We start from the raw sequence: 56,816 nt of genomic DNA, 5'->3' as shown, positions 1-56,816 counted from the left end.
GCCTGGCGATGGACAAGAAGGTGCGCGACGAGATCACCCGCAAAGGTGTGGCGCGCAGCCAGATCATCATTCTCGAAGCGCTGCTCAAGCTGCGGCAGGTCTGCTGCGACTTGCGCCTGGTCAACGATGCCACCCTGCCCGCCCGCGGCAGCACCTCGGGCAAGCTCGACAGCCTGATGGAAATGCTCGAAGAACTGTTCGAGGAAGGACGGCGGATTCTCCTGTTTTCCCAGTTCACTTCAATGCTGTCGCTGATTGAGGAGGAGCTGAAAAAACGCAATGTTGCCTATGCGCTGCTGACAGGACAGACCCGAGATCGGCGCACACCCGTGAAGGAATTCCAGAGCGGCAAGCGTCAGATCTTTCTCATCAGCCTGAAGGCCGGTGGTGTTGGCCTGAACCTGACAGAAGCGGACACCGTCATTCACTACGATCCGTGGTGGAACCCGGCGACGGAAAACCAGGCCACCGACCGCGCCTATCGCATTGGCCAGGAAAAACCTGTGTTCGTCTACAAGATGATTGCGCGAGGAACGGTCGAGGAGAAGATTCAGCATCTGCAACGGGAAAAATCCGACCTGGCGGCTGGCGTGCTGGATGGCCGCAAAGCCGGAGACTGGCAACTGCAGAGCGATGATATCGAGGCGCTGTTCGCACCATTGCCGGACAAGTTCGACAAGCACTGAAATTTTTGTCGTTTACCAGATCGATTCGCGGGCAAGCCCGCTCCCACAGAGATAGCGCTTAACCTGTGAGAGCGGGCTTGCCCGCGAATGGCTCGACTCGGTTTTGAGCCGGACTCAGCCCTTCAACACCCGCGCCAGCGTCGATTTCACCTTGCCCATGCCGTCATGCAGCGCCTGCTCGATCTCGGCCATGGTGATTACTGCCGTAGTCTTGCCCGCCGCCGGATTCACCACCAGCGACAGGCAGGCGTAATCCAGATCCAGCTCACGGGCCAGCGCAGCTTCCGGCATACCGGTCATGCCGACGATGTCGCAACCGTCGCGCTCCAGACGCACGATCTCGGCCACGGTTTCCAGTCTCGGGCCCTGGGTGCAGGCGTAAACGCCTTGATCGCTGTACTCGCAACCTTCGGCGGCCAATGCGGCAATCAGTTGCTGACGCAGTGGCTCGCTGTAGGGGAAGCTGAAGTCGATGTGCGTGACGTGCTCCAGATCGTCGGCGAAATAGGTGTGTTCGCGCCCGCTGGTGTAGTCCACGATCTGATGCGGCACGCAGAAATGCCCGGTGCCCATCGCCGGATGAATCCCGCCCACGGCGTTGACCGCAATGACCGCTTCGGCCCCGGCCTGCTTCAACGCCCACAGATTGGCGCGGTAATTAACCTTGTGCGGCGGGAAACGATGGGGATGGCCGTGCCGAGCGAGGAACAGCACTTCCTTGCCAGCATATTCGCCGATCTGGACGTCAGCCGACGGCGCACCGTAAGGGGTATCCACCGCCAGCGACTGACGAATGCTCAGACCTTCCAGCTGGGTCAGGCCCGTGCCACCGATGATTGCGTAAACCGTCATAGCGAAAAATCCTTAATCGATCAATTGAGCGTCTTTGAGCGCGCCGACAGCAGTCAGCCAGCGTGGATCCTGACGGTATTCAGTAGTGGCGAACGCCTGACCACGCATGCGTGCAATACGTGGCGACGGCTTGACCTTCAACCGTTGCGCGGCGCTCAGCGCCAGCTCGGCAGCAGCACGGTCGTTGCACACCAGGCCCATGTCGCAACCGGCACTGAGCGCGGCTTCGATACGACTGGCGGCATCACCCACCACATGAGCGCCAGCCATCGACAGGTCGTCGCTGAAGATCACGCCGTCGAACTGCAACTCACCGCGCAGGATGTCCTGCAACCAGCGCCGGGAAAAACCGGCGGGCTGAGCATCGACTTGCGGATAAATCACGTGGGCCGGCATGACGGCGGCCAGTTGCTTGCTGAGTCGGGCGAACGGCACCAGGTCGTTGGCGCGGATCTCTTCAAGGCTGCGCTCGTCGTTCGGAATTGCGACGTGAGAATCGGCTTCCGCCCAGCCGTGACCGGGAAAATGCTTGCCGGTGGCGGCCATGCCGGCACTGTTCATGCCTTTGATGAAAGCACCGGCGAGCCGTGCGGCGCGCTCAGGATTACCCTCAAATGAGCGCGTGCCGACGACAGCGCTGCGCTGATAATCCAGATCCAGCACCGGCGCGAAGCTCAGGTCGAGCCCGACCGCCAATACCTCGGTGGCCATGATCCAGCCGCATTGTTCGGCCAGATATTCGGCATTCGGATTGTCAGCGATGGCGCGCATCGCCGGCAGACGCACGAAGCCCTGACGCAGGCGTTGGACGCGACCACCTTCCTGATCCACCGCCAGTAAAAGATCCGGACGGATGGCGCGAATCGCCGCACTCAGCTCGCGCACCTGGCGTGGATGCTCGATGTTGCGGGCAAAAATGATCAGGCCGCCCACTTCGGGCTGGCGCAACAATTGGCGATCTTCGGCCGTCAGCCAGGTACCGGCGACGTCCACCATCAACGAGCCTTGCAGGCCAGCAGTCATAGAAATTCCTTGAAAACGAAAAACCCGCTGCCCACGAAACCACCACCAGGGCCAGCGCCCGGCAGGACGGTGATTTCAATGAGAAACGGGTTCAGAACGAGAGTCGGCATGGGCGGCTAGCTTAGCGGATGTCCGCCGCCACGCCCACCCATGGACAGTCAAACCTTGGCAGGCGCCGGTACTGACTTGCTGCGCGGCCGCAACTGCGCTGTTGCCATGGCCGGATCGGTGACACCGGTTTCGGCACGCATGCCGGCCGCCAGGAACGGCACCATCAGGCGCATGACTTGCTCGATGGAAGTATTGACACCGAAATCGGTCTCGGCGATCGCACGCAACGCCTTGATACCCGACATGCTGAACGCCGCCGCACCCAGCATGAAATGCACGCGCCAGAACAGCTCGATAGGAGGAATGCGCGGTGCGGCCTCGTTCACCAGCAACATGTAGCGACGGAACACCTTGCCGTACATATCTTCCAGATAACGGCGCAGGTGTCCCTGGCTCTGGCTGAATGCCAGACCGAGCAAACGCATGAAAATCGACAGATCGTTGCCACTGCGAGGCTGTACCACCAGAGCCTGCTCGACAAGGATCTCCAGCAGCTCTTCCAGTGAAGGCTTGTTCTCAGGCTTGGCCTGACGCCGCTCCAGCTCTTTATCGAGACTGATACAGAACGGGCCGAGAAAGCGCGAGAAAACCGCCTGGATCAGCGCCTTTTTCGAGCCAAAATGATAATTCACCGCTGCCAGGTTGACCCCTGCCTTGCTGGTGATCAGACGCAATGAGGTTTCAGCGAAACCTTTTTCCGCGAACAACTGTTCTGCAGCATCAAGAATGCGTTCAACGGTTTCCGACTGGGCCATGGCTACTCCGCCTGACAAACACTTGTTTGAAACATACGTTTCAGCCTATGCCTTGTCAAGCCTGCCGGTTCGTTTTGGGAATGGTCGGTCAGATATTTAACCACAACAAGGACGCCGCATTAATCGACGCCGTCACTGACCGTCCGGCGCCCTGGCAAAAAACGAGCATTGCCAATACCGCTTCACTGTATATAATCCCAGTCACTGTATAAAAAGACAGAGCGATCAATATGCTTAAGCTGACGCCACGCCAAGCCGAGATTCTGGCTTTCATCAAACGTTGCCTCGAAGACAATGGCTATCCGCCGACCCGCGCGGAAATCGCTCAGGAACTGGGCTTCAAATCACCCAACGCGGCCGAGGAGCATCTCAAGGCGCTCGCCCGCAAAGGCGCGATCGAAATGACACCCGGCGCCTCTCGCGGCATTCGCATCCCCGGTCTCGAAGCCAAGGTCGACGAATCCACCCTGCCAATCATCGGTCGCGTGGCTGCCGGCGCGCCGATTCTTGCCCAGCAACACATCGAAGAGTCCTGCAATATCAATCCGGCCTTCTTCCACCCTCGCGCTGATTACCTGCTGCGCGTTCACGGGATGAGCATGAAGGACATCGGCATTTTCGACGGCGACCTGCTGGCCGTTCACACGACCCGGGAAGCACGCAACGGTCAGATCGTCGTTGCCCGGATCGGCGACGAAGTGACGGTCAAGCGCTTCAAGCGCGATGGCAGCAAAGTCTGGCTGATCGCCGAAAATCCCGAGTTCGCTCCCATCGAAGTCAACCTGAAAGATCAGGAACTGGTGATCGAAGGCTTGAGTGTCGGCGTAATCCGCCGCTAAAGGAGGCTTTATGCAGTTCCCACACGCACCTCAGCAAACACAACTGCCGCTGTTCGAGGCATTTCTGGCACAACCACTGGCCCCGATACTCAAGGATACAGCGGAGCGCACATGGAATGTCGAACCCGAAGCGTACAGCGAACTTTCGCTGCGCGGTGCGACCGGGAACTGCCTGAACCTGCTTGCACCGATTCTTCGTGAATTGAGCGACGATCAGGACGCGCGTTGGTTGACCCTGATTGCACCACCCGCGAGCCTGACACAGGCCTGGCTACGAGAGGCAGGATTGAATCGCGAGCGCATCCTTTTATTGCAACCGCGCGGCACACAGAGCGCCATGCAGTTGGCTTGCGAGGCTCTGCGCCTTGGTCGAAGCCACACTGTAGTGACGTGGCTGAATCCGCTTAATGCAGCCTCACGCCAACAACTGGTCAGCGCCGCCCGCATCGGGGACGCTCAAAGCCTGAATATTCGATTGGGCTGACTGCATGCGCGCCATCTGAAGCGCGGGGCTTCTCAAGGGATAGAGAAGCCGAACTGACGTGACAATCGACGGGCGGTGTTCAATGAAGAACTCGCGGCCCCTCTTCCTTATCAAATTCGCCTTCAACCATTCGACCGGCCATCTGCACGCCGACGCTTAGCATTGCTTTGGCAATCTCAACATGCTGCCCCTGCAGAAACGCCTTGGCATCCTCGGAAAAATCCAGCGTCACCAGGGAACCCTCGTCCTCGGCCCTGCGCAGTTCGATTCGGCCGTCTGGTAGCTCGACAATTTCTAGAAAGGACGTTGGCATATAGGTGTGTTCTCCGCGAAAGGCAGGGATTATATAGACATCATTCAAGATTCGCTCAGGATCTTGACCAGCAGCATGCATCTCGTCGCCGCCAGCCAAGTCTCCATCAGCATTCGTTCAAGCCTTCACGGAAGCGGACAGCCAACCCCTTCAGGTGTTGTCGCCAGCTCTCCAGCTCTTGCCGGCTCAATTCTTCTGGCGCCTGCTCTTCATCCAGATTTACCGCCTGAATCAATGGCTGGGTCACATCCCCCTTCGGCTTGTGTGGCACCCGTGGTGGCTGAAACAGCGCCGAATGTGCCGCCAGCAATTTCGCCAGCCAGGTTTCCGGATTACCCGCCAACTCGATCATCTCGGCCAGTTCTGGAATTGCAATAGACTCAAGCACTTCGCTGGTCAACAGGGTTTCCGCTCGTGGTGCGTTAGCCTGTGGCAACCGATAGAACCCTGCGATCTCGTGACACAGCCCCAGCAGCGCACCGTAGAGATGAAACAGCGCCGATTCGCGCCCAGCCTGTATCAGCGCCAGCGAATTCATTGTCCGCCCCTCTTCAGCCCTGGCCAGCGCCTCCAGCGACAATCCCGCGAAATAGATCTTCTGATTGGTACGGGTATAGAGCTCGTGGGCCATATCGGCACTCTCCGCGGCGAAATAAATGCTTCATACAGGTCGGACAGTGTCATGGATCAACCAATCCGACCGCAAGCATTAAACAAAAAGGCCGCATGAAAACCCGAGGGCTGCCATGCGGCCTTTTGCGCTGACGAAGCCGCTCAGGACTTCATCAGCTCAACACCGGCTCAAGCCTTCGCTTTTGCCGGACGCTTGTCTTCAACCGTCCATTTGCCACCGTCGAAGAAAGCCTTCCAGCCTGTCGGCTTGCCGTCGACTTCGGTCTGGACGTACTGCTCCTTGGTCTTGCGGCTGTAGCGGATGACCGCCGGCAAACCGTCCGGATCCTTCTGCGGCGCGTCGCACAGGAAGTGATACTTCGGATCGATCTCTTCCTTGTGTGGCAGAAGCTCGATGACCAGCGGTGCACGTGTCTCGCGGTTCTTGGGGAACTGACTGGCCGCCAGGAACAGGCCGGAAGCACCGTCCCGCAGGATGTAGGTGTCGTTGACCTTTTCGCATTTCAGCTCGGGCATCTTCACCGGATCCATCTTCGGCGGCGCTGCATCGCCACTTTTCAACAGCTTGCGAGTGTTCTTGCAGGTCGGGTTGGTGCAACCGAAGAATTTGCCGAAACGGCCGGTCTTGAGCTGCATCTCACTGCCGCACTTGTCACACTCCAGGCTCGGACCTTCATAGCCCTTGATGCGGTAGCTGCCTTCTTCGATTTCATAGCCGGCGCAATCCGGGTTGTTACCGCAAATGTGCAGCTTGCGCTTTTCGTCGAGCAGGTAAGCGTCCATCGCCGTGCTGCAGATCGGGCAGCGGTGCTTGCCGCGCAAGACCAGAGATTCCGACTCTCCTTCGTCGTCCGCAGCGATTTCATCGCCCGGAACCAGGTTGACGGTGGCCTTGCAACGCTCTTTCGGCGGCAGGCTGTAGCCCGAGCAGCCGAGGAACACACCAGTGGATGCAGTACGAATCTGCATCGGACGGCCGCAAGTGGTACACGGAATATCGGTCATCACCGGCTGGTTGGCGCGCATGCCGGCATCCGGGTTCTCAGCCACTTCAAGCTTTTTCTTGAAGTCGCCGTAGAACTCGTCCAGCACGTTTTTCCAGTCACGTTCGCCCTGGGCCACGTCGTCCAGGTTCTCCTCCATGCCGGCGGTAAAGCCATAGTCCATGAGGTTCGAGAAGCTTTCAGACAGACGCTCGGTGACGATATCGCCCATCTTTTCCGAATAGAAACGACGGTTGTGCAATGTCACATAGCCGCGGTCCTGAATGGTCGAAATGATCGCCGCATAGGTCGAAGGACGACCGATACCGCGCTTTTCCATTTCCTTGACGAGGCTGGCTTCCGAATAACGGGCTGGCGGTTTGGTGAAATGCTGGGTCGGATCAAGCTTGATCAGCTTCATCACATCGCCCTGGGCCATGTCCGGCAGGACATCGTCGTCGCCAGGCTTGGTGATTTGCGGCAGAACGCGGGTGTAGCCGTCGAACTTCAGAATTCGGCCCTTGGCACGCAGTTCGAAGTCGCCAGCGGCCACGCTGACAGTGGTCGACAGGTATTGCGCAGGCAGCATCTGGCACGCCAGGAACTGGCGCCAGATCAGCTCATAAAGGCGCTCAGCGTCACGCTCCATGCCCGACAGCTTGCTAGGCGTGGTATTGGCGTCGGAAGGACGAATTGCTTCGTGAGCCTCCTGTGCGCCTTCCTTGCTGCTGTAGACGTTCGGCGTTTCCGGCAGGTACTTTTTGCCGAATTCGTCTTCGATATAGGTCCGCGCCATCGCTACGGCATCTGCCGAGAGGTTGGTCGAGTCGGTACGCATATAAGTGATGTAGCCGGCTTCGTACAGACGCTGTGCCATCATCATGGTTTTCTTCACGCCGAAGCCCAGGCGGTTGCTCGCGGCTTGTTGCAGCGTGGACGTGATAAACGGTGCCGACGGCTTGCTGCTGGTCGGTTTGTCTTCGCGCTTGACGATGCTGTAGCTGGAAGACTTCAGCTTCTCCAGCGCCGCCATGGCCTGGGCCTCGTTGAGCGGCTTGAAAACCTCGCCTTTCTCACGCGCGACTTCGAAGCGCACGGTCGAGCCTTTTGCGGTGCCGAGGTCAGCGTGCACTTCCCAGTATTCTTCCGGGATGAAGGCGCGAATTTCACGTTCGCGCTCGACCACCAGCTTCACGGCCACCGATTGCACCCGACCGGCAGACAGACCGCGAGCAATCTTCGCCCACAGCAGCGGCGAAACCATGTAGCCCACGACGCGGTCGAGGAAGCGGCGGGCCTGCTGGGCATTCACTCGATCGATATCGAGTTCACCAGGCTCCGAGAAGGCTTCCTGAATCGCCTTCTTGGTAATTTCGTTGAACACCACGCGCTTGTAGCGGCTGTCATCCCCACCAATGGCTTCGCGCAGGTGCCAGGCAATGGCTTCCCCTTCGCGATCCAAGTCGGTTGCGAGGTAGATGGTGTCAGCATCCTTGGCGAGCCGGCGCAGCTCTTCGATGACCTTTTCCTTGCCCGGAAGGATCTCGTACTTGGCTTTCCAGCCGTGATCCGGATCGACTCCCATGCGCGAAACCAGCTGCTTGCGCGCCTTCTCTTTCGGCGACAGTGCTGGCGCTTCACCTGCAGCGGCCTTGCCGCGCTTGGCGGCCGGCTCTTTGCCGGCGCTAGCCGAACCGCTGGTGGGCAGGTCTCGGATATGGCCGATACTCGACTTCACCACGTATTGGTTGCCCAGATACTTGTTGATGGTCTTGGCCTTAGCCGGGGATTCCACAATGACCAGCGATTTGCCCATGGATCGGAAAATTCCTGAATTCTAGAAGTGAAAGGCGGTTGGCGCCTGACGCGGCACCGCTATATATAGTGGCTACAAGGTGAGGTCAAGCGCAGGGTTCTGCGCGCCCTCGCCTCACGGCTTCGAAAAAAGGCTCGGTTCGGCTTGCACCAAAGCAAAGCGTGGGACCTGCTCGCCGTCAACTTCGACGGACTCCAGAAACATGCTCAAGGGACGCACCCAGAAGCCATAATCACCATACAGGGCTTGGTAAAAGACCACTTCCTCTTCGGTCTCGGAATGCCGCGCAACACTGAATACGCGGTACTGCGGACCTTTGTAATGTTGGTAGAGCCCAGGTTGTATCGGCATGCTTCGGCCCTCACTCAAATTTTTTCAAAATAAATACAAAAATAAATCCGCAAAAACAAAAACCGGGGCACTTGGCCCCGGCTTCCATCGACGAGACGCTTAAACGCGTTCGAAGACAGTGGTGATGCCCTGGCCGAGGCCAACGCACATGGTAGCCACCCCGAAAGTGCCGCCATTCTGCTTCATCACGTTCAGCAAGGTGCCGGAAATACGGGCACCGGAGCAACCGAACGGGTGACCCAGGGCGATCGCGCCGCCGTGCAGGTTAACCTTCTCATTCATCTTGTCGAGCACTTTCAGGTCCTTCAACACTGGCAGAGCCTGTGCGGCGAACGCTTCGTTGAGCTCGAAGAAGTCGATGTCGTTGATGGTCAGACCGGCACGCTTGAGCGCTTTCTGGGTCGACGGCACTGGACCGTAACCCATGATTGCCGGATCCACACCTGCCACCGCCATCGAACGAATGACGGCCATTGGCTGGATGCCCAGATCCTGCGCACGCTGTGCCGACATCACGATCATGCACGAAGCACCATCGGTGATCTGCGACGAAGTACCTGCAGTCACGGTCCCACCCTTTGGATTGAATGCCGGCTTCAGAGCCGCCAGGCTTTCCAGGGTGGTTTCCGGACGAATGGTCTCGTCATAGTCGAAGGTTTTCAGGAAACCGTTCTCGTCGTAGCCCTGCATCGGGATGATTTCATCCTTGAACTTGCCTTCCACGGTTGCCTTGTGGGCCAACTGATGGGAACGCACGCCAAAGGCGTCCTGCTGTTCGCGAGTGATGCCGTGCATTTTGCCCAACATTTCAGCGGTCAGGCCCATCATGCCCGAGGCTTTCGCCGCGTACAGGGACATGTGCGGATTCGGATCGACACCGTGCATCATGCTCACGTGGCCCATATGCTCGACGCCACCCACCACGAAAACGTCACCGTTGCCGGTCATGATCGCTTGCGCAGCGGTATGCAGTGCGCTCATCGACGAACCGCACAGACGGCTGACGGTCTGGCCGGCCGACGTGTGCGGGATCTGGGTCATCAGCGACGCCATGCGCGCGATGTTCCAGCCTTGCTCCAGGGTCTGGTTCACACAGCCCCAGATCACGTCCTCGACTTCGGCAGGATCGACCTTGGTGTTGCGCTCCAGCAGTTTGCTGATCAGGTGCGCCGACATGTCTTCGGCGCGGGTGTTGCGGTGCATGCCGCCCTTGGAGCGGCCCATCGGAGTACGACCGAAATCGACAATCACGACGTCTCTAGGATTCAAGCTCATAAGTTCACTCTCACTCTGGTTGGGGGCGCTTAACCGAAGAAGCTCTGGCCGTTCTTGGCCATTTCGCGCAGCTTCGCGGTCGGGTGGTACAGCGCGCCCAAATCAGCGTACTGGTCGGCCAGGGCAACGAACTCGGCGACACCGATCGAGTCGATGTAGCGCAGCGCACCGCCACGGAACGGAGGGAAGCCAATGCCGTAGACCAGACCCATGTCGGCTTCGGCAGCGGTTTCGACGATACCGTCTTCCAGGCAACGCACGGTTTCCAGGCACAGCGGGATCATCATCCAGTTGATGATGTCTTCGTCAGTGACTTCGCGTTGCTCGTAGACGATCGGCTTGAGCACTTCCAGTACCGACGGATCGGCGACTTTCTTCTGCTTGCCTTTCTTGTCGGCCTCGTAGGCATAGAAGCCCTTGCCGTTCTTCTGACCCAGACGCTTGGCTTCGTAAAGCACGTCAACGGCGGAACGACGGTCATCTTTCATGCGATCCGGGAAGCCTTCAGCCATCACGTCACGACCGTGGTGGCCGGTGTCGATGCCGACCACGTCCATCAGGTATGCCGGGCCCATCGGCCAGCCGAATTTCTCCATGATCTTGTCGATACGGACGAAGTCCACACCGGCACTGACCAGCTTGGCGAAACCGCCGAAATACGGGAACAGTACGCGGTTGACCAGGAAGCCCGGGCAGTCGTTGACGACGATCGGGTTCTTGCCCATTTTCTTGGCGTAGGCAACGGTGGTGGCGATGGCCAGCTCGCTGGACTTCTCGCCACGGATCACTTCCACCAGCGGCATCATGTGCACCGGGTTGAAGAAGTGCATGCCGACGAAATTTTCCGGACGCTTGAGGGCCTTGGCCAGCAGGCTGATGGAAATGGTCGAGGTGTTGGACGCGAGGATGGTGTCCTCTTTGACCTGATCTTCGACTTCCGCCAGAACGGCTTGCTTGACCTTCGGGTTCTCGACCACGGCTTCAACGACCAGGTCAACGTGACCGAAATCGCCGTAGGACAGGGTCGGACGAATGCCGTTGAGCACTTCAGCCATCTTCGCGGCAGTCATGCGGCCTTTATCAACGCGGCCGACCAGCAGCTTGGCGGCTTCCGCCAGACCTTGCTCGATGCCGTGCTCGTTGATGTCCTTCATCAGGATCGGCGTGCCTTTGGAGGCCGACTGATAAGCGATACCGCCACCCATGATACCGGCACCCAGTACGGCAGCCTGTTTCACGTCCTTGGCGATTTCGTCGTAGGCCTTGGCCTTTTTCTTCAATTCCTGATCGTTCAGGAACAGACCGATCAAGCTCTGCGCGGCGGAGGTCTTGGCCAGTTTCACGAAACCTGCGGCTTCGACTTCCAGAGCCTTGTCACGACCGAAGTTCGCGGCTTTCTGGATGGTCTTGATCGCTTCGACCGGGGCCGGGTAGTTCGGACCCGCCTGGCCGGCCACGAAACCTTTGGCGGTTTCGAAAGCCATCATTTGTTCGATGGCGTTCAGCTTGAGTTTTTCCAGCTTCGGCTGACGCTTGGCCTTGTAGTCAAACTCGCCGGAGATGGCACGCTTGATCAGCTCGACGGAAGCCTCCAGCAGCTTCTCGGGAGCAACCACGGCATCCACGGCTCCGACCTTCAGCGCGTCTTCAGGACGGTTTTCCTTGCCGGCGGCAATCCACTCGATGGCGTTGTCGGCACCGATCAGACGCGGCAGACGCACCGTACCGCCGAAGCCCGGGTAGATGCCCAGTTTGACTTCCGGCAGACCGATCTTGGCCTTGGTCGACATGACGCGGTAGTCCGCTGCCAGGCACATTTCCAGACCGCCACCCAGGGCGATACCGTTGATCGCGGCCACGGTCGGAACGCCGAGGTCTTCGAAATCGCTGAAGATCTTGTTGGCTTCGAGATTGCCTGCAACCAGCTCGGCATCCGGCAGCTTGAAGTTGTCGACAAATTCAGTGATGTCGGCGCCGACGATGAACACGTCCTTGCCACTGCTGACGATCACGCCCTTGATCGAAGCATCTGCCTTGATGGTGTCTACGGCCTGACGCAGTTCGTTCAGGGTAAGACGGTTGAACTTGTTGACGGACTCACCCTTGAGGTCGAATTTCAATTCGACGATGCCACTTTCAAGAGCTTTAACCGTGATGGCTTTACCTTCGTAAATCATCAACTGATCTCCACGATATGGAAGCTGAACAGTACACGTCGGACGCAGGCAAATGGCTCGGCAGGACGTTTTTTCGTCAATGCTGACACCCATCCGCCCGGCACACCCGCCAACGCGATAGTCGGGATTCTGTAGGAGCAGTCTGCAATACAAACGCTCAATTCATACGCCCGTTTGATTTGGGTACGCCACCTTCACGGAATTTCCGACAATTGTCAATCGCCCTAAATGCGGGTTGAAAAGCGACTTTGCGGTCATTTCTGTAGGACGCAGCCCGGCCACACACGCTTGCATGTCAGGGCATTCATAAGATTAATAGTTAGAAAAGTCGCCCTAATTCGCTGCAAGCCTTGTTTAACAGGCTACGCTGGCGGGACCACGAAGGAAAACGGCTGCATGACTGCTGACCGGCTCGCCCGGTTCAACGTCAAAAAGAATTCCGGCCTGCCTGGCCAATCCCGCCCGACGAATCATGTCGGGCTTTTTATTGCTCGTCTGCCAGACGTTTCACACCCTTGCAGCGCGAAACGTCTACGGTTCATGCCAGTGCTTTCAGCGTGGCGTCGATTTCAAGCAGAACCGAAGCGTCACCCTTCTCGCCCCAATAAAGTGCAATCATCTGCTGGTCGGCCTCGACCTTGAAAACATTGCCCGGCAATTTTTCGAAATGACTTTGAAGACGCGGGTCCTCACAGACTTCCTGCCACTGATTGACCCAGATCCCGGGGCTTTTCTGCCAGTAAGTCCAACACGACGGCTGCTTGCCGCGCCGTGGCCGATGATATTGCGCACAGGGGTTTGGAGGTTCCTGGCTCAGCCAGTGCGGCCATTCCTGAGGGGCAAGCTGCATGGCCAACCCGATGCGCCGGGCTTCGGCGCGCAAGGCTATTCGGTCACTCTGCGCACGGGACGGGCGCAACCATGCCAGCGGACTCAACACCACCAGCAGGATTGACACCACCAGCCAGACCGTCATATCTCTACTCCCGAATCTTGATGAGCCCATTGTGTCACTTTGGAACCAATGCGCTCGAAACCAGCCATACTTAACAATATTGATCCCTCACGAGGAGCACCTCATGCCCTACCACCATATTCTGGTCGCCGTAGATCTGACCGAAGAGTGCGACCCTGTGATACACCGCGCCCGAGAGCTGTCGGTGAGCAATGGCGCCAAGTTGTCGCTGGTGCATATCGTCGAACCGATGGCCATGGCTTTCGGTGGTGACGTACCTATGGATCTGTCACAACTGCAACAACAGCAATTCGATCAGGCCAAGGAACGCCTCGAGCGCCTGAAGCACAAATACTCCGAACTGGAAGGCTCCAACTGCCACCTGACCTATGGCCAGCCACGTCAGGAAATCCATCATTTCGCCAAGGAACAGGGATGCGACCTGATTGTGGTCGGCAGCCATGGCCGACATGGTCTGGCCCTGCTGCTGGGTTCGACTGCCAACGATGTCCTGCACGGCGCACCTTGCGACGTGCTGGCAGTGCACCTGGTCAAACGCTGATTACAGGCACTGTGAAAAGTTGAAAAGCCCGGCGTCCATGACTGGAGCCGGGCTTTTTCATGTCTGGAAACCATCAGGCATCCAGTTCGGCCCAACGTTCCACCAGTGCATCCAGCTCCACCTGCATCTGCTCCAGCGAAGCAATGACCCTGGCCGTCTCGACCGGCGGACGCTGATAGAAACCGGCTTCGGCCATTTCAGCTTCCACCGCGGCAATCTGCTGCTCCTTGGCATCGATCTCGCCCGGCAACGCCTCCAGTTCGCGCTGAAGCTTGTAGCTCAGCTTCTTCTTCGCAGCCGGAGCCGCAGCAACCGGTGCGGCAACCGGAGCCGGTTCGGCAGTGACCACTGCCGAGTTCAGGTCGGCCTTGCCGGATTTGCTTTCGGTGACGCCCAGAAGGCGCGGTGAACCGCCCTGACGGATCCAGTCCTGATAGCCGCCAACGTATTCGCGAACCTTGCCCTCACCTTCGAAGACCAGCGTGCTGGTGACCACGTTGTCGAGGAATGCCCGGTCGTGGCTGACCATCAGTACGGTGCCGTTGAAGGTCAGCAACACTTCTTCGAGCAGTTCGAGGGTTTCCACATCGAGGTCGTTGGTCGGTTCGTCGAGTACCAGCAGGTTGGCAGGCTTGCTGAACAGTTTGGCCAGCAGCAGGCGTGCGCGCTCGCCACCGGACAACGCCTTCACCGGCGTGCGGGCACGCTGCGGGCTGAACAGGAAGTCGCCGAGATAGCTCAGCACGTGGCGGCTCTGGCCATTGATTTCGATGAAATCGCGACCTTCGGCGACGTTGTCGACCACGGTCTTTTCCAGATCCAGCTGATGGCGCAACTGGTCGAAGTAGGCCACGTCGATCTTGGTGCCCTCTTCCACTTTGCCGCTGGTCGGTTGCAGACCGCTGAGCATCAGTTTCAGCAGGGTGGTCTTGCCGGTACCGTTGGCGCCGAGCAGGCCGATACGATCGCCGCGCTGCAACACCATGGAGAAATCGCGGATCAGGAACGGGCCACCCGGGTGCGCAAAGCTCACGTTCTCCAGCACCATCACTTGCTTGCCGGACTTCTCCGCTGTTTCCAGCTGGATGTTGGCCTTGCCGGTGCGCTCACGACGTTCGCTGCGCTCGACACGCAGGGCCTTCAACGCACGCACGCGGCCTTCGTTGCGGGTGCGACGGGCCTTGATGCCCTGACGAATCCACACTTCTTCCTGAGCCAGGCGCTTGTCGAACAGTGCGTTGGCGGTTTCTTCGGCCGCCAGCTCGGCTTCTTTGTGAACCAGGAAACTGGCGTAGTCGCCGTTCCAGTCGATCAGACCGCCGCGATCCAGTTCGAGGATGCGGGTGGCGAGGTTTTGCAGGAAAGAACGGTCGTGCGTGATGAACAGCACCGCGCCCTGGAAGTCCTTCAGCGCTTCTTCGAGCCAGGCAATCGCACCGATGTCCAGGTGGTTGGTCGGTTCGTCGAGCAGCAGCAGATCCGGCTCGGACACAAGCGCCTGCGCCAGCAGCACGCGACGACGCCAGCCGCCGGACAACTCGGCGAGGGTCTTGTCGGCCGGCAATTGCAGGCGGCTCAGGGTGCTGTCGACCAGGGTCTGCAAGCGCCAGCCGTCACGGGCTTCGAGATCGTGCTGGACGTGCATCAGTTTTTCCAGATCGGCGTCGGTGACGATGTTCTGGCTCAGGTGATGATATTCGGCAAGCAAGGCGCCCACACCGTCGAGGCCTTCGGCTACCACATCGAATACCGTCCGCTCGTCGGCCAGCGGCAATTCCTGCGGCAATTCACCGATCTTCAGACCGGGGGCGCGCCACACGGCGCCGTCATCAGGCTTCTGGTCGCCCTTGACCAGTTTCATCATGCTGGACTTGCCGGTGCCGTTGCGACCGATGATGCACACCCGCTCTCCACGGGCGATCTGCCAGGACACCTTGTCCAACAACGGCATCGCGCCGAATGCAAGGGACACATCGCTGAATTTGAGCAGGGTCATGAGCTTCTCCAAAAACCGGGCGCGCATTCTACCTGAATCGAGGGCCAAACAGGCCGGCAATTTCGCCGCTGACGTACTCTGCACAAGATTTGTTGCGAACTTGTGCTGCAAGGCCGGCAAAGCTTTCACCGTCTGCTGGCAAAAGGCTAAGCTACAGACAATTCAGTGCCGCCCACGCTGGCACTTGTCATGATTTCTCTGCCCGGATGTCTCATGCGCAGTCGCCTTCTCAGTGTTTTGTCCTGTTTGCTACTCACCGCCGCTGCTGCTCAATCCGCCCAGGCGGTGGACCTGTCAACCCAGCGCCAGTATTACGATGAGGCCAAGCGCGCCCTGGCCAAGGGCGATACCGGTCCGTATTTCCGTTACAGCCAGGCCCTCGCCGATTATCCGCTGGAGCCGTACCTGGCCTACGACGAGCTGACCGCCCGCCTGAAGACTGCCAGCAACGCGGAAATCGAGAAATTCCTCGCCGAACACGGTGACCTGCCCCAGGCCAACTGGATGAAGCTGCGCTGGTTGCGCTGGCTTGCCGACCGTGGCGACTGGGCGACGTTCACCAAGTATTACGACCCGAAACTCAATTTCACCGAACTGGACTGCCTGAACGCACAGTACCAGATCAGCAGCGGTCACAAGGCCGAGGGCTACGCCAACGCCGACAAACTGTGGCTGACCGGCAAATCGCAACCCGCCGCGTGTGATGCGTTGTTCGGCATCTGGGCCGCCGACGGCCAGTTGACCGAACAGAAACGCTGGGAGCGCACCAAGCTCGCCGCCCAGACGCGCAACTACCCGCTGGCCAACAGCCTGGTCAACGGCCTGACCACGCTCGCCCCGCGCGGACGTCTGCTGGTGGATGTCGCGCAGAAACCCGAACTGCTCAACCAGCCATCGCGCTTCACCCCGGCCGATGAGCCAATGTCCGATATCGTGAGCCTCGGCCTGCGCCGTCTGGCCCGTCAGGATCCGGACAAGGCCATGGACCTGCTCGATGGCTACGCCAGCAGCATGCATTTCTCCCGGGATGAAAAAGTCGCGATCGCCCGGGAAATCGGTCTGACTCTGGCCCGTCGCTTTGACAGCCGTGCGCTGGATGTGATGACCAAATATGACCCGGAACTGCGCGACAACACGGTGTCCGAATGGCGTCTGCGCCTGTTGCTGCGCCTGGCGCGCTGGGACGATGCCTATCAGTTGACCCGCCGCCTGCCACAGGATCTGGCCACTACCAACCGCTGGCGCTACTGGCAGGCCCGCAGCCTGGAACTGGCTCAACCGCAAAACCCGGAAGCGCAGACGCTGTACAGGAACCTCGCACGGGAGCGGGACTTCTACGGATTCCTCGCCGCCGACCGCTCCCAGCAACCCTATTCGCTGATGAACAAACCGCTGGTGCTCAGCCAGGCCATCATCAACAAGGTGCGCAACACCCCCGGCGTCCGCCGCGCGCTGGAATTTCACGCCCGCGGGCAGATCGTCGACGGGCGTCGCGAGTGGTATCACGTCAGCCGTCATTTCAACCGCGACGAAATGGTCGCCCAGGCCAAACTGGCTTACGACCTGAAATGGTATTTCCCGGCGATCCGCACCATCAGTCAGGCGCAATACTGGGATGACCTGGACATCCGCTTCCCGATGGCCCACCGCGACACCCTGGTGCGTGAAGCCAAGGTCCGTGGCCTGCACTCGAGCTGGGTATTCGCCATCACCCGTCAGGAAAGCGCCTTCATGGACGACGCCCGTTCCGGCGTCGGTGCCAGCGGCCTGATGCAACTGATGCCCGGTACCGCCAAGGAAACCGCACGCAAATTCAGCATTCCGCTGGCCTCGCCGCAGCAGGTGCTCGATCCGGACAAAAACATCCAGCTCGGCGCGGCCTACCTGAGTCAGGTGCACAGCCAGTTCAACGGCAACCGCGTGCTCGCCTCCGCCGCCTATAACGCCGGCCCCGGCCGTGTGCGCCAATGGCTGCGCGGTGCCGATCACCTGAGCTTCGACGTATGGGTGGAAAGCATTCCGTTCGACGAAACCCGCCAGTACGTGCAGAACGTTTTGTCCTACTCGGTGATCTACGGCCAGAAACTCAACTCGCCGCAACCGCTGGTGGACTGGCATGAGCGATATTTTGACGATCAGTGATCGTGCAAAGATCGACGTGAACAACAATGCCCGCATCGAAAGATGCGGGCTTTTTTTATGGCACTCGACCGGGTCGGCTACAGGGTCGCTTACTTAGTCGATTACTGGGTCGGTCGAAGCCTGATGCCCATCACTGAACTGCAACGCTGCCAACCGCGCATACAGTGGATTGCTGGCAATCAGCTCCTGATGCGTGCCGATCGCCACCAGTTTGCCTTGGTCCATCACCGCAATCCGGTCGGCGTTTTTCACCGTGGCCAGGCGGTGAGCGATCACCAGGGTGGTGCGGTTTTGCATCAGGCTGGGCAGGGCTTGCTGGATCAAGTGCTCGCTCTGGGCATCCAGGGCGCTGGTGGCTTCGTCGAGCAGCAGGACCGGCGCGTCGACCAACAGCGCCCGGGCGATGGCCAGACGCTGGCGTTGCCCGCCTGACAGGCCTAGCCCGCCGTCGCCCAGATGAGTCTGGTAGCCATCGGGCATTTGTTCGATGAAATCGTGGGCATGGGCGATTTTCGCAGCTTCCCGCACCTGCTCCGGCGTAGCGCTCGGGCAACCGTAGCGAATGTTTTCTTCGACGCTGCCGAAGAACAGCGCCGGCGTCTGCGAAACCAGGGCAAAGCAGCGGCGCAAGTCCATTGGATCAAGGCTCGTCAGCGGTACACCATCAATGAGAATCCGGCCCTCCCGCGGATCGTAGAAACGCAGCAGCAGGTCATACACCGTCGACTTGCCTGCACCGGAAGGTCCGACCAGCGCAAGGGTTTCCCCTGCGTTAACCGTCAGACTCAGGCCGTCAACGGCAAAGCGTTCGGGCCGTGATGGGTAGGAAAAACGCACGTCCTGCAAAGCCAGCTCGCCTTTGACCCGCGTCGGCAAGGTCACCAGTCCGTCTTTCGGCGGCTGGATGATGTTCTCGGAGCGCAGCAGTTCGGCGATGCGTTCGGCGGCGCCCGCCGCCCGCTGCAATTCCCCGATCACTTCGCTCAACGTGCCGAAAGCACTCCCGACGATCAGGCTGTAGAACACAAACGCCGCCAGCTCACCTGCGGAAATTCGCCCGGCAATCACGTCCATTCCGCCGACCCACAACATCACCGCGACGGCACCGAGGACCAGCACGATCACCAGCGTAATCAGCCAGGCCCGCTGAAAAATCCGTTTGCGCGCGGTTTCGAACGCCTGCTCGACGGTCGAGGCGAAACGCTGCTCGTCCTGCACCTGATGATTGTAGGCCTGCACGGTCTTGATCTGGCCGAGGGTTTCCGAAACATAGCTGCCAATGTCGGCGATCCGGTCCTGGCTCAATCTCGAGAGGTTGCGTACCCGTCGCCCGAAAATCAGGATGGGCGCAATGACCAGCGGCAGCGCGATCACCACGATGCTGGTGAGCTTGGCGTTGGTGATGAACAGCAGCACGACGCCACCGATGACCATCAGCAAATTGCGCAGGAACAGCGAAAGTGAGGAGCCGATCACCGATTGCAGCAACGTCGTGTCAGCCGTCAGTCGCGACTGGATTTCCGAACTGCGGTTGTCTTCGTAAAACCCGGGATGCAGGTACACCAGATGGTTGAACACCTGCCGACGGATGTCTGCCACCACCCGTTCGCCGATCCATGACACCAGATAAAACCTGGCGAAAGTACCCAGCGCCAGACCCAGCACCAACAACATGAACAGGCCAATGGACTGGTTGAGCAGGTGCGGCGACTGGGTCATGAAGCCCTGATCGACCAGCAGTTTGATGCCCTGCCCCATCGACAGCGTGATGCCGGCCGTGACGATCAGCGCGAGCAGCGCACCGAACGCCTGCCGGCGATACGGCACGAGGAAATGACAGGTTAGGCGCAGGGCCCGGCGGTGACGCGAAGAAAGCATCGGGATCATTGGGTTCACATCGTGTGCTGATTAATGGGGCCGGCCTGGACACTCAATGGGGTGGAACTCTGCAAATCACAATGAGTCAGGTTAATTATGACCGGCCAGACTACCCCCTAGATGCTATCGGTCTAATGTCCGGGTTGAGACGAACGGTCATTTCTGCTTGAGTTGAAATACCGTTCCGGAAAGATCGAAGGGGGTTGTCACAGCCTGGTCACCTGACGGTTTTATTGTGCTTACACAACCTGATGAGGAGACAGGCCATGTCCTTGCAACACAGCAGCGACGACAAGATTCAAGTGATCCGCACCAAGCCCGGCCAACCTCTGGGTTGCTCGATTATCGATAAGGATGGGCGCGAAGTGCCAATCACTGAAGACATGATCCAGAACGCTTGCCGCGAACTGGAGAAGCGATTGGTCAAGCCTGCCGAACAAAAGTGATATAGCCACCGTCTTCCTGACCCGGCCCCTTTGGAGGCCGGGTTTTTTCTGTCCGTTTCTTAAACGGCCACAGCACCCAACGCCGACACAATCTGCCGCAAGGCCGGCGAATCACCTTCAATTCTTACTTTCAGCCCTTCGATTTCGCGACGCACCGGGTACTGCTTGCGCAACACATCGAACGCTGCCCGCTGCTCGCCGACGCTGCCCAGCAAGGTGCTGCGAAAATCCGCATCGTCCCGGCGCGGGTCGTACACCCCGCGGCACAGCATCGCCAATGCCCAGGCCGGATCGCAGTCGGCATGCAGGGAAACTTCCGACAGCCACGGCGCCGGCAACAGATCGGCCAGCTGAATGCTGGCCGGCTGCCCGATAAAATCGCAGTAGGCCTGATAGATCTGTGCCGTGCCGCGCTGCTTGCCGTCGAGGCTGTAACCGGCAATGTGCGGTGTGGCCAGCACACAGAGTTCGGCCAGCGCCACATCGACTTCCGGCTCGGCTTCCCAGACGTCCAGTACCGCTTGCAGATCTTCGCGTTCCAGCAGCACTTTGCGCAGCGCAGCGTTGTCCACGACCGGGCCCCGGGCAGCGTTGATCAGCCAGGTACCGGGTTTGAGTCGTTGCAGGCGTGGCTCGTCGAACAAGTGCCAGGTCGCCTCTTCACCATTGCGGGTCAGTGGCGTGTGCAGGCTGATCACGTCGCATTGCTCGATGACCTGTTCCAGGCTGACATAGTCACCGCCCTCGGCAATCTGACGCGGCGGATCGCAGACCTTCACGTTCCAGCCGAGCCCCTTGAGCACCTTGATCAGGCGACCACCGACTTCACCGGCGCCGATCACGCCATAGGTGCGCCGGGTCAGGTCGACGCCTTCGATTTCAGCCAGGGTCATCAGGCTGCCGAGCACGTAATCCACCACGCCTCGGGCATTGCAACCAGGCGCACTGGACCAGGTAATGCCCGCTTCATTGAAATAGTCGAGGTCCAGATGATCGGTGCCAATGGTGCAGGTGCCGACAAACCGCACCTTGCTGCCTTCGAGCAACGCCCGGTTGACATTGGTCACCGAGCGCACCAGCAACACATCGGCCTGTTCGACCGTGGCCCGGTCAATGGAACGGCCCGGCACTCGGCGGATTTCGCCGAAACCGGCAAAAAAGGCATCGAGCAGCGGGATATTTTCGTCGGCAACTATCAGCATGGCGGGGCTCCTTGGGCGGATCGGCAGTGTAGGCGCTGGGACTGCGATGAGCCAGCAGGCTGTTGATTACAAATCCGCAACAGAGGATTTTTCCTGACCATAACGTCAGCGGCGTAGAATGCCGGGCCTTGCGCATCAACCCCTGTGGACGCTTTGCCTGTGAACTCCGTAACCGAACGCCCTGCCGCCGTGTCTCTCAACCGTCCTGCCCGGGTTCGCCTGGAGCTGAAGAATCTGCTCGGCCTGGCCCTGCCGATCATGATCGCGCAACTGGCGACCACCGCCATGGGCTTCGTCGATGCAGTGATGGCCGGCCGAGTCGGACCGAGGGATCTGGCGGCGGTCGCGTTGGGCAACTCGATCTGGGTCCCGGTGTTTCTGCTGATGACCGGCACCCTGCTGGCCACCACACCGAAAGTCGCCCAGCGTTTCGGCGCCGGCACTCACAGCGAAATCGGCCCGATCGTTCGTCAGGCCTTGTGGCTGGCTCTGGTGGTCGGACTGATGGCGACCACCCTGCTGCTCTGCGCCGAACCGGTTCTGCACCTGATGAAAGTCGATCCAGAACTGATCGGTCCGTGCATGCAGTACCTGCACGGCATCGCCAGCGGTCTGCCGGCCGTGGCCTTCTACCATGTGCTGCGCTGCACCAGTGACGGCCTGGGCCGCACCCGCCCGGCGATGGTCCTGGGCCTGTGCGGTCTGGCGCTGAACATCCCGCTGAACTACGTGTTCATTTACGGCCACTTCGGCGTGCCGGCCATGGGCGGCGTCGGTTGCGGCTGGGCCACGGCGATCGTGATGTGGGTAATGGCGCTGGGTCTGGCCGGTTACGAGCGCTGGGCGCCGGCCTACAAGTCGAGCGAACTGTTCAGCCGTTTCGACTGGCCGCAATGGGCGGTGATCAAGCGTCTGCTGGCCATTGGTCTGCCGATTGGTATCGCGGTGTTTGCCGAGTCGAGCATTTTCGCGGTGATCGCGCTGCTGATCGGCAGCCTGGGGGCCACCGTGGTGGCCGGGCACCAGATCGCGCTCAACGTCAGCTCGCTGGTGTTCATGATTCCGTATTCGCTGGGCATGGCCGTGACCGTACGGGTCGGCCAGGCATTGGGCCGTGAAGAACCCCGTGAGGCCCGTTTCGCGGCGGGTGTCGGCATGGGCACCGCGCTGGCCTATGCCTGCCTGTCGGCGAGCATGATGCTCTTGATGCGCGAGCACATTGCGGCGATCTACACCTCCGATCCGATGGTTATTCACATCGCGGCGATGCTGATCGTGTACTCGGCGTTGTTCCAGTTCTCCGACGCAATCCAGGTGACCGCCGCCGGCGCCCTGCGCGGTTATCAAGACACGCGGGTGACGATGATCCTGACCCTGTTCGCCTATTGGGGCATTGGTCTGCCGGTGGGTTACGCCCTTGGCTTGACCGACTGGTTCGGCGAGCCACGCGGCCCGAGCGGTCTATGGGAAGGCCTGATCGTCGGCCTGAGTTGCGCGGCGCTGATGCTGTCGATCCGCCTCACGCGTAGTGCGCGCAAACGCATTCGCATCAGCCATTCAGCAGGCTGATCAGTCATAAAAAAAGACCTGCAACTGCAGGTCTTTTTTTTGCCTTCCGATCAACCGGACTTCTTGCGGATCCAGTAAAGATAGGTCCCGGCCTCTTCGTGCTGTCCCACCAGTTCATGGTCGAGAAACACGCAGAACTTGGGGATGTCGCGGCGGGTCGACGGGTCGGTGGCGATCACCTTCAGCAGGCCGCCGGGCACCAGGTCACGAATGTGCTGGTGCAGCATCATCACCGGCTCCGGGCAGTTTAGGCCCGTGGCGTCGAGGGTGCCGTCGACCGGCGTATTGATCATTTCACTCATGATTCACTCCTGAAACTGGCCGGCATTGTCGCCCAACGCCGGGGGTTCGGTCACCTGTCGCGCGCTCAGCGGGCCCTGGCTTTCTTCACGTCATGGCGGCGCAAGTGGCAGGTCACTTCCTCGCGGTCGTGATACAGCTGCTTGCAGCCGATGTCGACCTTGATCCCGCGGACCTTGAACCCGTCGGCGATGCGCTCGAGCAAGCGCTTCACCTCCGCGTAACGCTGCTTCATCGGCAACTTGAGGTTGACCACCGCTTCCCGGCAATGCCCCTCGCCGATCCACTCTTCGAGCATCGCCGCGTTGCGTGCCGGCTTCTCGACGATGTCACAGACCATCCAGTCCACCGGCTGCCTGGGTTTGAAGGTGAAACCGTCGGCCATCAAATGCTGGACCAGGCCGGTGTCCATCAGGCTTTCGGCCATCGGGCCATTGTCGATGGCGGTCACCAGCATGCCGCGATTGACCAGTTGCCAGGTCCAGCCGCCCGGCGCAGCACCGAGGTCGACGCCGGTCATGTCACTGTGCAGGCGCTCGTCCCATTGCTCCCGGGGGATGAAGTGGTGCCAGGCTTCTTCGAGCTTCAGCGTGGAACGACTGGGCGCCTCGCGCGGAAATTTCAGACGCGGAATGCCCATGGGCCACATCGCCGAGTTTCCGGCGTCGGCCAGACCCAGGAAAACTTCACGGCCGCTCTTGAAGGTCAGCAACAGGCGAGGCTTGCCGGCATCGTCCACCAGTTTGCCGGCGCCGGTCAGCGCCTTGCGCAGCGGGCCTTCGAACTTCTTGCAGAAATTCGACAGTTCCTTGCCGTCGTTGGTGTCGACGACTTCCAGCCACAAACTGCCACAGACCGGGAATTCAGCCATGTGCGCGAGGATCACGCTGATGCGGTCGGTTTCCGGCAGATCGATGAAAAAACCACGGGCCCACTGGCGCGGGAAGATCAGCTCGGCGAAACGCTGGCCACGCATCAGACGCTCGGCGCCGCCTTCTTCAGTGCAGACGAACTCGGCACAAGCGGTCGCCGGTTTGGCCTTGGCGTAGCCGGCCACGTTCAGTCGGGCGGCGAGGTCGGAAATCTCCGAGCAGACTTCGCCTTCGAAGCCCGGCCGGCAATGCATGAATAGGGTGTTCATTCTTACTCCTGGGCAGAGGGCGATCATTCATCCCCTGCGCGATGTCCAGACTTGCATCAAAGCAAAGCCTGTCACGAAAACCGGCGCATGATAGCCGATGTCGGAACCTTGGTTCCTGTCATAGAGTCCAGTTATTAGCCAGCTACCTAAAACAGGGCTAAGTTTTAAGCTCTATTCGTCCCCTCAATCCGTAGCCGTGCGGATTCAAAGGAGTGATCGTAATGCCGTCCCTCGATAGCCTGAACACCCTTAAACCCTTGAAAGTCGATGACAAGACTTACCACTATTTCAGTCTGCCGGATGCCGCCAAGACCTTGGGCGATCTCGACAAGCTGCCGATGTCGCTGAAAGTCCTGCTGGAAAACCTGCTGCGCTGGGAAGATGAAAAAACCGTCACCGGCGCCGACCTCAAGGCGCTGGCCACGTGGCTCAAGGAACGTCGCTCCGACCGGGAAATCCAGTACCGTCCTGCCCGGGTGCTGATGCAGGACTTTACCGGCGTACCGGCCGTGGTCGATCTGGCCGCCATGCGTGCGGCCATGGCCAAGGCCGGCGGCGATCCGCAGCGGATCAACCCGTTGTCGCCGGTGGATCTGGTGATCGACCACTCGGTGATGGTCGACAAGTTCGCCAGCGCCAGCGCGTTCGAACAGAACGTCGACATCGAAATGCAGCGCAACGGCGAACGCTACGCCTTCCTGCGCTGGGGCCAGAACGCCTTCGACAACTTCAGCGTGGTACCGCCGGGCACCGGGATCTGCCACCAGGTCAACCTCGAGTATCTCGGGCGCACGGTGTGGACCAAGGATGAAGACGGGCGGACTTACGCGTTTCCCGACACGCTGGTCGGCACCGACTCCCACACCACCATGATCAATGGCCTCGGCGTACTCGGCTGGGGCGTCGGCGGTATTGAAGCGGAGGCGGCGATGCTCGGGCAACCGGTGTCGATGCTGATTCCCGAGGTGATCGGCTTCAAACTCACCGGCAAGCTCAAGGAAGGCATCACCGCCACCGACCTGGTGCTGACCGTGACCCAGATGCTGCGCAAGAAAGGCGTGGTCGGCAAATTCGTCGAATTCTACGGCGATGGCCTCGCCGACCTGCCACTGGCGGATCGCGCCACCATCGCCAACATGGCCCCGGAATATGGCGCGACCTGTGGTTTCTTCCCGGTGGATGACGTGACGCTGGAGTACCTGCGCCTGTCCGGCCGCCCGACCGCAGCGGTGAAACTGGTCGAGGCTTACACCAAGGCCCAGGGATTGTGGCGCCTGCCTGGTCAGGAGCCGGTATTCACCGACAGCCTGGAGTTGGACATGGGCAGCGTCGAAGCCAGCCTCGCCGGGCCGAAACGCCCGCAGGACCGGGTTGCCCTGCCGAATGTCGGTCAGGCGTTCAGCGACTTCATGGATCTGCAATTCAAACCCACCAGCAAGGAAGAAGGACGCCTGGAAAGCGAGGGCGGCGGCGGTGTTGCCGTGGGCAATGCCGATCTGGTCGGAGAAACCGATTACGAGTATGACGGCCACACCTATCGCCTGAAAAACGGCGCAGTGGTGATTGCCGCGATCACGTCCTGCACCAACACCTCCAACCCGAGCGTGATGATGGCTGCTGGCTTGCTGGCGAAAAAAGCCGTGGAAAAAGGCCTGACCCGCAAGCCATGGGTCAAGAGCTCTCTGGCACCGGGCTCCAAAGTCGTCACTGACTATTACAAGGCTGCCGGACTGACTCAGTACCTTGATCAACTCGGTTTTTCATTGGTGGGCTACGGCTGCACGACTTGCATCGGCAACTCCGGTCCGTTGCCGGAACCCATCGAGAAAGCCATCCAGAAAGCCGATCTGACCGTGGCGTCGGTACTGTCCGGCAACCGCAACTTCGAAGGCCGGGTGCATCCGCTGGTGAAAACCAACTGGCTGGCGTCGCCACCACTGGTCGTTGCCTACGCCCTGGCTGGCACAGTGCGCACGGACATCAGCAGCGAGCCGCTGGGTGAGGACAAGCAAGGCAATCCGGTCTATCTGCGGGATATCTGGCCGAGCAGCAAAGAAATCGCAGACGCAGTGAATCAGGTCAACACGGCGATGTTCCACAAGGAATATGCCGAGGTGTTTGCCGGCGACGAACAGTGGCAAGCCATCGAAGTGCCGCAAGCCGCCACCTACGTCTGGCAGGATGACTCGACTTACATCCAGCACCCGCCGTTCTTCGATGACATCGCAGGCCCCCTTCCGGTGATCAGCGACGTGAAAGGCGCACGGGTGCTGGCACTGCTGGGCGATTCGGTGACCACTGACCACATCTCCCCCGCCGGCAACATCAAGGTCGACAGCCCGGCCGGGCGTTACTTGCGAGAGCAAGGTGTCGAGCCACGGGACTTCAACTCCTACGGCTCGCGCCGGGGCAACCACGAAGTGATGATGCGTGGCACCTTCGCCAACATCCGTATCCGTAACGAAATGCTCGGCGGCGAAGAAGGTGGCAACACGATCTACGTTCCAACAGGCGAAAAACTGGCGATCTACGACGCGGCCATGCGCTATCAGGCCTCGGGGACTCCGCTGGTGGTGATTGCCGGCCAGGAATACGGCACCGGCTCCAGCCGCGACTGGGCCGCCAAGGGCACCAATCTGTTGGGTGTGAAAGCGGTGATCGCCGAAAGCTTCGAGCGGATCCACCGCTCCAACCTGGTGGGCATGGGCGTGCTGCCGTTGCAGTTCAAGCTGGATCAGAACCGCAAGAGCCTGAACCTCACCGGCAAGGAAACCCTGGATATTCAAGGGTTGAGCGGAGTCGAACTGACACCACGGATGAACCTGACGCTGGTCATCACCCGGGAGGACGGACGCCAGGAAAAAATTGAAGTGTTGTGCCGCATCGACACCTTGAACGAAGTGGAGTACTTCAAGTCCGGCGGGATCCTGCATTACGTGTTGCGACAACTGATTGCCTCGTAAAGCAGTCAGATACAGAAACACCGCCAGATCGGCGATGTTTCTGTTTGGGTGTGGCTCTTTTTTGCGGACGAAAAAAAACCCGCCGAAGCGGGTTTTTCCCAAGACCATTATCGACTCCCTGTCGGCAGCGATCCTTGCATTGGTCGATCATCCATGATCCTGAAACACTCCCTGTGCTTCAGTTGATGTGGCTAGATTACGCTGTGGATCCAATCTGCAATAGTCGAAAAAGCTACCAGCGCGTGTAAGACATTCGCCATAGCGCCCCTTCCGAAAACCCTTAGACATGTCGGACATGGAGTGTAGAAGCCGCCAGCGCCGCGACTTTCAGCTGTCGGGTGGCGGCTTCCTGCTCGTCATCCTCCATGAACCACGCGGCAGAAAGCCCGGCGAATGCCTGCACCCATTGCAGCAGGCGTTCTCGCTCGATATTCGCAGCGTCGCAGATCACATCGACCTGCCGAGCAAAGCGCTCGGGATCGGTGGCCGTCGGCAATTGCGGGTTGCAGATCAGGTTGGCGTAGTCATACCCACGCTCGCCCCTCACCCGCTTGGGATCGATGGCCAACCAGCCGCGCGGGCCAAAATCCAGAACGTTGTCGTGGTGCATGTCACCATGCAGCACCACCACGTCCTGTGGATCGGCGAGCAAGGTCCGGGCGGTCTGCAGGCAATTCGCGTACGGGCCGCCGTATCGGGCCGCCGCCGTTCGCAACGAAGCGAACCAGGGTTCCAGTTCCACCAACGACGGGGGCGGCGTCGGTCGTGGGGCATGCAGCCTCGCGAGCGCCCTGCACAGGATCCGCGTGGCTTCATCGTCTTCGCCGTTGAGCGCCATGTGCATCAGCGATCGCTGGCCCATGGCACGCTCCAGCAACAGGCCTTCATTGTGATGAGCCAGCACCCTGGCGGCGCCCTCGCCATCCCACCAGGTCATCAGCAGGTTGCCGTATTTTTCCTCGTCGTCCACCGCGATTTTCAGCATGGCCGGTGCAGCGCCCTGACGCACTGGCAACAGGCGGCTGCCCGGAGTCATGATCGGCTCGCCGTCCGCTGTCAGCGCCCAGCGTTCCAGCCACGGCGTGAACAGGTGGTGATCATCCACCTTCATGCTCGCGGGCCCTTTCGGTTTCGGCGAGAAAGTGTTCGAGCCGGCTCAATTGCTCTTCCCAGCCACGGCTGTCCATGTAGTACGCCTCTTTCTGACGCACATCGGGAATGTGCGCGAAACCGGACTCGGAAACCTTCAGCAGCGTGCCGTTCTCGTAGTCCTGCAGTTCGAATTTGACCAGCGTGGTCGGTTCCTGGGAGTAATCGATTTTCGGGTTCACGGCATAGGGATGCCAGCGGAAGGAAAACAGCTGCTGGGGCTCGACCCGTTCCACCAGCACGTTCCAGAGCACATGTTCATAACCGGGATAGGTGACCTGCCCCTGCGTCCATTCGCCCGCAATAAACCGCCGCCCTTCCAGAGCCACGCCAAACCACTGGCCAAACGCCTCGGCATCGACCAGCGCACGCCAGACGTGAGCGCGCGACGAGCGAAGCGTGATTTTACGTTCAAAGCTGTTGGGTACTGGTTTCATACGTCACCTCCTGTTTTGAACAGTAGGCTTGTATGACCACATGTCCAATGCGAAGTTGTATCAATCCAGTGCAGCCGTCCGACGTGGCGGAAATATCCAGCAGTATTTTTGCCCGACGGTTCGTCCGAGTCTGGAAGAATGATCACCTCGAACCTGATAACACTTGCCACATTCAGCACGCTCACAAGGACGTCATCATGCAACTCTCCCTCCCCGAACGTTACCAGGGTGCCCTGCTTGGTCTGGCCTGTGGCGACGCAGTGGGAACCACCGTCGAATTTCAGCCCCGCGGCGCCTTCCAGCCCTTGACCGACATGGTCGGGGGCGGCCCCTTTCAACTGAAAGCCGGTCAATGGACCGACGATACCTCGATGGCATTGTGTCTGGCAGAAAGTCTGCTGAACAGGAACACATTCGATGCCGGCGATCAGATGGGTCGCTACCTGAACTGGTGGAAATGGGGTTATCTGAGTTCGACCGGCGATTGTTTCGACATAGGTACGACCGTACGTCAGGCACTGGATCGCTATCAGCACACGGGGGATCCGTTTGCCGGTTCCACTGATCCCTACAGTGCCGGCAATGGCTCGTTGATGCGTCTGGTGCCCGTGGTGCTATTTTATTTTCCCGATGCCCGGCGTATCAGGCGATTCGCCGCCGACAGTTCCCGCACCACGCACGCCGCGCCCGAGGCGGTCGAATGCTGCCAGCTGTTTGCCGAGCTGCTCGGCAAAGCCCTGGAAGGCGCCTCTAAAGCTGAACTGCGCAGCCTCCCGCCAACCTTCAGCCAGCCCAAGGTGGCAGCAATTGCCCGGGGCGATTATCTGGACAAGTCTGAAAGGGAGATCCGCGGCAGCGGCTACAGCGTCGAATCCCTGGAGGCCGCGTTATGGTGCTTCCAGAACACCGACAGTTTTGCCGCAGCCGTCCTGCAAGCAGCCAACCTTGGTGATGACGCAGACACCACAGCCGCCATCGTCGGTCAGTTGGCGGGTGCCCATTATGGCGTGCAGGGAATTCCGTCCGGGTGGCTGGAAAAGCTGCACGACGGAGCAGAAATTGCGGCGATTGCCGAACGGCTGCTGAGCGCTTCAAGGCGTCACGAGCCTTGTTAGCGCCACAAAGCCGCTAAACTGCCCGGCATCTATATTCAACTCAGCGAGAAATCCTATGCCCCCACGCCTGCTCCTGGCCCTGACATCCTTTCTTTTCACGTCCATCGCCCACGCCGCCGTTGACTGCGCCAATGCCAGCGATCAGTCGACGATGAATCAGTGTGCCGGGCAGGAGTACAAGGTGGCCGACAAGGAATTGAATGTGGTGTATCAGCAAATCACTGCGCGTTTGAAGGACAACGCCGAAGGCAAGAAGCTGCTGGTCAGCGCGCAACGGGCCTGGATTGGGTTTCGTGATGCCGAGTGCACATTTTCAGCGTCCGGAGTGGCAGGCGGGAGTGTATATCCGCTGATTTACAGCAACTGCATGACATCGGTGACCAAAGTTCGTACCGAGGCCCTGAAGCAGTATCTGAAATGTGAGGAAGGTGACTTGAGTTGTCCGGTGCCCGGGGCCTGATTTTTTGTAGAGTGTTCAAGAATCTCTTCGTGAGCAGGCTCGCTCCCACAGGGATATGCGTTCCAAAGTGGGAGCGAGCCTGCTTGCGATGACGTCATCCCTGACGCCACAAGTTACCGAACAAAAACCTGCGCCGTGGTAATCGCCATATCCCCGCCCGGCAACTTGATACTGCCGGTCTGTTTCATGGTCTCGGCATCGAAGATCGCCACATCGTTGAAGGTCCCTGCCAGGTAAATCTTGCTGCCGTCCCTGTTGAAGGAAATGCAATAGTAGGAGTGATCCAGATTGGCCGCCTGGATCAGTTTCTTCTGCTTGATGTCATATTTCGCCAGACGATTGAGCACGCCGAACATCAGGTTCGGATCCTTCGGCGAGCGCATGCCGCTGAAGTAGATTTCGGTCAGCGGGCCGAAGTCGGTGGTTTCGGTCTTTCCGGTTTTCAGGTCGACGCTGAACAAGCCGTACAGGTATTCAGCGCTGGCTGGATCCTGTTTCTTGTCCTTGAACTTCGCTGCGGTGTACAGCAGCGAGAAGTCATGGCGGTAGGTCTGCTGGTTCCACACGTAAAGCACGTCCGGCGCGCTGTAGTTCGGGCGTTTCCAGTGACGGCTTGGGATCAGCACGTCGAACTTGCCGGTCTTTACATCGACTTTGTAGACATCGGCACCCGCCACATAGAGCGTGCCGTCATCGCCGCCTTGCATGATCGTCAACTGCCGGGGAGCCGGGAAACTGCGCACCGGTCTGGCGTTCATTCCGGCATCGGTGGCGTAGACGTCCAGACGCGGCTGTTTCACCTCGTAGTGGTCGTTGAGCATCAGCGTCGGGTTGGCGATGGTATACAGCTCCTTGCCGTCATGGCTGACGGTGAAGGCAAACATCGATCGCGCCTTCTCGCCCGGCTGCTGGGTGATGCTGGCGTGGAATACCTGCTTGCAGCTGTCCAGCTCGACACCGTAAACATCGGCGTAATGGTTGTTCAGCACATAGGCTGTCTTGCGATCCGGCGACAGCTGCACGGTGCCCGGACCGAAAGCGTCAGGCATCTTGCAGGTCTTGTACAAGCTGTCTGTGGACAGGTCGATGACGTGCAGGTTGTTCGGGTAATTGGTGGTCAACATGTACTCGTGACCCTCTTGCAACGCGGTGCTTTCATCGGCGAGAACCGGAAGCGAACAGGTGCTCAGAACCACGAGTGCGGCAACACCGCAGGCTTTGAAGTTGTGCATGCTGGAATCCTTCTTCTTATGGATCACTTGTCTTTCGGAAAGACAGTGCCGAGGTTGCGCCAGTTGTCGTTGGACGCCTGGGCATCCTTGTTCCAGTCCGGGTAGGTGCTCATCATGTCCGGCACCTGAGCCGGCCACCAGCATGGATCGGAGCAGCCATACAGGTCGGCTTCCATCGGCTGGCACAGCGAAGACACGCCGCCGAACGCATCGATTTCCCATCCCGGGTCGGTGGTCGAGGCACAACCGGCGACCGAACTCATCGCCACCACTTCCTCGATGCGGTTCTCGTCCGCGGCCTGATCCAGCTTCAACGCTTTGTTATTGATTGCCTTGAGATGTTTCATATCAGTGAGCCTTGCGCGGAGTGATGTAGCGGCTGATGAACGCAGGGTTGGCGGCCATGATCCGGGTGTAGACCTCGATGCCGAAGTCGACCCAGTCACGCATCAGTTCGCAATAGTGGTAAGTCGGATGGGCCGGGTCGCCGTAGCGGGCGTAGCTCTCGTGGTAGCAGCCGCCGGAACACAGGTTGCGGATCCGGCAGTCATGGCAACCGGTGTGGGTGCGATCCAGGCGTTGGGACAGGAAATCGTTCAGCTCGACCTGTTTCACCCCGCTGTGGACGTTGCCGAAGGTCGGCAGCGACGAGCCGGTAAAGCGGTGGCACAGGTTCAGTTCACCTTTGTGATCCACCGCCAGCATCTTCAGCCCGGCTCCGCATGGCAGGGCTTTTTTGTGGCCTTCGTGGATATCGGTGATCAACTGGTGCAGGTTGGAGAACCCGATGTTGCGGTGCTCCAGCGCCGCTTTCAGGTAACGCCGCCCCAGACGTTTCATACCGGCGAAGACTTCAATCAATTCGTCGTTGGTCAGATTGAAACTGCTGATGTCGCCGGACGTCACCGGGGCGAATCCGACCTCGGCAAACCCCAACTCGTTGAACAAATGATCCCAGATGGTTTCGACGTCGGTGACACCGGTGGTCAGGGTCACCCGCGCACCGACCGGGCGACTGTTGTAGCGCGACAGCAGCATCTCGGCCTTGCGCCGTACCACGTCATAGGTCCCCTGCCCGCCCACGGTGATGCGGTTGCGGTCGTGTACGGTTTTCGGCCCGTCGATGCTCACCGACAAGCCAAAGCGGTGTGCATTCAGGTAGTCCACGGTTTCTTCGGTGAGCAGCGTGGCGTTGGTGGTCATCACGAACTCGACGAACTTGCCGGCCTCGGCAAACCGCTTCTCGCAGTATTCGACCATGTACTCGATCAGCTTGCGGTTGCTCAGCGGTTCGCCGCCAAAAAACACCACGGTGTAACGCTCTTCATCAGGGGATTCACGCAGCAGCAGTTCCACCGACGCGATGGCGGTTTCGACATCCATCTTCTTGCCGGCGGACGGCTTGTCGAGGTCTTCCTTGTAGCAGTAGGTGCAGCTCAGGTTGCAGCCGGTGTTGACGTTGAGCACCACGGTGTTGATCGCCGTGCGTTCGACGCGTTTTACAGCGATGTCCGGCGTCAGCGGCGAGCCGTCGCTGACCAGTTCCAGCGAGATCAGCTCGCGCAGGGTCTCGTTGATTTCCTCGCCATTGAACCGCGCGCCGAGGCGCTGGACCAGGTCCTCTGAGGAGCACCCAGGGCCGCGCAGTGCATCAATGATGGTGCCGGTCAGTTCATCGCTGGCGAACAGCGAACTGCTGGGGATATGAAACAGCATGCGGTCGGCGTCGACGTGCACTTCGTGCAGATTACGTTCGACCAGATTCAAGATAGCGCCCATTGCAAACCTCCTGTGCAAGCCCCGTCTGGCGAGACTTGCGGTCATTCCGAAAATTGTCTGAATCGTTGAGGTTCAGGCCATCTCAGGGAATGGGTGGATTGTTCCAGCGTTGCACGGTGACGATCAGGTGGCCTTCGCCGGTCAGGGATTTCCCTGCATCGTCGACAGCGGCGATCACCTTGAGGTTGCCGGCATTGTTGGTGGACATCTTGCGGGCCGGATTCGGACCGGCATCGCCCGGGGTAAACACACCGGTGTCGGCCTGCATGGTGCCGGCGAACCTGACGTCTTCGTCTTCTTTGGCGCGCTCGTCAAAAGCTACAACTTTCCATTGCGCCGGGAACACACCGATCCGATACGGCTTGCCATCGGCACCCTTGCCCCAGGCTTCGGCATCGAAACGCCCCTGGACTTTCGGCGTCGAACCACCGCCTTCGCCGATTCGTGCCACCGAGAATTCGGGCACCACTTTCACCGAAGCGATCGAGCTGTACACCGACAGGCTCGGGCCTTTGAGGCTGCCGACGCTGACGGCGCGCAGGCCCGGCCGGGCACTGGCCGCCGCTTTGACTTTGACCTTGATCCGCTCGGCGCTCTGTTCGACCACTTCGACCACGTCTACGCCTTTGCCGAAATTCGGTTTTCCGCTCAGACCGCTGCCGATCAGCGTCACTTCGGTTTCGCTGCCGGCCTTCACGTAACCCGGTTGCACCGCCAGCAAGCGTTGGGAGCCCTGTTTGGCAGCGACAAAGTCCAGACCGCGCTCATCATGCTCGGCCTCGAACATCCGCCCCTGCATGGCGTTGCCCTGGGCGGCGAACACCTGACGCATCGTCACCCCATCGATGGTGACGTTGCCGCGCCATTCGTAGCCGCTGTAGAGAATCGCACTGCCATCGCCGTTGAACGGAGTGCCATCGGCGTACTGACCTTTGACGGCGACCTTGAAGGTATCGTTGCCGTCCGCCGTGACGCTCATGCTGCCGGCCAGTTCACCCTTGCCCGGCAGGTGGCCGCTGAAGCTCCAGGCACCGACCAGGGCTTCGGCTTTCGGTGCGGCTTTGACCCAGGCCTGCCACGCCGGGTTGTCCAGCGGATATCGCTTGGCCAGCAGCGGGACCATTTCCTGGCGGGCGATATCGAACCAGTCGCGGTCACGGGCCAGTGCCTGATACTCCAGCGACGGCCATTGGCCGAGGTGGAAGTTCACCAGACGCTCCCACTCCTGAGCCGGACGCCGTTGCAGGGCGATGCGAGCACCGGAGTGGCAGCGGCCGCACATCTGCGCGGTTTTCTCGTCGAACTGTTCGACGGTGTTCAGCCGTCGCTCCAGCGCATAACGCACGCCATCGGTTTCGCTTGGCGCCAGGCCCTGGGTGTCGGCCAGGTATTTGACCAGTGTGCGGCGGTCTTCATCACTGATCTGCAAACCGTGCATTGTCTGCATACGGGCAATGCTCATCAGCCAGCCTTCCGGGGTCTTGCGCTGGTGGCTGATGCGACTCAGTTTTTCCCCTGCTTCAGGCGTGTGACAGCCCTGGCAGGTTTCCTTGAGGATGGTCCGGGCGTCACGGGCCGCCAGGCTGTCGGGGGAATGCAGGGCTACGCAAGCGGCCACGGCCAGCAGACTGGCGCTCATGCCTGATCGGAGTTTTATCTTCATCAACGTCGAACCTCGCACGGTGCTTTCTTATTTTTGTGGCTTATCGTTTTTATGGTTTCTGCCGTTCGCGGCGATACACGGACGGAGGCAAGCGAAACGTCTGCCGTGAGCAATACACGGAGCGTGCCAGCTTGCCGATAAGCTTTTCTATCAAACAGTTACGTGAAGATCGCGGTGTTGGGCGAGCCTCCAGGGTTCGACCCGGCGTCCAATTTCGCGACAGTTGTTGCAGTGTGAGACAAGCACCGTTGCAGTACCAAAAACCCGGTTGCCGACGACTGACCGTTTGATATCAAAGCGCCTGCTACGCTTGCTGTTCGCACACTCCGTGCGTCACGCCTCAAACCACCGAAAATCTGAGGAATGGAATCATGGGATCACATGGAAAGGGTCAAGACTGCACTCATTGCGGCTGCGAAAATCCGGTATGGAATGCACTTCGACACACTGTCGACCTTAAAGCCTTCGCAGGCAAGGTCGCCGGCCACCTCCCGGAACCCGGCAGCGAATCGCTGATCTTCACCGGCGGCACCATCTACCCCCTGAAAAACGGCAACATGGACGAACAGGTCGAAGCGCTGGGCATCCATGGAGGCGACGTGGTCGCTTCCGGCACTCTGGCCCATGTGCAGGAGCGCATGAAGGCCCGGGGTATCAAATACACCACGCAATCACTGGGCGGCAGAACTCTGCTGCCGGGCCTGATCGAGCCGCATATGCACATCGTGCAATCCTGCGTCATGGATGGCTGGGTGAACCTTGGCCCCATCGACGAACACACGCAGAAGCTGACGCCCCGCTATAACTGGAACACGCTAAAGGGCCTCCTCCAGGCAAGTCAGCCAAAGGACAAGAAGCAGTGGATCCTCGGGCGCATGGTCGATCCGGCGCTGATGCCGTTCACTGTGGTACCGGGCGGCAAGAACACGCTGACCCACTTCTACTGCGACAGCAAGTTCGACCCGAAGGCTGACAACACCGGCAACCTCGACAGCATTGTCAGCGATAGCCCGCTGCTGATGATCAGCGCTTCGATGCACACCGTTTATCTGAACACGGCCGCCTGCAACGCTGTGTATTACCACGACAACGCCGCCAGTCAAAAGCTGCGGGACGAATACAAAAGCTTCGACATTTTCCTGGAAAAGACCAAGGGCAATCTTCAAGAAGAGGCTGGCATCACGCCTGCCTTGCTGTCGATACCGCTGGCGCAGGCGCTGGATGTGGTGAATATCTTCAAGTACATGAAGAGGTACTTCGAGACCGCCTCCAGCCGTGGCATCACCTTGCTGTATGACGCCATGGTCGACCCCGTGTCCAAGGCAATACTGGAAGCCTACGGCCTGACCCATCCGCGCAACGTTCGCGTCGGTTACGCGGCAGCCTGCAACGGTGTGGACTTCAGCAAGATCGAACCCTACAAACCCGTGACCAAAGAAGCGGCCCGGCTGTTTTATCAAGGCTCGGTGAAACTGATTTCCGATGGTTCTAACCAGGGGCTGACGGGCTATCAGGTCGATCCGTATTGCTGCGAAACCGATCGTCCCTACGGAAACTTCAACTTCTGTGAGCCGGGTGAGGATCACCAGGATCCGAAGACGCTGCCCGAGACTTATCAGAAGACATTGACCAATGCGGTCGCCACTGGCTGGCCGCTGATGATCCACGCTAACGGTGACCGGGCCATCGAGTTCACGCTACAGGCCTACAAGACCGCATTGAAGGGTCAGAGCGGGCTGGAAAAGCGCCACCGCATCGAACACTGCTCGATGCTGAACGACAAGACCCTCGACCAACTGAAAGATCTGGGCATCTCTCCCAGCTTTCTGATCGGTCATGTCGGTTACTGGGGTTACGTGTTCGAACAGGCCATTTTCGAGGAAAAAGCCACCGACATGCTCGACCTGTGCCAGGACGCTCTGGGCAGAGGCCTGCGCATTTCGCTGCACAGCGATTGCACGGTCACCCCGCTCGGCCCGTTGCGCTCCATGGAACAGGCCGTGACCCGCAAAATGGAAGGTGTACGCAATGAGGATGGTACTTTTGTCAAAGAGGCAGCCCGACAACCGGTACTCAACGAAGGCCAGTGCCTGACCCGCCAGCAGGCGCTGAAAGCCATCACCTATGACGCTGCATGGCAGTGCCATGCCGATGCGTTTACCGGCTCGCTGCAGGATGGGCATTTCGCCGACTTCGTGATTCTCGAAAAAAACCCGCTCGACGAAAAAGTCCCGGCCTCCGACATCCGCGACATCAAGGTCTGCGAAACCTGGAAAGGTGGGCACAAGGTGTACACCAACCCTCTATCCTGACCGATAACGCCCGATCACCCGGCTATCTGGCCGGATGGTCGGGCTCGGTCAGCCGCAGGGCCCGATCTAGCGAACGGAATTGTCCGGGTGAACCTTGTAACGCCCACAATTGTTGCAAACCATCGGGCATTCACAGTGTGCGCCGGCCTTGGCCGCCAATGCCGCGGAGTCACGCTGGGCCGCTTGAATCCGACGGTCCCGGTGATACGCAAACATGAGCAGCAAACTGACGCCCAGACACCACAGACCCACAATCAAAGCCGCTATCATTTCCCCTCCATCGTGGCAACACCGAATGAGGCAACGATTACAAAAAAACTGATTGACGCCATCCAGGCACCTGCCCGAATCGTATCGATGTCAGTCAGATCACCGATCAACAGTGCCGCAATCCCCGTCACCAGAAATCCGGTCCCCACGCCCATCGTAAAATTGGTTAGCCATCGAATGGTTAAATTGTTCATCGACATCCTTGTGAAGACACTGACCCGCCAAGTCCATGGCAGGAAAACCCTATTCGAAAAGCAACTTAGCTCGTACTTCATGCCTCCACCAGTCGGTAAAAACTGTCAGACTGGCGATTTTTCCTACTGCTGAAACAGCCCGATTTCTCCGAGCCCCCGTCACAGCGGCATTGGATTTGTAGGACGCGTATCCTGCATCTCAGTGATTGTCGCGTTTTGAGACAAATTCACGCCCATTGCCACTCAATCGCTTCCCCCGTCAACCCGTAAAACGGTGCTGTACGCCACCTTCCAGCATTTGGCACAACCATTGCGAAAGCCCTCTCGATCCCATCGAACAACAAGAGGTCTTCACCATGCCCCTGCCCTACTTGCTTCCTGCCACCTCGGCCTTCATCCAGCGCCCGCCGCGCATGCTGATCGGGGGCGACTGGGTCGAAGCCACCGACGGCCAGACCATGCCGCTGCACAACCCGGCCACCGGCGAAGTGCTGTGCGTGGTGCCTCGCGCCACGCCGGAAGATGTCGACCGTGCCGTGCTCGCAGCCCGTCAGGCTTTCGATGATTCGGCCTGGAGCCGCACCCGTCCGCGTGAACGGCAGAACCTCTTGTGGAAGCTCGCCGACCTGATGCAGCGCGACGCCGAACAGCTGGCGCAACTGGAGTGCCTGAACAACGGCAAGAGCGCTGCGGTGGCGCAAGTGATGGATGTGCAACTGGCCATCGACTTCCTGCGCTACATGGCCGGCTGGGCGACCAAAATCGAAGGTTCCAGCGTCGACGTTTCGCTGCCGCTGATGCCGGGTGATGAGTTCCACAGTTTCATTCGTCGCGAAGCGGTGGGTGTGGTCGGCGCCATCGTCGCCTGGAACTTTCCATTGCTGCTGGCCTGCTGGAAACTCGGTCCGGCGCTGGCCACCGGGTGCACTGTGGTGCTCAAGCCCGCCGACGAAACCCCGCTGACCGCACTGAAACTGGCGGAGCTGGTGGTGGAAGCGGGCTACCCCGAAGGCGTGTTCAACGTGGTCACCGGCACCGGTATTACCGCCGGCTCCGCGCTGACCCACAATCCGCTGGTCGACAAGCTGACCTTCACCGGCTCCACCGCTGTCGGCAAACAGATCGGCAAAATCGCCATGGACTCAATGACCCGGGTCACTCTGGAACTGGGCGGCAAATCACCGACCATCGTCATGGCCGACGCTGACCTGAAAACCGCTGCGGCGGGTGCCGCCAGTGCGATTTTCTTCAATCAGGGCCAGGTCTGCTGCGCCGGTTCGCGCCTGTACGTGCAGCGCAAGCACTTCGACAACGTGGTAGCCGACATCAGCGACATCGCCAACGCCATGAAGCTCGGCAACGGTCTCGATCCGAGCGTAGAGATGGGCCCACTGATTTCTGCGCGCCAGCAGGAGCGGGTCTATCGCTACATCGAAACGGGCCGGGAAAGCGGCGCGACCATCGCCTGCGGCGGCGAGCAGTTCGGGCCGGGGTTCTTCGTCAAACCGACGGTGATTGTCGATGTCGATCAACAGCATTCGCTGGTGCAGGAGGAAATCTTCGGCCCGGTGCTGGTGGCGATTCCGTTCGATGACGAAGCCGATGCGCTGCGCATGGCCAATGACAGCCCTTACGGACTGGGCGCCAGCATCTGGTCGAACGACCTGGCGGCGGTACACCGGATGATTCCGCGGATCAAGTCAGGGTCGGTGTGGGTCAACTGCCACAGCGCGCTGGACCCGGCGCTGCCGTTTGGTGGCTACAAGATGTCCGGCGTCGGGCGCGAGATGGGGTATGCGGCGATCGAGCATTACACCGAATTGAAGTCGGTGTTGATCAAGTTGTAATGGCAGTTCTCACGGCTCAGGGTTGAACCCCTGAGCCAATAACCACCCGCGAACCGCCCGTGCCTGCTCAAGCGTCAACTCCGCCAACACCTGATCCGCTGGCTCATCGTGCAACCGCCGCACCAGCGGCGCCAGTTCCACCCCTAGTACATGCCAGATCCCCAGCGGCTGATCCGCCGTGATCACCACCTCGGCCTCATCGACAAACCCGTCACGCAGCACCGGCATCCGTTCGATGCGCAACGTAGCAAAACCCGCCTCTGCATGAGCCACTTCCGCGTCCGGCCACTGTCGCCGCGCCTGCCAGAATGGCTGATCGAGCCAGCGCTGTTCATCGGCATAAAAGTCTCGGCCAATACGCGCAAATCGCAAGAACAGTTGCTCAACTCGCTGCTGGTGAAAACGTTGGGCCAGCGACGCTCGCTCGGGGTTGCGCAGCAGCGTATTGATCACCACTGGCGCCTGCAATGCCGAAGACAGCGACTGAAAGATTCCATTGCCGGACAGCGGATCCACCGCCATCGCAGCGTCACCGACCCGAATCCAGTTTTCGCCACAGACCTGAGACGCGAGAATCGCGGTGCTGCTACGGGCGTGCAGTTGCAACTCCAATTCGTGCCCGCCGGCAAAGAACGCCTGAGCAAAATCCGAGACTTGGCGCCGCGCCCGGCAGAATTCGAGCAACTGCGCCTTGCCCGGCAACCCGGTACTGGCTACGTCCACCGTCCATTGCCAATAACACTGGCCGTCATTCCGACGAGCCATCCAAGCCCAGCCGTCTTCGAGGCTTTCCACGGCGCTGGCGGTGGGCCCCGGTGCGCCTTGCCAGCGATTGAGCAGGCTGACCGTTTCCGGCCCGCGCAGGCCTTTGCCGGACGCCGGTGCCTGTCGCCCCCGGGCTTCCACCAGGAAATCCGCCTTCAGCATCCGGTTGCCATCAAGTTCGACGCGATGACCGTCCACCGAGGACTGAACTTTGAGGATTTTTCCCTCCATCACCTCGACCCCGGCCAGCCGCAAATCCTCCCGCAAACCGCGATCAAAGGCCGGACGATCCAGCAGAACCTCGATGTTCTGCGCATGCTGCTGACCGTTCCATGAAACCTGCCGCCGGGACGGTAACGTGGCGCCCGCCAACACATGATTGAACCCGGCTCCGCGCAGCGCCTCCAGTACCCGTTGCGACACACCTTCGAGGGCTGCAAAGCGACGCCATTCGCTGACCAGCGTCACGGCGTAACCCATCCGTCGCAGCCCCAGCGCCACCGCTGCGCCCGCCGGCCCGGCGCCGAGAATCAGGATCGTGGTCATGGACCGAAACGCCGTTCAGGGCCGCGATAAAGAGCGTGGTGTTTCAGCCAGTCGATGACCTCGGCATTGCTCGCCTGCGGATGCACCAGCAGATAGCTGGCAATGTGACCGCTCAACGCGGCACACCCCAGACTGGCCCCCGACTGCCCCGGATAAGTGCCACGGACACACGCGGCAAAATCCGCCTGCGCACTGTCGAGCCATGACCACTGTTCGTCGGTGCAACGGGCATCGCCGGTCACCCGCAGCACCTGCGGATAACTCGCCGGAAACACCGCTGTGCCCTGCGCCGGGCTTGATGCGCACAGCAACACACCACGAGCCACCGCCGCTGCGCAGGTGTTGCGCAACAGGCTGCGATCCTGGCGCAAGCCAAGGCTCAGGTTGATCAAACGCACGTCCTGCGCCACAAGCCAGTCAATGGCCGCGGAAATCTGCAAGGCGCTGGTGACACCGCGTTGATCGAACACCTGAGCTACACAGATCTGCGCGCCAGGTGCGCGACGGCTGATCGCCTCGATCACCGCGCTGCCATGGCCAAGCGGATCGTCCCGCAGATCCGATTCCGCCAGACCGTCCTCCAGCAATGAGAACCGCCGCCCGGCAATCACCTGCATCCGTTGTGCCGCCGAGTGTCCGCTGTCGACCACACCAATACGCAACTCAGGCTTCATGCAGCACCGTTTTCGAGATGAGCACACCGTCAAGCAGTTCGAAACGCAGGTCGGCATCGGCCAGGGTCGACGGTCGGTGGCTGATAAGGATGCGTGTACGCCCGGCAAACAACCGGTCGATGGCCTCGATCACCTCGCGCTCGGTCGCTTCGTCGACGGCCGAGGTGGCTTCGTCGAGCACCAGAATCAACGGGTCCTGCAATAGCGCCCGGGCAATCGCGATGCGCTGTTTCTGTCCGCCGGACAATTGCTGACCACGCTCGCCCAGCGGACTGTCGAGGCCTTCGGGCAGTGATGCGATCAGACTGTCGAGCTGCGCCAGCCGTGCAACCTCGGCGATGGCTTCGCGGCTGGCATCTGGCACCGCGTAAGCCAGGTTGTCGGCGAGGCTGCCGCGAAACAGCACGATGTCCTGGCTGACCACGGCAATGCGCCGACGCAACTCGAACAGTTCGAGTTCGCGCAAATCCACGTCGCCGAGCAGCACGCGTCCGGACTGCGGATCGTGATGCCGTTGCAGCAGATCGATCAGCGTCGATTTGCCGACGCCGGAGCCGCCGCTCAGGGCGACTTTCAAACCACAGGGAATCGTTGCCTCGATGCCGTTCAACGTGCTCGGGCGACCCGGATGACTGAAATGCACCGCGTCGAAACGCAGCTCCCCCGAAAACGGAAACGGTTTCGGTGTAACCGGCGAAAACACTGTGGGCTCTTCGCCGCGCAACTCCATGACTCGTCCCAGGCTGACGGTCATACGCTGGATCGCCACGTACAACCCCAACAGGCTCTGTACCGGCCCGACCGCCATCCCCAGATAGGTGGAGAACGCGATCAGCGCGCCGAGCTGCCAGGCGCCCTGCACCACCCAATAACCACCGATCAAAAACGCGCAGGCGCGGGACAGCGAGGTCAACGTGCCGGGCACAGCCTGGGTGAAAAACTCGGTAACTTGCAGGCGCAGCAACTGGTTCATGTAACCCTGCCCGAGGCTTTCCAGGCGCCGGGCTTCACGCTGTTGCTGGCCGGCGGACTGTATGAATTTCATCACCGGCAGGGTCTCGACCATGAACGACGACATGTCCGCCGAGCGCTCGCGCAGTTGCCGCACATCGCGCTCGACCTTGCGCCGCATCCAGCGCAGCCACAGCACGTCGAGCGGGATCAGCACCAGCGCCAGCAGCGACAGTTTCCACGACAGGGTGAACAGCATCGCGATCGCCACCACCAGGCCGATCACACTGGATACCGCAGAGAACAACGAGTCCACGGCGAAGCGCTGAATCTCCGCCACATCGCCATCGAGCCGTGACATCAGATCACCGATCCGCCGCTGGCCGTAGAAGCTCGGTGACAGCTTTTGCAAATGCCGGTAAAGGTCGTCACGAAGGGCAAACAGAATCCGCCCGGACAAGCGTGTGTGCAGATAACGGTTGATCCCCGATAACGCGGTGCCGAGCAATCCGGCGATGATCATCAGCACCGCGATCAGCACCAGCGTCGGGAAATTGCGCGCCAGCAGGCCATCGTCAATCAGCAGCTTGACCAGCCACGGCTGCACCAACACCAGCAACGAGGCGCACACCGACAGACCGAGCAAACCGGCAATCGCCAGCCGCTGCGGCCGCACGAACCCGTAGAGCCATTGCAACGCCGCCTGCAGCGCGGCGGGGTTGTGGCTGTCGATCAGCCGCACGAACAGGCGCTGCATCACGAGCGCAACTGTTTGAGTTTGCGATACAGGGTCGCGCGGCTGATACCCAGAGCGTGTGCAGCAGCCGAGACGTTGCCCTGATGGGTATCGAGGGACTGGCGGATCATATCCAGTTCGTTCTCGCGAATGCTGCCGGCCTGGGGTTTCTCGCTGGCAGAGAGTTCATCGAGCATGCTGTCGGGCAGGTGATCGAGGGTCAGCACGGTCTCCTCCGGTTCGCGCATCGCCAGGGCGGTGCGCAAGACCATCTCCAGTTGGCGAATATTGCCCGGCCAGTGATAACCCGCGAGCAAGCGATTGAGATCGTCGTGCAACACAGCATTCGGCGCATCGAGCTTGCCCAGCAGACGCGTGACCAGCGCGGCGAAGTCATCGCGCTCGCGCAGGGCCGGGAGCATCACGCTGATGCCGTTGACCCGGTAGAACAGGTCTTCGCGAAATTGCTTGTCTTCGACCTGACGCTTGAGGTCGCGGTGGGTGGCACAGATCAGCGCGACGTCGATGTCCTGTTCTTCGCCGGCACCCAGCGGCGCCACTTTGCGATCCTGCAAAACGCGCAACAAACGCGCCTGCAAAGCCAGCGGCATATCGCCGATTTCATCGAGGAACAACGTACCGCCATGGGCCTGTTGCAGGCGTCCGATCATGCCGCCACGGCGCGAACCGGTGAACGCGCCTTCGCGGTAGCCGAACAGTTCCGACTCGATCAGGCCTTCGGGGATCGCCGCGCAGTTCACGGCGACAAAGGGTCTGTCGCTGCGTCTGCCGGCCAGGTGCAGGGCGCGGGCGATCACTTCCTTACCGGTGCCGGTCTCGCCAAGCAGCAACACCGGCAACTCATTGGCGAGACCTTGGCGGGCCATGCGCAAGGCTCGGGCATAACGGACGTTGTTGCCGGCCAGCGCTTCCAGATCAGGTTGCGGTTTGGCGGTTTTCGCGACGCTGCGTGGCGGGCCGCCGAGGTTGACCGAACGCGCCGGGGCTCGCAGGGTCTTGTAGAAAAATTCGCCCTTGGCGGTCTGCACACTGCCGACGCCACCCTGTTGCAGACGGGTCAGCAATTGCACGCCATCGACCCCGAGAAACTCTTCGCAGCGTTTGCCGACCAGTGCCGAACGTTCAGCCCGCAGTAACTGACAGGCCTGGGCGCTGACCGCCAGAATCTGCCCGCCGAGACTGACCGCCAACAAGCCTTGCCACGGCGATTCCAGATACTGCCGGCGACTGTGGAAGGCGAGGACGATCTGATCGGGAAAGCTGTTGTTGAAGACCCGACTCTCGATCTGGCTGACCGCCATGCTCAGCAGCGCGGTACTGTCGTGGACGCGACCCAGAGGGCCTTCACGGGTGAGGTCGAGGACGCCGAGAATTTCGCCTTGAGGGCAATGGATCGGCACCGAGGTGCAGGAGAAATCGGTGAGGCGGTCGAGGTAGTGTTCGCCGCAATCGATCAGGGTGGGCCGAGCTTCGACCAGCGCGGTGCCGAGGGCGTTGGTGCCACGGGCGGCTTCGCTCCAGCAGGCGCCGAGGGCGATGTCCTGCAGGCCACTGCCCTTGAGCCGGTCGGCCCGCCCCTCCACTGCGAGGATAGTGGCGTCGGAATTGGCGAGGATAATCAGGCCTTCCTTGCCTTGGCGCTCGGCCAGGTAATCGATGGCCGGCATGGCGGCATCGAGCAGCAGACGATTGCTCGCCAACAACACGTCGAGACTCGCGCCCGACTCCAGCGCCAGCTCATGCTTGCCATTGAAATGCACGCCGTGGCTCAGGCTGCGCCGCCACGAAGCATCGATTTCCGCACGCAACACCCCATCCGGGACCTGCCCTTCGAGATGGAGTTTTTCCCGGGCCAGCCGGGCTTCGTGGTGAGACTTGGGATCGGTTGTTTTTATTAGAGTCATCAAGCGCTCCGCAGCGGTCCGCTTTGCGCTTCTTTACATCAGCGCCCTGACGCCAATGTTTACGTTAACGTCAGGGCGATGGCAAGCACCACAGGGCGCTTCGTCAGGTGGACCGTCTCAGCGCTGCCACACCTCGGCATTCACGAAAAACGCCCGGGCGTTGTCTTCGAGACTTTCCAGGTGATAGCCGCCTTCCTGCACGATCAGGCATGGCAGGCCGAGGCTGCGAATACGCTCACCCAGTGTTGCAAAGCCTTCGCGGGTGACGGCGACTTTGCTTTGCGGGTCAAGCTCGTAGATGTCGAAGCCCAGCGACAGCACCAGCACCTCGGCGCCGAACTCGCGCACCGCGCTCAAAGCGACTTCCAGTTGCCCGAGGAAATCCGCTTCGCTTGATCCATGAGCCATCGGCAGGTTGAGGTTGAAACCCTCCCCCGCACCGCTGCCGCGTTCATCGGCGAACCCGGCAACGCCCGGATAGAAGTTGGTCGGATCGCCATGCACCGAGACATAAAGCACGTCATCACGGTCGTAGAAAATTTCCTGAATGCCCTGGCCATGGTGCATGTCGGTGTCGAGCACGGCGACTTTTTCAAATTTATCGCGCAGCACCTGCGCCGCCACCGCCGCGTTATTCACGTAGCAGAAACCGCCCGCTGCTTCGGCCCGGGCATGGTGCCCCGGCGGACGGCACACTGCATACGCCGCCGGTTCGCCATCGATCAGCGCCTGAGCCCCGGCCACGGCGCTTTGCGCTGACCAATAAGCCGAGCGCCAGGTCTGCTCGCCGACCGGGCAACTGCCGTCCGCCAGATACCGTGCAGCCTGGGCGAGGATGCCGCGCAGGGCATTGGGCTCGCGGACGAAGATGTTCGACATCACCTCATCGCCCCAGTCTTCGGGGATTTCCTTCCAGCGTGCGTGTGCTTCCTTAAGGAACGTCAGATACGGCGCGCCATGCACCGCCAGCAACGGTGCAAGACCGGCATCGGCGGGTTGCTCGATACTGAAACCCAGACCGTGGGCGGCCTGCACCAGACGCTGCGCACGTTCCGGGACTTCCTGCGGTGTGCGCATCTGGCCACGGGAGTAATAGCTGCGTGGATGGTGGAGCAATTGTTCGGGATGGAAAAAGCTGCGCATGCTTCAGACTCCTTGTTCGATTCGACCGGCGCGGGCCAGCACGGCATTGAGCAAAACATCGGTGCCCTGCTTCACGTCTTCGGGCAACACAGCTTCGGCTTCGTTATGGCTCAAGCCACCGACGCACGGGATGAACACCATCGCCGTCGGGCAGTAGCGTGCCAGATGAATTGCGTCATGCCCGGCGCCGCTGACAATCGACTGCTGAGCGTAGCCCAGCGCATCCACCGCCTCTTGCACGGCTGCCACGCATTCGGCGTCGAACGGTGTGGCCGGGCTGATCCAGTGCAGGGTGATTGTCAGGCTCAGGCCGCGACCATCGGCAATCGCCTGCAACCGGGCGCGCACCTGTTGCTCCATGGCGGCAATGGCGTCGTCGCGGTGATGACGCAGATCGACGGTGAAATTCACCCGCCCCGGAATGGTGTTGCGCGAGGATTTGTTAATGCTGAGTTCGCCCACAGTGGTCAGGCCTTCCGGGGCAAAATCTGCGGCCAGACCTTCAATCGCCTGAATCATCCGCGCCACACCGTACAAGGCGTCTTTACGCAGCGGCATCGGCGTGGTGCCGGCGTGGGCGGCCATGCCTTCCACGCACACGTCGAGCCAACGGATCGCCTGACCGCCCGTGACCACGCCGATGCTCTTGGCATTGTCTTCAAGTATCGGGCCTTGCTCGATATGCGCTTCAAAATAGGCATCCACCGCGCCGCCCAACGGGCGATCACCGGCGTAACCGGTACGCTGCAAGGCCTCGGCAACGCTGATGCCATCGATGTCGCGCACCGCCAGCGCAGCGTTCAGATCCATGATTCCGGTGAACACGGCCGAGCCGAACATGGCCGGGGTGAAGCGCGCGCCTTCTTCGTTGGTCCACACCGCCACTTCCAGCGGTTTGCGGGTCTGGATATTCAGATCGTTGAGGCAACGCACCACTTCCAGCCCGGCGAGCACGCCGTAGACGCCATCGAAACGCCCGCCCTCAGGTTGAGTATCGAGGTGGCTGCCCATCATCACCGGCGCGGCGTCCGGATCGGTGCCGGCGCGGCGGGCGAACAAGTTGCCGATGGCATCCACGCTCAAGGTCATGCCGGCTTCGCGGCACCAATGGGCGAACAGTTCGCGCCCAGCCTTGTCTTCATCGCTCAGCGCCAGACGGCAGCTGCCGCCTCGGGCTGTCGCACCGATTTCGGCCATGGCCATCAGGCTCGCCCACAGGCGTTCGCCATTGATCTTCAACATAAGGTTCTCCTGAAATTCCGGGTCAGGCACGAGCCATTTCCGCCCGATGGGCACTGGCATGACGACGGGCAAGGGACAACACGCACAACAGCGAAATACCGGCGATCAGGCTGTAGAACAGCGCCATCGGCCACCACTGTCCGGTGAATTTGTGCGCGAGCATCGTACCGATCAGCGGCGTCAGGCCACCGGCCAGAGCACCGCAAATCTGATAGGCCAGCGAGATGGCTGTGTAGCGCACGCGGGTTTCGAACATGCCGCTGACGTAACCGGCGATCACCGCGTAGAACGAGGCCATGCACACCACCGCCAGCGCGATGCCAAGAATGATCAGCGGTGCCTGGGCCGAACTGACCAGCACGAACATCGGGTACGGTGAGGCCATCGCCAGCAGCGACACCAGGCACAGGAAACGCGTCGCGCCGATTTTTTCCGCCATCCACGCCGCCAGCGGCTGAATGCAGAACTGAATGATCGCTACGAAGAACAGGCACTCCAGAATCAGCGAACGCGGCAGCGCCAGTTGCTGAGTGGTGTAGGCGATCATGAAGGTGTTGGTGAAATACACCCCGGCGATACCCAGTGTGTTGGCGCCGATGCACAGCAGCAGCGGACGCCACGCGGTGCGCAAGACTTCCATCACGGGTGCCTGTTCTTTCTTGATCTGTTTCGCGGCCTGCTCGCGGCTGGCGAGGAATTCCGGCGATTCATTCACGCCCAGACGAATCGCCAGACCCACCAGCAGTAACAGTGCACTGGCGAGGAACGGCAGACGCCAGCCCCAGCTCATCAGGTCTTCTTCCGGCAAACGGGTCACCGCGCTGAACGCGAGCAGCGACAGGATCAACCCCGCCGGGCTGCCCAGTTGCGCGAACGACGCGAAGAAGTTGCGCCGGCCCTTCGGCGCATGCTCGCCGGCCATCAACACCGCCCCGCCCCACTCGCCGCCGACGGCGATGCCCTGGACAATGCGCAGCAGAATCAGCAGCACCGGTGCCGCCGCACCGATCTGCGCATAAGTCGGCAACAGACCGATGCACACCGTGACCACGCCCATCATCAGCAGCGTGATGATCAGCGACTTCTTGCGGCCGATGCGGTCGCCGATGTGGCCGAAAATGATCCCGCCCAATGGCCGCGCAAAGAAGCCCACGGCGAAGGTGCCGAACGCAGCCATGGTGCTGAACAACGGATCGTCGGAGGGAAAGAACAACGCGCCGAACACCAGCGCGGCGGCGGTGGCGTAGATGTAAAAGTCGTACCACTCGATCATGGTGCCGATGAAGGCTGCGGCTGCCGCACGTCGCGGCTGGTTCGAAGCGTGGGGCTTCATGGGGTCGGGCTCCTTTGATTGTTTTTCTGGCAGGAGGGAAGCGGCGTATCCGAGGCACTCTGACGGCACCTGTCCGGGGGATATTTTTCGTACCGAGGCAATGATCAGTCAATTTTCTATTTGTTATTCAAATTATTAATCCTGCTTATATTTAAAAGCCATTGACCCTTTCGAAGCAGCCCGGCGCAGCAGACTGCCGCTCATCCCTGCTCAGAAATCGCAATTTTGAGACACGTCCTAAAGCCGGCGATCAGCAAACGACTTAGCGTGAAGGCGTCCGTGCTGATTGCCGTTTTTCTCTGAATGATCGGGTGACTGTGCTCTATGGCGACTCCAACCTTGCGAATCCTGATAGCCGATGAACAGCACTCTCAGTGCAATCGGCTGGAAAAGATCCTCAACCGCCTGGGTTACTTCCGGATGACCCCGGTGCTGTCATTCACAGATCTGCAGACCCTGACGCATTACACCTGTGAGCCCTTCGAGTTGTTCGATGTGCTGCTGATCAACATGAATCTGTTCAGGGCTGCCGGCGTCAACGTGGAACGCTTCTGCCGCAGCAATCCGCAAGTCACCAATACCCTGGTCTATGGCATAGCCCCCGGGCAGAAAACCGGGGTGTTGTCGGCCAGCGGCGAGCCGGGCCAGATCCATCTGGTGCAAACCGCCGATGAGCAAACCGTGCGGCGTTTCATGGCGCAAATCGATCCGGGTGAGCTGTCGGCACTCAGTTGGTTTGCCTCGTGCGGTGCTTCACGAGCTCAGGCCAAACGCCGTGGTGGGGCGGGCAATTGAAAGCCGAACCCAGAAATCGATGACGACCGGGTTCACCTCATTACTACTGTCTGGAATGTCCTTATGAATATACAACGTGTGTCTTCCCGCGCGCGGGCATCCGCCTGCCTGCTCACTCTGGCAGGTGTCTTGAGTGCCTGTGCCAGCGCACCGATTCCCGAGCAGCAGATTTCGCTGTCCCGGGATGCGGTCAACCGTGCGGTGTCCGCTGAAGCGACGCAGTACGCCCCGCTGGAAATGAAAACGGCCCAGGACAAGATGTTCCTGATGGAACGCGCCATCGGCCAGCAGGATTACGTTCAGGCAAAAACCCTCGCCGAACAGATCGAAGTCGACGCCAACCTGGCCCAGCACAAGGCACAGGCGGTGAAACTGCAAAAACAACTGAGCGATGCGCACAACGGCATTCAAGTGCTCAAACAGGAAATGCTGCAAGACCCGGCCAACCCTGTTACCGGGCCGATCAGCGCCAATTAAGGAAACGACTATGCGTACTACCGTTTTTTTGCCAACCCTTTGTGCCCTCGGCGTGATGCTTGCCGGCTGTGCGACCCCACCGGAAAACTCGACACTCGTTCAGGCCCGCGCACAATTCAGCGCCCTGCAGAGCAAACCTGAATCAAGCACTCTGGCGGCCATCGAAACCAGGGATGCCTTCACTGCCCTGAACAAGGCCGACCAGGCTTCGCTGAAGGATCGTCAGGCGCCTGAGGTCGATCAACTGGCCTACGTCGCCAGCCAGAAAATCGCCATCGCCGAGCAGGTCATCAGCGGTCGTGTCGCCGAGGCCGGGCTGATGAAGATCGACGCCGAGCGCACTCAGGTGCAACTGGATGTGCGTACCCAACAGCTCAAGGCGCTGCAAGCGTTGAAGGCGAAGAAAACCGAGCGCGGCGATGTCGTGACTTTCGGCGATGTGCTGTTCGATACCGGCAAGTCTGACCTCAAATACGGCAGCCAGCGTAACGTGCAGCAACTGGCGCAATACCTGCTGGACAACCCGGAGCGCAAGGTGCGCATCGAGGGCTTCACCGATAATGTCGGCACAGACGCTTACAACCAGGGCCTTTCCGAGCGTCGTGCCGAATCGGTGGCGTTTGCCCTTTCCCGACTGGGCGTTGGTCCGGATCGCCTGACCACGACGGGATACGGCAAGCAGTTCCCGGTTGCAGATAACAGCAGTGCACAATCCCGACAGTTCAACCGTCGGGTTGAAGTGATCATTTCCTTCGACTCCGCTGCGGTCAAACCCCGTAGCTGAATAAAAACGAGCCCGATGAAGGGCTCGTTTTTTTTCGTCAGTAGAAATTGCGCGTCTGCGATGCATCCATCAATTGAGTCGCTGCGAGGTACAACGGTGCATGACCGTTACGGCACGCCTGACAGTGTTACGATCTGCGGAACGTGAACTTCACAGGATTATCGATCCTGCTTGTCGCGAGGTATTTCCCATCGGCCCTTTTTCGACTGAACGCCTATGCAGAGCCTGCTCAACGACCGCCTCGACTGGAACCTGCTGCGCACCTTCCGGGTGATCGGCCAGGAGCTGAGCATCAGCCGCGCCGCCGCGCGCCTGCACCTGACCCAACCGGCGGTGAGCCAGGCGCTCAAGCGGCTGGAGGAGCAACTGGGTCGCCAGTTGATCGCCCGTCGCGGCCCGCGCTTTGCCCTCACTGAAGTCGGCGAGCAGATCTTCGAACTGGCCGGCGAGATCTACGGGCAGATGTCCCAGGTCAGCAGCCTGCTGGAACAACCGGCCGACGAAGTGATCGGCAAGGTCAGGTTGCTGATCATCAGCCGGATCTTTTCCGAGCGCTTCGATGACTTCCTCGCTGACTTTCATCGGCAGTATCCACGGGTGGATCTGGAGGTGGATGTGATGCGCAGTTCGGACATTGTCAGTGCCCTTCAGGAGAAAACCGCAACCCTCGGCCTGAGCCTTAATCGCCGCCCGCAGCCGCGTCTGGAACAGCGTCTGTTCCTGCGTCAGCGCTATGCGTTTTTCTGTGGCAAACACCACGCGCTGTTCGGCCGCCAGGACATCGGTGAAGGCGATTTGCAGCGGGAGAATTTCGTCAGTTTCACCAGTGACCAGATTGGCGGGATGCTTTCGCCGCTGACGATTTTTCGCGATCAGCAAGGCTTCAGCGGACGCATCGTCGCCTCATCGCCGAGCCTTGAAGAAGTACGGCGACTGGTGATCGCCGGATTCGGCATTGGCTGCCTGCCGGAACACGTAGTGGCAGCGGACGTCGAGGCCGGATTGCTCTGGCGCCTGCCGCCTCACGAGGGAATTGCCGATGTCGACATTCATCTGCTGTGGAACCGCGAGCAGCGAATGAGCCGGGCCGAAACGCTGTTTATCGAGCGTTTGCAGGCCTGCCTGGCGGATCAGTAACCGAGCAGTCGATCCGCGCGGTTGAGCAATGGTTCACCGGCATTCAGACGGAGAAAGTTTTCGGCAATCTGTTCGGCGATGCAGTCATGAGACGCCGCCAAAGCCATGTGCAGCGTGATGGTCACACCCGGTGTTTTCCATAGAGGATGATCGGTGGGCAGAGGTCATGTTCGACGACATTGCTTGAACAACAGCGTATCGCGGGACATCGCGCGACGGTATTCATGACAGATAGGACTCACGCTGGGATTCGATCAGAGTCAGGGCGGCCTCCCAGGCGAGGTCGATGATGTTGTCCTGTTCATCCCGGTCGAACTGCTCGGCGGTGTGGGCACAGACATCCGGGGACGGGAAATGCAGCTCGCAACCGCCAGCCAACGCTTGGACTTGGGCCTGGCAGGCACGCTCCAGAAAGTGGATTTCCTGAAACGCCTGGGCCACACCGGAGCCTCCGACCAGCAAGCCGTGATTGCGCAGGATCATGGCCCGGTGCGGGCCGAGGTCGGCGATCAAGCGTTCACGTTCATCCAGCGACAGCGCAATGCCTTCGTAGGTGTGGTAAGCGAGTTTTCCGTAGAACTTCAGCGCGTGCTGGCTGATCGGCAACAAGCCTTGTTTCTGCGCCGCGACCGCCATGCCCGCAGCGGTGTGGGTGTGAATCACGCAGTTCAGATCCGGCCGCGCCATGTGGATCGCCGAGTGGATCACGAAACCGGCGGCGTTGACCCGATGCCCGGCGTATTCAGGGTCGACGATGCGCCCGTCCTGATCGATGCGCACCAGGTCGGAAGCTCGCATGCGGTCGAAGATCACGCCGTAGCGGTTGATCAGAAAATGATGCTCCGGCCCCGGAATCCTCAGGGTGATGTGAGTGTCGATCAGGTCGGTCATGCGAAAGTGCGCGATCAGGCGGTACAGCGCGGCCAGCTCGCAACGGGCTTGCCATTCGACAGGGTCGATGTGGGCGGGTTTACTCACGAATACACCTCTTTGCTTGTGTGAAGGACGACCGGTTTGGCCCGCGGACACGCGAGGCCGCAGACACCGATCAGCGACAGGGCCGTGCGATGAGGCCGACGGCAAAAACTGCCGAACGCGGCGAGCATGCTGGTGACCGGATCGTTGCTGGGAAAGAACAGTCGCCCGAGCCCCCGTGCGGCGACGGTGGCGCAGATAGAGAAATCGTAGAACTCGATGGTCGTGCCAATGATGGCAGCGGCTGAGCGGTGGTGTGCATGCAAGAACCCTGTGTATTTATGGTTTTGGGCAGGTGTCGAGGCGGCTGACGGTCGCGCTCTGTGGCGCTTGTCGGCTTTATCGCTTCCGTGAAAGGATTAGTCAATTTTCAAAAACTTATCTTTACTATTAGCGTGACTACTGCATGAGCTCTTCTTCGAATCCCTGGATCGGTCGGCGTTTTCTGAATGACCGGCTGGACTGGAACCTGCTGCGCACTTATCTGGTAATCGGCCAGGAAGGCAGCATGAGTCGCGCCGCTGCGCGCCTGCACATCACTCAGTCGGCTGTCAGCCAGGCGTTGAAACGTCTCGAGGAACAACTGGATTGCGTGCTGATTGCGCGCAGTGGCCGGCACTTTGACCTGACGGAAACAGGCGAGGAAGTGCTGCGGATTGCGGCAGACATCTACGGTGATATTTCCCGTTTGGGCACCGTGGTCGAGAACCGCCATGACGACGTTGTGGGCAAGATCCGCATACTCACTATCAGCGGTGTACAGGCGCGGCATTACGACGAGTTTCTTGCGGACTTCCATGAAACTCACCCGAAAATCGAGCTGGAAGTCGAGGTGATGGGCAGCTCGAACATCATCAGTTCACTGTTGCAGAAGACCGCCACGGTCGGCGTCGGTTTATGTCGCCTGCCACAGCCTCGACTGGAGCAACGGGTGCTGTTTCGCGAGCGCTACGCGTACTTTTGCGGGCAGCGGCATCGACTGTTCGGGCAGCAGAATCTGACCCTGAAACAGCTCGCCGGGGAGAACTTTGTCAGCTTTACCAGCGATCAACTTGGCGGCAACCTTTCACCGTTGACGCTGTTTCGTGATCAGCAAGGCCTTACCGGCAAGATCATCGCCTCTTCCACCAGTTTCGAAGAAATATATCGTCTGATTTGTGCAGGGTTCGGCATCGGTTGCCTGCCCACTCACCTGGTCCGACGAGATGTCGAACAGGGTTTGCTGTGGCGCTTGCCGCCGGAGGATGGGGTGGTGGATTTTGATATCCATCTGCTGTGGAATCGCGAACAGAAGATGACACAAGCGGAAACCGTGTTCCTCGATAGCTTCCAGCACATGCTCAGCCTCCGTGAGCCTGTGCTGTGAAGCTGTGGCGAATTACACGTGGGGATCGCCCTGTGGTTTGGTAGGTGCAGCGTATTGCGGCTTCAGGTGACCGTCCTGATCGAGCAGCCAGGCGTCCATGATCTGCCGAACCACCGGACCTGCGACTCGACCACCGGCCTCACCGTTCTCGATCATCACCGAAATGGCGATTTTCGGATGCTCGGCCGGGGCAAACCCGACGAACAAAGCGTTGTCACGATGGCGCTCGAGGGTTTTCTCACGGTTGTAACGCTCACCCTGCTTGATCGCCACTACTTGCGCCGTACCACTCTTGCCGGCGATGCGGTACTGAGCACCGACAGCAGCGGCGCGAGCGATACCCCGGGCATCGTGCATCACCATCTGCATGCCGTGGTTGACCTGATCCCAGTCACGCGGATCCTTGAGCACGATATTCGGCATCGGGTGGTCGTCCACTGGAGCAACACCGTCGACCGTCTTGGCCAGATGCGGACGGTTCCAGACGCCTTTGTTGGCGATCAGCGCGGTAGCCTGAGCCAGTTGCAGCGGCGTTACCTGCATGTAGCCCTGGCCGATGCCGAGAATCACTGTCTCCCCGGGGAACCAGGCTTGACGCCGGGTAGCACGTTTCCACGCCTGGGACGGCATCAGGCCGGGAGACTCTTCAAACATGTCCAGCGAGACTTTCTCGCCGAGGCCGAACATCGCCATGTAATCGTGCAGGCGATCGATACCGAGCTTGTGCGCCAAGTCGTAGAAGTAAGTGTCGTTGGAGCGCATGATCGCCGCATCCATGTCCACCCAGCCGTCGCCGCTGTGGTTCCAGTTGCGGTACTTGTGGTCGAAATCCGGCAGTTGGTAGTAACCCGGGTCGAAGACGCGGGTCTGTGGCGTGACCACGCCGGCGTCGAGCCCGGCGATCGCTACCTCGGGCTTGATCGTCGAACCGGGTGCGTACAAGCCGCGCAGCACGCGGTTGAATAGTGGCCGATCAATGGAGTCACGCAGTGCAGAGTATTCCTTGGAGCTGATACCGGTCACGAACAGGTTGGGGTCGAAGCTCGGGTTGCTGACCATGGCCAGCACTTCACCGGTCGATGGGTCCAGTGCAACCACCGAACCACGACGGTCGCCCAATGCAGCCTCGGCAGCTTCCTGGAGCTTGACGTCGAGGCTGAGGACGATGTTTTTGCCGGGAACCGGATCGGTATGCTTCAGGACTCGCAATACCCGGCCCTGAGCGTTGGTTTCCACTTCTTCGTAGCCGACATGGCCGTGCAATTGAGCTTCGTAGAACCGTTCTACACCCGTCTTGCCAATGGATTGCGTACCCCGATACTCGACGGAATCGAGCGTCTTCGATTCTTTTTCGTTAATGCGGCCGACGTAACCGATGGAATGTGCGAAATGCGCACCCAGCGGATAATTGCGGATGAACTGCGGTTCGACGTCCAGGCCCGGCAAGCGGAACTCGTTGACGGCCAGCACGGCGATTTGTTCTTCAGTCAGCTCATAGAACAGCGTGACCGGCGTAAACGGATGGCGCGACTGCTTCATCGCCTTGTCGAAGACCGTACGATCTTCAGCGGGCAGGCGCAGGAGACTGATGACTTCGTCCAGCTCCTGATTGACGTTGGTGGCGCGTTCGCGAGTGATCGTCAGGTTGTAGCTTGGGCGGTTATCGGCCAGTAGCACACCGTTGCGGTCGTAGATCAGTCCTCGCGTTGGCGGGATAGGCAAGACATGGACGCGGTTGTTTTCGGAGATGGTCGAGTGATAGTCAAACTCCACCACCTGCAGGATGTAGAGACGAACCACCAATGCACAGCTGATCGCAAAGACGAACAAGGCACAAGCGATCAACCGCTTGTTGACCAGACGCTTCTCTTTCTCATGATCCTTGATGGGTATGGGTTCAGGCATTTCTGCAGCAACTCTTTGACAGAATGAGCGCCGATCCTTGGGCGTGACATCAGTCCGTTAAAAAACGAGCTGCACCATACCAAAAACCGCGAGGTCATTTCAGAGGGATTTCCCCAATGGTTGCCATCGCGACAGTCGGCCCTTTTGCGTAA

General features: G+C 60.1%; 48 protein-coding genes and 2 pseudogenes (1 of these 50 running past the window's edge). 17 read left to right on the top strand and 33 right to left on the bottom strand.

Annotation, left to right across the window (positions count from 1 at the left end):
• On the top strand, positions 1-686 hold the 3' portion of the coding sequence (locus ACK6BI_RS23655) for an SNF2-related protein (protein WP_409318960.1). It extends 2,005 nt beyond the left edge of the window; only the last 686 of its 2,691 coding nucleotides appear in the window; its start codon lies beyond the left edge, outside the window; it ends in the stop codon at positions 684-686.
• A gap of 114 nt (positions 687-800) precedes the next feature.
• On the opposite strand, the gene ACK6BI_RS23650 is transcribed toward ACK6BI_RS23655, so the two are convergent.
• The 3 genes from ACK6BI_RS23650 to ACK6BI_RS23640 form a co-directional block, all read right to left on the bottom strand.
• Entirely contained in the window at positions 801-1,538 is a 738-nt protein-coding gene (locus ACK6BI_RS23650) for an S-methyl-5'-thioinosine phosphorylase (protein ID WP_260520328.1), read from the bottom strand.
• 12 nt (positions 1,539-1,550) lie between these two features.
• Complete coding sequence (gene nagZ / locus ACK6BI_RS23645; protein ID WP_409318959.1) at positions 1,551-2,561, bottom strand: beta-N-acetylhexosaminidase; 1,011 nt, start codon at positions 2,559-2,561, stop codon at positions 1,551-1,553.
• A 158-nt stretch (positions 2,562-2,719) separates the two neighbouring features.
• Positions 2,720-3,427: a TetR/AcrR family transcriptional regulator gene (locus ACK6BI_RS23640; protein WP_065260705.1), complete on the bottom strand. Its 708-nt coding sequence runs from the start codon at positions 3,425-3,427 to the stop codon at positions 2,720-2,722.
• A 230-nt stretch (positions 3,428-3,657) separates the two neighbouring features.
• Here ACK6BI_RS23640 and lexA point away from each other — a divergent pair, with 230 nt between their 5' ends.
• Both lexA and sulA read left to right on the top strand, forming a co-directional pair.
• Entirely contained in the window at positions 3,658-4,266 is a 609-nt protein-coding gene (gene lexA, locus ACK6BI_RS23635) for a transcriptional repressor LexA (protein ID WP_409318958.1), read from the top strand.
• Positions 4,267-4,276: 10 nt separating this feature from the next.
• On the top strand, positions 4,277-4,750 hold the full coding sequence (gene sulA / locus ACK6BI_RS23630; protein WP_409318957.1) for an SOS-induced cell division inhibitor SulA: 474 nt from the start codon (positions 4,277-4,279) through the stop codon (positions 4,748-4,750).
• A 79-nt stretch (positions 4,751-4,829) separates the two neighbouring features.
• Here the strand turns inward: sulA and ACK6BI_RS23625 are convergent, their stop codons facing one another.
• The 7 genes from ACK6BI_RS23625 to ACK6BI_RS23595 all read right to left on the bottom strand — a co-directional run bounded on the left by ACK6BI_RS23625 (position 4,830) and on the right by ACK6BI_RS23595 (position 13,274).
• Entirely contained in the window at positions 4,830-5,063 is a 234-nt protein-coding gene (locus ACK6BI_RS23625; protein WP_003226592.1) for a hypothetical protein, read from the bottom strand.
• 106 nt (positions 5,064-5,169) lie between these two features.
• On the bottom strand, positions 5,170-5,694 hold the full coding sequence (locus tag ACK6BI_RS23620; protein WP_065260702.1) for a DUF6586 family protein: 525 nt from the start codon (positions 5,692-5,694) through the stop codon (positions 5,170-5,172).
• A 170-nt stretch (positions 5,695-5,864) separates the two neighbouring features.
• Entirely contained in the window at positions 5,865-8,495 is a 2,631-nt protein-coding gene (gene topA / locus ACK6BI_RS23615) for a type I DNA topoisomerase (protein ID WP_409318956.1), read from the bottom strand.
• A 114-nt stretch (positions 8,496-8,609) separates the two neighbouring features.
• A complete protein-coding gene (locus ACK6BI_RS23610) occupies positions 8,610-8,846 on the bottom strand; it encodes a DUF1653 domain-containing protein (RefSeq protein ID WP_007953059.1) in 237 nt (78 codons plus the stop codon).
• 99 nt (positions 8,847-8,945) lie between these two features.
• Positions 8,946-10,121: an acetyl-CoA C-acyltransferase FadA gene (fadA, locus tag ACK6BI_RS23605; RefSeq protein ID WP_065260699.1), complete on the bottom strand. Its 1,176-nt coding sequence runs from the start codon at positions 10,119-10,121 to the stop codon at positions 8,946-8,948.
• A gap of 29 nt (positions 10,122-10,150) precedes the next feature.
• On the bottom strand, positions 10,151-12,298 hold the full coding sequence (fadB, locus tag ACK6BI_RS23600; protein WP_409318955.1) for a fatty acid oxidation complex subunit alpha FadB: 2,148 nt from the start codon (positions 12,296-12,298) through the stop codon (positions 10,151-10,153).
• Positions 12,299-12,836: 538 nt separating this feature from the next.
• Entirely contained in the window at positions 12,837-13,274 is a 438-nt protein-coding gene (locus ACK6BI_RS23595; protein WP_409318954.1) for a hypothetical protein, read from the bottom strand.
• A 103-nt stretch (positions 13,275-13,377) separates the two neighbouring features.
• On the opposite strand from ACK6BI_RS23595, the gene ACK6BI_RS23590 reads away from it, so the two are divergent.
• Positions 13,378-13,815, top strand: coding sequence for a universal stress protein (locus ACK6BI_RS23590; protein ID WP_065260697.1), 438 nt, complete (start codon positions 13,378-13,380; stop codon positions 13,813-13,815).
• Between the two features lie 73 nt (positions 13,816-13,888).
• Here ACK6BI_RS23590 and ACK6BI_RS23585 read toward each other — a convergent pair whose 3' ends face one another.
• Entirely contained in the window at positions 13,889-15,811 is a 1,923-nt protein-coding gene (locus tag ACK6BI_RS23585; RefSeq protein ID WP_409318953.1) for an ATP-binding cassette domain-containing protein, read from the bottom strand.
• Between the two features lie 213 nt (positions 15,812-16,024).
• On the opposite strand from ACK6BI_RS23585, the gene ACK6BI_RS23580 reads away from it, so the two are divergent.
• Entirely contained in the window at positions 16,025-17,953 is a 1,929-nt protein-coding gene (locus tag ACK6BI_RS23580) for a transglycosylase SLT domain-containing protein (protein ID WP_409318952.1), read from the top strand.
• Between the two features lie 93 nt (positions 17,954-18,046).
• On the opposite strand, the gene ACK6BI_RS23575 is transcribed toward ACK6BI_RS23580, so the two are convergent.
• Complete coding sequence (locus ACK6BI_RS23575) at positions 18,047-19,840, bottom strand: ABC transporter transmembrane domain-containing protein (RefSeq protein ID WP_409318951.1); 1,794 nt, start codon at positions 19,838-19,840, stop codon at positions 18,047-18,049.
• Between the two features lie 257 nt (positions 19,841-20,097).
• Between ACK6BI_RS23575 and ACK6BI_RS23570 the strand changes: the two genes are divergently transcribed.
• Positions 20,098-20,277 (top strand): PA1571 family protein, encoded by a 180-nt coding sequence (locus ACK6BI_RS23570; RefSeq protein ID WP_065260694.1) that lies wholly within the window; start codon positions 20,098-20,100, stop codon positions 20,275-20,277.
• Between the two features lie 59 nt (positions 20,278-20,336).
• On the opposite strand, the gene pdxB is transcribed toward ACK6BI_RS23570, so the two are convergent.
• Entirely contained in the window at positions 20,337-21,479 is a 1,143-nt protein-coding gene (gene pdxB, locus ACK6BI_RS23565) for a 4-phosphoerythronate dehydrogenase PdxB (protein ID WP_409318950.1), read from the bottom strand.
• Positions 21,480-21,638: 159 nt separating this feature from the next.
• On the opposite strand from pdxB, the gene ACK6BI_RS23560 reads away from it, so the two are divergent.
• Positions 21,639-23,048, top strand: coding sequence for an MATE family efflux transporter (locus ACK6BI_RS23560; protein WP_409318949.1), 1,410 nt, complete (start codon positions 21,639-21,641; stop codon positions 23,046-23,048).
• 50 nt (positions 23,049-23,098) lie between these two features.
• Here the strand turns inward: ACK6BI_RS23560 and tusA are convergent, their stop codons facing one another.
• Positions 23,099-23,350, bottom strand: coding sequence for a sulfurtransferase TusA (tusA, locus tag ACK6BI_RS23555; protein WP_011335204.1), 252 nt, complete (start codon positions 23,348-23,350; stop codon positions 23,099-23,101).
• Positions 23,351-23,415: 65 nt separating this feature from the next.
• A complete protein-coding gene (rlmM, locus tag ACK6BI_RS23550; protein ID WP_409318948.1) occupies positions 23,416-24,489 on the bottom strand; it encodes a 23S rRNA (cytidine(2498)-2'-O)-methyltransferase RlmM in 1,074 nt (357 codons plus the stop codon).
• Between the two features lie 221 nt (positions 24,490-24,710).
• Between rlmM and acnA the strand changes: the two genes are divergently transcribed.
• Positions 24,711-27,452, top strand: coding sequence for an aconitate hydratase AcnA (gene acnA / locus ACK6BI_RS23545; protein ID WP_409318947.1), 2,742 nt, complete (start codon positions 24,711-24,713; stop codon positions 27,450-27,452).
• A gap of 280 nt (positions 27,453-27,732) precedes the next feature.
• Here the strand turns inward: acnA and ACK6BI_RS23540 are convergent, their stop codons facing one another.
• Complete coding sequence (locus ACK6BI_RS23540) at positions 27,733-28,563, bottom strand: aminoglycoside phosphotransferase family protein (protein WP_409318946.1); 831 nt, start codon at positions 28,561-28,563, stop codon at positions 27,733-27,735.
• Positions 28,550-29,038, bottom strand: coding sequence for an SRPBCC family protein (locus ACK6BI_RS23535; RefSeq protein WP_409318945.1), 489 nt, complete (start codon positions 29,036-29,038; stop codon positions 28,550-28,552). Before ACK6BI_RS23535 ends, ACK6BI_RS23540 begins: the two co-directional genes overlap by 14 nt.
• A 197-nt stretch (positions 29,039-29,235) precedes the next feature.
• Between ACK6BI_RS23535 and ACK6BI_RS23530 the strand changes: the two genes are divergently transcribed.
• Complete coding sequence (locus tag ACK6BI_RS23530) at positions 29,236-30,153, top strand: ADP-ribosylglycohydrolase family protein (RefSeq protein ID WP_409318966.1); 918 nt, start codon at positions 29,236-29,238, stop codon at positions 30,151-30,153.
• 55 nt (positions 30,154-30,208) lie between these two features.
• Entirely contained in the window at positions 30,209-30,613 is a 405-nt protein-coding gene (locus ACK6BI_RS23525) for a lysozyme inhibitor LprI family protein (protein WP_409318944.1), read from the top strand.
• A 113-nt stretch (positions 30,614-30,726) separates the two neighbouring features.
• Here ACK6BI_RS23525 and peaD read toward each other — a convergent pair whose 3' ends face one another.
• The 4 genes from peaD to peaA form a co-directional block, all read right to left on the bottom strand.
• Positions 30,727-31,845: a quinohemoprotein amine dehydrogenase subunit beta gene (gene peaD / locus ACK6BI_RS23520; protein ID WP_409318943.1), complete on the bottom strand. Its 1,119-nt coding sequence runs from the start codon at positions 31,843-31,845 to the stop codon at positions 30,727-30,729.
• Between the two features lie 23 nt (positions 31,846-31,868).
• Positions 31,869-32,192, bottom strand: coding sequence for a quinohemoprotein amine dehydrogenase subunit gamma (gene qhpC, locus ACK6BI_RS23515; protein WP_008016081.1), 324 nt, complete (start codon positions 32,190-32,192; stop codon positions 31,869-31,871).
• Between the two features lies 1 nt (position 32,193).
• Entirely contained in the window at positions 32,194-33,624 is a 1,431-nt protein-coding gene (gene peaB / locus ACK6BI_RS23510; RefSeq protein ID WP_409318942.1) for a quinohemoprotein amine dehydrogenase maturation protein, read from the bottom strand.
• A gap of 82 nt (positions 33,625-33,706) precedes the next feature.
• Positions 33,707-35,287, bottom strand: coding sequence for a quinohemoprotein amine dehydrogenase subunit alpha (gene peaA / locus ACK6BI_RS23505; protein WP_409318941.1), 1,581 nt, complete (start codon positions 35,285-35,287; stop codon positions 33,707-33,709).
• 371 nt (positions 35,288-35,658) lie between these two features.
• Here peaA and ACK6BI_RS23500 point away from each other — a divergent pair, with 371 nt between their 5' ends.
• Positions 35,659-37,599 (top strand): amidohydrolase, encoded by a 1,941-nt coding sequence (locus tag ACK6BI_RS23500; RefSeq protein WP_409318940.1) that lies wholly within the window; start codon positions 35,659-35,661, stop codon positions 37,597-37,599.
• Between the two features lie 266 nt (positions 37,600-37,865).
• On the opposite strand, the gene ACK6BI_RS23495 is transcribed toward ACK6BI_RS23500, so the two are convergent.
• Positions 37,866-38,063, bottom strand: coding sequence for a hypothetical protein (locus tag ACK6BI_RS23495; RefSeq protein ID WP_409318939.1), 198 nt, complete (start codon positions 38,061-38,063; stop codon positions 37,866-37,868).
• Positions 38,064-38,419: 356 nt separating this feature from the next.
• Here ACK6BI_RS23495 and ACK6BI_RS23490 point away from each other — a divergent pair, with 356 nt between their 5' ends.
• On the top strand, positions 38,420-39,910 hold the full coding sequence (locus ACK6BI_RS23490) for an aldehyde dehydrogenase family protein (RefSeq protein WP_409318938.1): 1,491 nt from the start codon (positions 38,420-38,422) through the stop codon (positions 39,908-39,910).
• A gap of 9 nt (positions 39,911-39,919) precedes the next feature.
• Here ACK6BI_RS23490 and ACK6BI_RS23485 read toward each other — a convergent pair whose 3' ends face one another.
• The 7 genes from ACK6BI_RS23485 to ACK6BI_RS23455 form a co-directional block, all read right to left on the bottom strand.
• Entirely contained in the window at positions 39,920-41,221 is a 1,302-nt protein-coding gene (locus tag ACK6BI_RS23485) for an FAD-dependent monooxygenase (RefSeq protein ID WP_409318937.1), read from the bottom strand.
• On the bottom strand, positions 41,218-41,895 hold the full coding sequence (locus ACK6BI_RS23480; RefSeq protein WP_409318936.1) for a S8 family serine peptidase: 678 nt from the start codon (positions 41,893-41,895) through the stop codon (positions 41,218-41,220). Before ACK6BI_RS23480 ends, ACK6BI_RS23485 begins: the two co-directional genes overlap by 4 nt.
• Positions 41,885-43,603: an ABC transporter ATP-binding protein gene (locus ACK6BI_RS23475; protein ID WP_409318935.1), complete on the bottom strand. Its 1,719-nt coding sequence runs from the start codon at positions 43,601-43,603 to the stop codon at positions 41,885-41,887. Before ACK6BI_RS23475 ends, ACK6BI_RS23480 begins: the two co-directional genes overlap by 11 nt.
• Positions 43,603-45,507 carry a sigma-54-dependent Fis family transcriptional regulator gene (locus tag ACK6BI_RS23470; protein ID WP_409318934.1) on the bottom strand — a complete coding sequence of 635 codons (1,905 nt, stop codon included), beginning with the start codon at positions 45,505-45,507 and terminating at the stop codon, positions 43,603-43,605. The genes ACK6BI_RS23475 and ACK6BI_RS23470 overlap by 1 nt, the downstream gene beginning before the upstream one ends.
• Positions 45,508-45,624: 117 nt before the next feature.
• A complete protein-coding gene (locus ACK6BI_RS23465; RefSeq protein ID WP_409318933.1) occupies positions 45,625-46,650 on the bottom strand; it encodes a histone deacetylase family protein in 1,026 nt (341 codons plus the stop codon).
• A 3-nt stretch (positions 46,651-46,653) separates the two neighbouring features.
• The gene (locus ACK6BI_RS23460) at positions 46,654-47,892 is read right to left on the bottom strand and encodes a Zn-dependent hydrolase (protein WP_409318932.1); all 1,239 of its coding nucleotides are present in this window, start codon (positions 47,890-47,892) and stop codon (positions 46,654-46,656) included.
• Between the two features lie 22 nt (positions 47,893-47,914).
• Complete coding sequence (locus tag ACK6BI_RS23455) at positions 47,915-49,225, bottom strand: MFS transporter (RefSeq protein ID WP_409318931.1); 1,311 nt, start codon at positions 49,223-49,225, stop codon at positions 47,915-47,917.
• A 324-nt stretch (positions 49,226-49,549) separates the two neighbouring features.
• Here ACK6BI_RS23455 and ACK6BI_RS23450 point away from each other — a divergent pair, with 324 nt between their 5' ends.
• From ACK6BI_RS23450 to ACK6BI_RS23435, 4 genes are all read left to right on the top strand, one after another.
• Positions 49,550-50,020 (top strand): hypothetical protein, encoded by a 471-nt coding sequence (locus ACK6BI_RS23450; protein ID WP_409318930.1) that lies wholly within the window; start codon positions 49,550-49,552, stop codon positions 50,018-50,020.
• 63 nt (positions 50,021-50,083) lie between these two features.
• Complete coding sequence (locus ACK6BI_RS23445; RefSeq protein WP_409318929.1) at positions 50,084-50,497, top strand: DUF4398 domain-containing protein; 414 nt, start codon at positions 50,084-50,086, stop codon at positions 50,495-50,497.
• 10 nt (positions 50,498-50,507) lie between these two features.
• Complete coding sequence (locus ACK6BI_RS23440; RefSeq protein WP_409318928.1) at positions 50,508-51,281, top strand: OmpA family protein; 774 nt, start codon at positions 50,508-50,510, stop codon at positions 51,279-51,281.
• Between the two features lie 216 nt (positions 51,282-51,497).
• The gene (locus ACK6BI_RS23435) at positions 51,498-52,418 is read left to right on the top strand and encodes a LysR family transcriptional regulator (RefSeq protein WP_409318927.1); all 921 of its coding nucleotides are present in this window, start codon (positions 51,498-51,500) and stop codon (positions 52,416-52,418) included.
• Here ACK6BI_RS23435 and ACK6BI_RS23430 read toward each other — a convergent pair.
• From ACK6BI_RS23430 to ACK6BI_RS23420, 3 genes and pseudogenes are all read right to left on the bottom strand, one after another.
• Positions 52,412-52,582: pseudogene (locus ACK6BI_RS23430) on the bottom strand (glyoxylate/hydroxypyruvate reductase A); the annotation flags it as partial. The gene ACK6BI_RS23435 and the pseudogene ACK6BI_RS23430 overlap by 7 nt on opposite strands.
• Positions 52,583-52,640: 58 nt before the next feature.
• Complete coding sequence (locus tag ACK6BI_RS23425; protein ID WP_409318926.1) at positions 52,641-53,396, bottom strand: class II aldolase/adducin family protein; 756 nt, start codon at positions 53,394-53,396, stop codon at positions 52,641-52,643.
• A gap of 79 nt (positions 53,397-53,475) precedes the next feature.
• Positions 53,476-53,659, bottom strand: a pseudogene (locus ACK6BI_RS23420) (MFS transporter); the annotation flags it as partial.
• 140 nt (positions 53,660-53,799) lie between these two features.
• Between ACK6BI_RS23420 and ACK6BI_RS23415 the strand changes: the two are divergent.
• Positions 53,800-54,759 carry a LysR family transcriptional regulator gene (locus ACK6BI_RS23415; protein WP_409318925.1) on the top strand — a complete coding sequence of 320 codons (960 nt, stop codon included), beginning with the start codon at positions 53,800-53,802 and terminating at the stop codon, positions 54,757-54,759.
• A gap of 12 nt (positions 54,760-54,771) precedes the next feature.
• Here the strand turns inward: ACK6BI_RS23415 and mrdA are convergent, their stop codons facing one another.
• Positions 54,772-56,664 (bottom strand): penicillin-binding protein 2, encoded by a 1,893-nt coding sequence (mrdA, locus tag ACK6BI_RS23410; protein ID WP_409318924.1) that lies wholly within the window; start codon positions 56,662-56,664, stop codon positions 54,772-54,774.
• Positions 56,665-56,816 lie beyond the last annotated feature (152 nt).

Origin of the sequence: Pseudomonas sp. KCJK9016 (assembly GCF_046231795.1) — a bacterium.
In the GTDB taxonomy this organism is placed as follows: Bacteria; Pseudomonadota; Gammaproteobacteria; order Pseudomonadales; family Pseudomonadaceae; genus Aquipseudomonas; species Aquipseudomonas bananamidigenes.
This window is presented reverse-complemented; position numbering and strand designations above follow the sequence as displayed.

What these genes read in the sequence shown, in the direction of transcription:
- ACK6BI_RS23590 (WP_065260697.1), top strand. Translation starts at nt 13,378, where the DNA reads ATGCCCTACCACCATATTCTGGTCGCCGTAGATCTGACCGAAGAGTGC.
- ACK6BI_RS23535 (WP_409318945.1), bottom strand. Translation starts at nt 29,038, where the DNA reads ATGAAACCAGTACCCAACAGCTTTGAACGTAAAATCACGCTTCGCTCG.
- ACK6BI_RS23585 (WP_409318953.1), bottom strand. Translation starts at nt 15,811, where the DNA reads ATGACCCTGCTCAAATTCAGCGATGTGTCCCTTGCATTCGGCGCGATG.
- ACK6BI_RS23530 (WP_409318966.1), top strand. Translation starts at nt 29,236, where the DNA reads ATGCAACTCTCCCTCCCCGAACGTTACCAGGGTGCCCTGCTTGGTCTG.
- ACK6BI_RS23610 (WP_007953059.1), bottom strand. Translation starts at nt 8,846, where the DNA reads ATGCCGATACAACCTGGGCTCTACCAACATTACAAAGGTCCGCAGTAC.
- topA (WP_409318956.1), bottom strand. Translation starts at nt 8,495, where the DNA reads ATGGGCAAATCGCTGGTCATTGTGGAATCCCCGGCTAAGGCCAAGACC.
- rlmM (WP_409318948.1), bottom strand. Translation starts at nt 24,489, where the DNA reads ATGAACACCCTATTCATGCATTGCCGGCCGGGCTTCGAAGGCGAAGTC.
- ACK6BI_RS23415 (WP_409318925.1), top strand. Translation starts at nt 53,800, where the DNA reads ATGAGCTCTTCTTCGAATCCCTGGATCGGTCGGCGTTTTCTGAATGAC.
- ACK6BI_RS23435 (WP_409318927.1), top strand. Translation starts at nt 51,498, where the DNA reads ATGCAGAGCCTGCTCAACGACCGCCTCGACTGGAACCTGCTGCGCACC.
- ACK6BI_RS23580 (WP_409318952.1), top strand. Translation starts at nt 16,025, where the DNA reads ATGCGCAGTCGCCTTCTCAGTGTTTTGTCCTGTTTGCTACTCACCGCC.
- ACK6BI_RS23440 (WP_409318928.1), top strand. Translation starts at nt 50,508, where the DNA reads ATGCGTACTACCGTTTTTTTGCCAACCCTTTGTGCCCTCGGCGTGATG.
- peaD (WP_409318943.1), bottom strand. Translation starts at nt 31,845, where the DNA reads ATGCACAACTTCAAAGCCTGCGGTGTTGCCGCACTCGTGGTTCTGAGC.
- ACK6BI_RS23500 (WP_409318940.1), top strand. Translation starts at nt 35,659, where the DNA reads ATGGGATCACATGGAAAGGGTCAAGACTGCACTCATTGCGGCTGCGAA.
- ACK6BI_RS23445 (WP_409318929.1), top strand. Translation starts at nt 50,084, where the DNA reads ATGAATATACAACGTGTGTCTTCCCGCGCGCGGGCATCCGCCTGCCTG.
- ACK6BI_RS23620 (WP_065260702.1), bottom strand. Translation starts at nt 5,694, where the DNA reads ATGGCCCACGAGCTCTATACCCGTACCAATCAGAAGATCTATTTCGCG.
- ACK6BI_RS23490 (WP_409318938.1), top strand. Translation starts at nt 38,420, where the DNA reads ATGCCCCTGCCCTACTTGCTTCCTGCCACCTCGGCCTTCATCCAGCGC.
- acnA (WP_409318947.1), top strand. Translation starts at nt 24,711, where the DNA reads ATGCCGTCCCTCGATAGCCTGAACACCCTTAAACCCTTGAAAGTCGAT.
- ACK6BI_RS23595 (WP_409318954.1), bottom strand. Translation starts at nt 13,274, where the DNA reads ATGACGGTCTGGCTGGTGGTGTCAATCCTGCTGGTGGTGTTGAGTCCG.
- pdxB (WP_409318950.1), bottom strand. Translation starts at nt 21,479, where the DNA reads ATGCTGATAGTTGCCGACGAAAATATCCCGCTGCTCGATGCCTTTTTT.
- sulA (WP_409318957.1), top strand. Translation starts at nt 4,277, where the DNA reads ATGCAGTTCCCACACGCACCTCAGCAAACACAACTGCCGCTGTTCGAG.
- ACK6BI_RS23650 (WP_260520328.1), bottom strand. Translation starts at nt 1,538, where the DNA reads ATGACGGTTTACGCAATCATCGGTGGCACGGGCCTGACCCAGCTGGAA.
- ACK6BI_RS23485 (WP_409318937.1), bottom strand. Translation starts at nt 41,221, where the DNA reads ATGACCACGATCCTGATTCTCGGCGCCGGGCCGGCGGGCGCAGCGGTG.
- lexA (WP_409318958.1), top strand. Translation starts at nt 3,658, where the DNA reads ATGCTTAAGCTGACGCCACGCCAAGCCGAGATTCTGGCTTTCATCAAA.
- ACK6BI_RS23625 (WP_003226592.1), bottom strand. Translation starts at nt 5,063, where the DNA reads ATGCCAACGTCCTTTCTAGAAATTGTCGAGCTACCAGACGGCCGAATC.
- fadA (WP_065260699.1), bottom strand. Translation starts at nt 10,121, where the DNA reads ATGAGCTTGAATCCTAGAGACGTCGTGATTGTCGATTTCGGTCGTACT.
- ACK6BI_RS23525 (WP_409318944.1), top strand. Translation starts at nt 30,209, where the DNA reads ATGCCCCCACGCCTGCTCCTGGCCCTGACATCCTTTCTTTTCACGTCC.
- ACK6BI_RS23640 (WP_065260705.1), bottom strand. Translation starts at nt 3,427, where the DNA reads ATGGCCCAGTCGGAAACCGTTGAACGCATTCTTGATGCTGCAGAACAG.
- ACK6BI_RS23470 (WP_409318934.1), bottom strand. Translation starts at nt 45,507, where the DNA reads ATGACTCTAATAAAAACAACCGATCCCAAGTCTCACCACGAAGCCCGG.
- tusA (WP_011335204.1), bottom strand. Translation starts at nt 23,350, where the DNA reads ATGAGTGAAATGATCAATACGCCGGTCGACGGCACCCTCGACGCCACG.
- ACK6BI_RS23575 (WP_409318951.1), bottom strand. Translation starts at nt 19,840, where the DNA reads ATGATCCCGATGCTTTCTTCGCGTCACCGCCGGGCCCTGCGCCTAACC.
- nagZ (WP_409318959.1), bottom strand. Translation starts at nt 2,561, where the DNA reads ATGACTGCTGGCCTGCAAGGCTCGTTGATGGTGGACGTCGCCGGTACC.
- ACK6BI_RS23495 (WP_409318939.1), bottom strand. Translation starts at nt 38,063, where the DNA reads ATGAACAATTTAACCATTCGATGGCTAACCAATTTTACGATGGGCGTG.
- qhpC (WP_008016081.1), bottom strand. Translation starts at nt 32,192, where the DNA reads ATGAAACATCTCAAGGCAATCAATAACAAAGCGTTGAAGCTGGATCAG.
- ACK6BI_RS23570 (WP_065260694.1), top strand. Translation starts at nt 20,098, where the DNA reads ATGTCCTTGCAACACAGCAGCGACGACAAGATTCAAGTGATCCGCACC.
- ACK6BI_RS23455 (WP_409318931.1), bottom strand. Translation starts at nt 49,225, where the DNA reads ATGAAGCCCCACGCTTCGAACCAGCCGCGACGTGCGGCAGCCGCAGCC.
- mrdA (WP_409318924.1), bottom strand. Translation starts at nt 56,664, where the DNA reads ATGCCTGAACCCATACCCATCAAGGATCATGAGAAAGAGAAGCGTCTG.
- ACK6BI_RS23450 (WP_409318930.1), top strand. Translation starts at nt 49,550, where the DNA reads ATGGCGACTCCAACCTTGCGAATCCTGATAGCCGATGAACAGCACTCT.
- peaB (WP_409318942.1), bottom strand. Translation starts at nt 33,624, where the DNA reads ATGGGCGCTATCTTGAATCTGGTCGAACGTAATCTGCACGAAGTGCAC.
- fadB (WP_409318955.1), bottom strand. Translation starts at nt 12,298, where the DNA reads ATGATTTACGAAGGTAAAGCCATCACGGTTAAAGCTCTTGAAAGTGGC.
- ACK6BI_RS23465 (WP_409318933.1), bottom strand. Translation starts at nt 46,650, where the DNA reads ATGCGCAGCTTTTTCCATCCCGAACAATTGCTCCACCATCCACGCAGC.
- ACK6BI_RS23540 (WP_409318946.1), bottom strand. Translation starts at nt 28,563, where the DNA reads ATGAAGGTGGATGATCACCACCTGTTCACGCCGTGGCTGGAACGCTGG.
- peaA (WP_409318941.1), bottom strand. Translation starts at nt 35,287, where the DNA reads ATGAAGATAAAACTCCGATCAGGCATGAGCGCCAGTCTGCTGGCCGTG.
- ACK6BI_RS23460 (WP_409318932.1), bottom strand. Translation starts at nt 47,892, where the DNA reads ATGTTGAAGATCAATGGCGAACGCCTGTGGGCGAGCCTGATGGCCATG.
- ACK6BI_RS23475 (WP_409318935.1), bottom strand. Translation starts at nt 43,603, where the DNA reads ATGCAGCGCCTGTTCGTGCGGCTGATCGACAGCCACAACCCCGCCGCG.
- ACK6BI_RS23480 (WP_409318936.1), bottom strand. Translation starts at nt 41,895, where the DNA reads ATGAAGCCTGAGTTGCGTATTGGTGTGGTCGACAGCGGACACTCGGCG.